This is a genomic window from Pseudanabaena sp. UWO310 (assembly GCF_006861605.1).
Classification (GTDB): domain Bacteria; phylum Cyanobacteriota; class Cyanobacteriia; order Pseudanabaenales; family Pseudanabaenaceae; genus Pseudanabaena.
Window position 1 is genome coordinate 1 of sequence record NZ_SELU01000038.1, and the last position, 52,789, is coordinate 52,789.

A 52,789-nucleotide genomic window follows, 5' to 3' on the forward strand; every position below is an offset into this window, starting at 1 on the left:
GAATAGAGAGTGGCGGCGCTTCGCGCCGCCACTCTCTATTCGGTTTCTAATACCAATTCCCAAAAGTATTGAAAACCAAACCCAGTAAGGGTTTTAAAATCACAAAATGGCTACGCCATTTTGTGATTTGGTATAACGTTACTAACTATAGCTATACCAGTTTTAATTTTTGGTATTAATTGGTATTAAGTGGCGGGGCATAATTAAAACCCAAAATCAAAAGCTGTAGCGCACGCGCAGCGTGCGCTACAGCTTTTATAGCTAGATTTTAAAGCAATGTTTCCGAAGCAACGATCATCGAGCCAACGCCACTGTTCGTAAAGATTTCCAATAGAAGTGAGTGCGGGACTCTACCATCAACGATATGAGCTGCTCTTACCCCTTGAGCTAGCGATCGCACGCAACACTGTACTTTGGGAATCATGCCACCACTAACCACATTACTATTCATGAGCTCTCTTGCTTTTTGGATAGTTAAACTGCGATAGAGAGTACTGGGATCCTTGTAATTATGTAAAATACCTGCAATATCAGTGAGTAGAATCAATTTTTCAGCTCCTAGCGCCGCCGCAAGTTCACCTGCAACGGTATCCGCATTAATATTGTAGGATTGACCTGTTTCATCGGTGGCAACGCTGGATACAACGGGAATATGTCCTGCTTCTAGCAATGTGGAGAGTAGCCCAATATTAATGCCACTGACTTCACCGACAAAACCGATCTCATCATTGCCTTGGGGACGGGCGCGGATCAGGTTGCCATCCTTGCCACATAGTCCCACACCAGAACCGCCAGCAAGGTTGATCATTTCCACAATTTGCTTGTTAACACGTCCTACTAATACCATTTCCACAACTTCCATCGTGGCGGCATCGGTAACGCGCAACCCATTAATAAACTGTGGTTCAATATTGAGCTTAGTCAGCCATGTATTGATTTCAGGCCCGCCACCATGCACTAGCACGGGGCGCAGTCCCATGAATGACATCGTAACGACATCACGAATCACATCCTGTCGCAGATTTTCTTCTTTCATGGCTGCACCACCATATTTAACGACAATAGTGCGTCCTGCAAATTGCTGCATATAAGGCAGTGCTTCACTGAGAATCTGAACGCGATCGCTGTCTGTGATCATTTAACGCCTCGACTATTCTTAAAAAATACTTTGATTAACCTTACAACCTCACTTACACCTATAGATAAGCGAATCTAGGTATTTATTAATATTTGACAACTTTTACGAAACTCTCCGTAAACCCCAAAGTTAATTACGGGCTGTCGCTACTTAACCCAAGAATTAATTGGCGGCGCGAAGCGCCGCCAATTAATTCTTGGGCTCTATGTCCTAGTACACTTGGCGACAGCTATATACCTGCGATCGCCATTTCAAAGGCTTGACATACGGAGGAAATCGAAAACTTAGTTTGAGCTTGGATATAGGCTGCCTCAACTATCGTCTTCGTAAATTCGCGATCGCTAAAAATTTTTTGCATCGCCTTGGCAAGTAGATGGGGATCGTTCGGAGGGATCAATAGCCCTGTCACGCCATCATCAATAATTTCTCCCGTGCCACCACCCATAGTAGCGATCGCTGGTCTTTTGGCTAACTGAGCTTCGACGATTACTCTTCCAAAGGGTTCGGGGGCGGTCGAACAATGGGCGATCGCATCACATGCCTTCATTAAGGCAGGAATATCTTGGCGAAAGCCGAGCCAATGGACACGCCCTTTTAGACTGGGTTGGGCAGCAATATTTTTCAGCTTCTCCGTATATTCCGCTTCACCGAAGAGCGCGTCACCCACCAGTAAAACATGGACATCAGGCAATTCACGGGCAGCTTCCAGCAAAATATGTTGTCCTTTCCAATAGGACAGACGGCTAAACATGCCCACTAAAGGGCGATCGCGCGGAATGCCCAATTCTTCACGGAGCGTCGCTTGCCGATCATTAATGCGATCAAATTTTGTGCAATCAAAACCGTTATAAACCGTGCGGAGCAGTTGCCGCTTACCACCACAGGCAATAAATGCGTCGCCCGTAGCTTGGGAATTAACGATTACTCTGCTAGCAAACCAATTCGCTAGGGTGACGGCAATTTTGCGATTGGTCGCACTAAAAATATTCGCGGTCAAAATATCATGTAAGTGCCAAACGACGGGCGCACCACCAAATAACCTCGCGATCGCTGATACCACAAATCCCTTTTGGTTATTGGCATGAATCAGATCAAAATCTTGACTTTTTTGAGCTATTTGCCTGCCCAGTCGCCATAGATCGCCGATGGATTTCCAAGAGGCTAGCCCGCTTGATACTTTTACCTCTGCCAGCGATCGCGAAGATGGCAAGACTTCTACTTTTACACCCAAGTCCTCCAGTCGATTTTTTAAAATGCCGTCAGTTAATAACAACACCTGACTGTGATCGCGATAGGCATGGGCAAAATCGAGCAAGCACAGCTCTCCACCTCCCAAAACTGCGGTATAGCTTACAAATAAAATCCGTTTTTCTATCATGGGTTATTGCTAGGCAAGGAAGTCTCATCGATCTCAAGTTGCTTACTAAAAGACTCAAAGTCCAAATTTCGATTATTAGCCAGCCCTGCCTTTAAAAGTTCACCTGCTTCTCTTAGGGCTGGAGTATCATTGGGCTTAAATTTTAACCAACGGGCATAGCCATCGATCGCCTCAAACCAATATCCTGAACGAGCGTAAATCTTGGCGCGATCGCGATCGGTTAAAGCCAGATTCAAGGATTGCTTGAGGGTTTCTTCGTTTGGGTTATACATAATCCAACCGCTGACAGTAACTTTTTGGCAAAGGCGATCTTCCACCACAATCTGCCATTTATAGGGCTGATCTGGCTTTAAAGAAGCCGATTGCGGTAATTTAAAACTAGCCAAACCGCCATGCATTTCCATCTCAATTTGAAAAACTGCGATCGGTTCGGGAGCGTCCATAAATAAGGTAAGCTGCCCGTTCAAATCATCTTTATGAGCCGAATTTGGCGAATCCTTGGCTTCACTGGGGTCTTCAGAAATATTCCCATCATTTAAATACCAATACAGCGTCGGTTGAGGACTTGCGGTTTTTGCCCCATCTTCAGGCGTAATCAAGATGATGAAAGGTAATTTTGAAGACGGACTCGTTTCGCTCGGCTTTGGAGAGTTTCCATCTCTAATCGCGTTGGGATTGCAAGGGCGTTTACCTCCACCACTATGCACAGAGGGAAGTCCACGGCTAGGATGGGAGAAGGAGCCATTTTTAATCGTGGTGGAATCAAACAAGCGAGTGCCGCCGCCCGTACTTGCCGTTTTGGGTAGCCCCAATCCATAGTTACTTCCGTTAAACTGCGCCAATAACCAAGTTTGAGCGATCGCATCTAATCGCAGAAAGTCGCTAGGTACTACCAAACTGGACAAGGAACAGATCAAGATTGTAAAGGCACTACTGAGACAAGTATGAAAAGTTAGCTTGTTAGTTACAGCAGTCAAATAATTACTTTGAGGAATAGATACTTTACATCTCATAAATTTTCAGAGCCATGCGCGTAAAATGGCTAGTAAGTATTTGCTAAGTAATAGCAGTCATAGCATATGAGCATCACTTTATCTAAATCAACTCATATTGAGCTAGAGCAAAAATTACTATTGCCAAGGATCTATAGTTGGCAAGAATTCGAGGTGTTAGAAAACCTGTTAGCCACATGTGGCTTTCGCATTACTTATCTTGATGGCTGGATTGAGCTAATGACTGTTGGTGAACCCCACGAATTGATTAAGAAATCTCTAGCAATTTTGTTGGAAGCCTATTTCATTATCCAAGGAATTGAATTTATACCTATGGGTAGTGCTACTCGTCGCGGGCAAGAAAAGGGGACATCCTTTGAGCCTGATGAGTCTTATTGTTTTGGGGAAAAGAAAGCTAATCCTGATCTAGCGATCGAGGTGATCTTGACTAGCGGCAGCTTGGAAAAACTAGAGAAATATCGCCGCTTTGAGATCCCTGAGGTCTGGCTCTGGGAAAATAATCAACTGCAAGTATATGCTTTCATTTCTTCGGAATACCATCTTGTCCCCCGTAGCCAACTTTTACCTGATCTTGATATTGATCTGTTAGTAAGTTGTGTGCAGATGCCATCAAGATTAGAAGCAATGAGAGCTTTTCGGCATGGACTACACCATGAGTGATGGAGATATTGGTATATTTGTAGCGATCGCTTGATTAGAGAATAAATGTTTAAGTTTGCTCACAGGCTTGCTGGCTTAGCAATTTATACAGGGCTATGTCTAGGATTCGCTACCACAATAACGCCCATTAAATCACCCGCATTTGCTGAAGATAGGAGTCTATTTATCTTCTAGAAATTACATGAAATTTGATTTCGATCCAGTTAAAGCAACTTCTAACCTACAAAAACATGGTGTATCCTTTGAAGAAGGCGTGACTGTGTTTAGTGATCCTTTAGCATTGACAATTAACGATCCTGTTCATTCAGAGCGAGAGTTTCGTTTTTTGACTATTGGCATGAGCGATCGCTATCGACTTGTTGTTGTATCCCATACAGAGAGACATGGACAAGTTCGATTAATTAGTGTTCGATTAGCAACTCGCCAAGAGAGGAAAGAATATGAATCCTGAAACTCAAATAGACAATGATGAAATGCTTCCTGAATATGATTTCTCAGGAGGTGTTCGAGGTAAATATTACGAGGCATACAAACAAGCTCAAAATATTGCTCAAAATACCATTGTTCTCGATCCAGATGTCGCAAGTGTATTTCACGATTCTGCCTCTGTTAATGAAGCTCTGCGAATGCTACTGAAGATCGCTAGTTCTATGAAAACAAGTCCAATTAACCAAGATCCACCTCTTGTTAATTCTTAGTAGAAAATCCCGATCGCATATCATAATTACGTTCCCACTAAGCAACACCAGCAAAGATTACTGTGATAGGTCACTCCCCCACATTTAGTTCATCAGCTAGTCTCTTAGAAATGGTGGCTAACCAGTTCTTAGTGATTGTATAGATGGTTAACGGTTTCGTGTAGTCCTATAATTGGTTAGGATGGCAAGGTGAAAGCCTATTTTTATATTGATCAAACTTTGATTGGTTCTGACGAAATAGCTGGAGAGTTTTCGACTAATCCTGATTATATACAGGGCTATGGTCAATAGTGATATTTTTAGAATTTCGTTATGGTAAAGTATATTAACAACTTGTATATTCAAAAGCATTAAAATAAAAAAACTAAAATGAAAAAATTATCACAAGGGCAAAAATTAGAACGCCCAAAAAATCTTGATAAACGAGTATTTTTTTGTGATGAATTTAAAGGTGTTGATTTTCTTCGCAAACATGATTTACTGTGGCTATATATTATTAAAAAAGGTGGGACAAGTAAATTCCAGTGGGTTCTTGAGTTTGATGTCTTAGAAAGTGGAAATACAGGGGGAAGTGTTGCTTTTACAAAACATGAATTCACTCAAATAGCACAAATATGTGAATCAAGAAATTTTGATTGGAATTTTAGGATTTCTTCGTCATACCCTAGTCTAATTTTGTATAGATATTCAGAGTTAGATTCTGTTATTGAAGTTGCAAATAAGTTAGCAGATTTTACTTACAGGCTACACTATGACCAGAAAAGACGGACTTTGATTGATGAGATATATAAAGCTTCGCATCAAAGCGACAATCAAGAATTAGTTCTCCGTATAAACGGCAAAAAAAACGGACAGTTTAGATTGATTACAGATCAAGAGCTAAAACTAGAAATATTGTTTTTTAAAAATGGCAGAATTTCTACTAGAAGAGAAGTTAATAGTGCCATTGCCTATGAAACTGGATATACCAGAGACAAAGCAATTAAAGAGTCAAATCCTAACAGAAAAGATGGTATTTTATTGATTAATCACCATATCAAAAAGTCTGAATTTCATGCTACTGATTGGAATACATTTTGTTTGACAGTGGATAAACGTATATTCACTAAATCAGGAGAGCCAATTAACTATGTATATAAAGAAGATGTAGAACAGATTCATCTTGAACTACAAGAAGAAAACAACAATTCTTTTGATGTGGTTCAACAAAATCTATTTCCTGATGAAGTAGCTCAATCTATTAATGATTTAGGTGTCAATAAATCTTTTCGAGAAGGGGCGACATCTCAGGTTTCAGTTAATGCTTATGAACGAAATCATCAGGCGCGTGAAAAATGTATCGATCATTATGGAACGAGTTGTGTTGTTTGTGGATTTAATTTTGGTAAAGCATTTGGTGAACTTGGAGACGGATTTATTCATGTGCATCATCTAAAACCTATTTCCGAAATTAGGGAAGAATATGAAATTAATCCCGTTGAAGATATGCGTCCTGTATGTCCCAATTGTCATGCAATGATTCATCGTCGTATACCATTATTGAGTATCGAAGAAGTCAGAGAAGTGTTACAAAATAATTTTGATCGAAACAATGTTTAAGTTTGCTCACAAACTTGCTGGCTTAGCAATTTATACAGGGCTATGTCTAGGGTTCGCTAGCACAATATCGCCAGTATTTGCTGAAGATAGCAGCCTTGGCATCGTCATGCGTCGCGGACAATTACGAGTGGGAATTGATGCCGCGATCGGTGGTCCCTATATGTTTTGGAATGCCAAGACGCAGTTTTATGATGGGTTTGAGCTAGAAATCATTCAAGAAATTGCCGCAAAATTAAACATTGAACCCCGTCCCATTAATATTCCTTGGTCTACCCAGCCTGAAAATTTATCTTCGCGACAGGTCGATGTCCTTCTTAGTGCGCGGGAAGAGGGAGCCCTAGAAACGGGCGATACCAAGGGCAAATTCATCGAAACCGTTCCCTATTACCGTAGCGCTCAAAGGTTGCTAATCCGTGCCGATGGCACGCAAATCAAATCCCTCCGCGACATGATTGGCAAACGGGTGGGAGTTGTGGCAAATAGCGGAGGCGCAGCGATCGCAGAAACCTATAATAAAAATAGGGGTAATGCTATCCGCCTGTTCTCCTCACGGGATCTCGATCGGATGGTCATCCAACTGCGCGATCGCCAGCTTGATGCGATGATCCTTGATGAACCAGTAGCCGTATGGCAAGCACGCAACAATCCCAACTTTATAATTGTTGGGGAACCCTTAATTCCGATTCGTCTAGTGGCGATCGTCAATAAGGACGATGTATCCCTAAAAAATGCCGTAGATCGGGCTTTAACAGAGATGCGTCAAGAGGGTAAACTCGAACAGATACTTAAGAGGTGGAACCTGTGGGAAAGCCAGAAAACTTTAAAATCAACAACGGTCTTGCCAGTTACGGTATTAGCGATCATTACGCCGTACTCGGTTTACCAATGACCAGTGATGCGCTCCAAATTCGCAAAAAATTTCTCAAGCTTGCAAAGATTTTGCATCCTGATGTATTTGGCAGAACTCCCGAAGAAAAAGAGCTTGCCACTAAATATTTCTCAAAAATGGTCAGCCCAGCCTACCAAATTCTCAATAGCGATCGCGAGCGGGGAGAGTATTTAGCCACCTTAAGAATTTTTGCCCAGAACACCAAGCAAAAAGAACAGATACCGACGATCAGTTCTGAAATTGCCCAAAAACTCTATCGGATGCCCCACGAAGTCACCTATCAGCAATATGTAGAACAAGTTGCTCCGAAACAATATGAAAGCTTAGATACCATCTTGGAATACACCACCACTCTCAGCGAGTTAAATTTGGTATATGTCTTGACTCAGCAGACCTTGAGCTTTACCAGCAGCAGCAATGCTTACGCTCCTGCTCCCAGTCAAACCCATAGCCCTGAACCTGTAGCTGCCAAACCAGCCCAGTCTCCCGCATTGCGAAATCTCAATATGGCGGAGTTATTTATCAGTAAAAAGCAATGGACTGAGGCGCTTAAGGAGTTACTGGGAGCTGAGAAACTCGATCCTAATAACGCTAAGGTCTATGCGCTTAAGGGGTTAGTGCAAATGAATCAAAATGCGGCGGCGATCGCGAAGGCAAGCTTTCAAAAAGCTCTCAAACTCGATCCCAAAGAGCCGATCGCCCTCAAATATATCAATCAGGTGACTACTGCTAGCAAACCGCCAGAAAAAGCGCCAGAAAAGAAAGGCGGGTTATTTGGCTGGGGCAAAAAGTAATCTCGTATATTTCTCGCTAGGACTGGATTTCCGCAGACTCAAAAATATGGCGAGGCAACCATCTTGGATTTCCGCAGACTAAAGTATTACCGCCATAATGCGCTCATGCTGATCGTTAGTGCCGATCAGCATATTTTGACGACGATTACCCAATATTTAGGCTCAGAACGTTACAGTTTCATCACGGAAACCAGTGGCGAAAGAGCTTGGGAAATCATTCTTCACAAAAAACCTGCGATCGTTTTAGCTGATTGGCATATCCCCGATGTCTCTGGTGTAGCACTTTGCCATCGGGTTAAGGTAAATCTCGAACATCCCGACCTCATGACAACGTATTTTGTCTTGATTGTCGATGCTTTGAACAATCAACAACGTCAAATAGGTTTAGATGCGGGTGTTGATGAATTTCTCAGCAACTCCATTGATGGTTCTGAGCTAAGAGCAAGATTGCGGACGGGGCTAAAGGTCAGTGCGTTAACGCAGTCTTTGATCTGGACTAACCAGAAATTACTCGCTCAAAATGACTTGCTGGATACATTGAACTTAGTCGATCCTTTAACAAAGGCTTTAAGTGAGCAAGCCTTTGTTGAGATCGTGCCGAAAATGATGCAACTGTTTAAGGGCTATGGCGCTTATCAAAGTTATAGTTTCTTGAGCTTGTTGATCATTGATATCGATCGCTTTCAACCGATTGTCGATTCCTATGGCGAGCAGGTTGGCAATGAGACGCTTAAGGCGATCGTCGGGCGTTTGAGCAATAACTGTGAGGCTAACAGTTTAATTTATCGTTATGGCTTAGATGAGTTTGCTTGCATTACGCCCCATAATGATGCTGCAAGTGGCAAACAACTCTCTCAAAATTTACTGGCAAGCATTAGCAGCCATCCAATTTCTGTCTCTTCGGCATTGTTATTTCCACTAACGATTAGTGTCGGTGGAGTGGTAACGACTTTAGCAAGCCTCAGCCAACAAAATCTCGATCGGAGTTTTGGCAAACTTGTAGCTTTAGCAGAACACTCACTACATCAAGCTCAATGTGCGGGTGGCAATCAGGACTATATCAAAGAACTTATCTAACGTGAGTTCGGGATAATTTGAAACGGGCTGTGAGAAAGGGTTTGCGACGCAAACCCTTTTTCACAGCCCAAAAGTAAAAGCCTTGCTATGCAAGGCTTTTACTTTTGGGCTGTGAAAATTTGCCAGCTTAAGCCGAACTGACGTTAAATATAAAACCCTCAAACCTGCGACGCACGCGCAGCGTGCGTCGTAGGTTTTATATCTGGATTTTAATTATATTGTAATTATGCTGAGGTACTTATACCAATTCACGAAAGTATAACAACCTTTTATGAATTAAAAACCAAACCCAGTAAGGGTTTTTATCAAAATTTATCACAACTAATTCAGGATTACTATATTTATAATTTATAATTTGATATCTGTAATATGTACAAAAAAATGTACAAGAAAAAACTTCAGTTCTTGACAACGGCATTACTCACTTTCTCCATGATTCAAGCGATCGCTTTGAGCTTTAGCGATCAGCAACTCAATCTAGCAATTCTGCAAGATCGGCAAGCCTATGCCAAAAGTAGCGGCGCTCGGAGCGGTGGGGGCTCTTTTAAATCATCACCATCATCGAGTTCGAGTAGTTCGAGTAGCTCTACCAAATCGCCATCAAAATTTAAGTCATCACCATCATCGAGTTCTAGTAGTTCGAGTAGCTTTACCAAATCGCCATCAAAATCTATACCCACAAGCACATCTAGCCCTTCTAGCGATCGCAACTCCTTAACTAGCCCCAGTCAAACGCAAAAGAATCCAGCTATTGTCCCAGCGCCTGTCCCAGTGCCTGTCTCAACGCCAAGTATTATCGATAATTCGTCAAGTTCTTTACGCAGCAGCGACGCGAATAAAGGTTCTTCGGTCATGTCGTGGCTAGTTTGGCCGATAATTTTGCTAATCGGTGGAGTGTTTATCTTTAGATGATGCAACTATTTAAACTATTTATTTAAACTATTTAAGGGATAGGGATATGGCACTTATAAGAGTTATAGTTTCTTGAGCTTAAGGCGATCGTCGGGGGGGTGAGCAATATTTGAGTAATATTTGAGCAATAACGGTGAGGCTAACAGTTTAATTTATCGTTATGGTTTAGATGAGTTTGCTTGCGTTACGCCCCATAATGATGCTGCAAGTGGCAAACAACTCTCTCAAAATTTACTGGCAAGCATTAGCAGCCATCCGATATTTGTAATTTGTAATTTGTAATTTGATATTTGTAATATGTACAGGAAAAAACTTCAGTTCTTTACAACCACATTACTCACCTTCTCCATGATTCAAGCGATCGCTTTGAGCTTTAGCGATCGGCAACTCAATCTAGCGATTCTGCAAGATCAGCAAGCCTATGCCAAAAGTAGCGGCGCTCGGAGCGGTGGGGGCTCTTTTAAGTCATCACCATCATCGGGTTCTAGTAGTTCTAGCAGCTCTAGTAGCTCTAGTTCGAGCAGTTCTACCAAATCGCCATCAAAATCTACAAGCACATCTAGCCCTTCTAGCAGCGATCGCGACTCCTTAACCAGCCCCAGTCAAACGCAAAAAAATCCAGCTATTGTCCCAGTACCGATTATTATCAATAATTCGTCGAATTATCCCAATTCTCCGTCAAATTCTTTTCGCAGCAGCGACACGAATAGAGGTTCTTCGGATATGTCGTGGCTAGTTTGGTTGATAATTTTGCTAGTCGGTGGAACGATTGTCTATTTCATCATTCGCTCAATTATGATTCCTAGCAAATCAGGAGAGAAAGCTGGAGAAGTAGGAAATGAAACCTTTACCGTCACCAAGTTACAGGTTGCCCTGCTTGCTGAAGCGCGTCAGGTGCAAGCCCAATTAACCGAATTAAGCCTTGAAGTGGATACGGATACGTCAGAAGGTTTAATGACGCTGATGCAAGAGTCGGCGTTAGCTTTGATGCGTACCCCCGAAAACTGGAGCCATGTTTCATCTAGTTCGCAATCAGTAAATCGCGATCGCGCTGAGTCCCTATTTAACGAACTGTCCCTAGAAGAACGCACTAAGTTTAGTGAAGAAACCTTAGTAAACGTCAAAGGGCGCGTTGCTCAACGTTCGACGGCGATCGCTTCTCCTGACAAGGATCCTTCGGCCTATATTGTGGTAACACTCTTAATTGGTACCGAGCATGACAAGCCCCTCTTTGGCGAAATCCACAATACCGAGCAATTACAGTCCGCCTTAAAGGCGATCGCCGCAATTCCCTCTAGCCATTTGTTAGTGTTTGAACTGCTGTGGAGTCCACAGGCAGACACCGATAGCCTCACCTATGACGAGCTATTGACGGAGTATACCCACATGACTCAGATCTAAAGAGAGGGTTGGAGCAAAGCTCCAACCCTCTCTTTAGAATCGCGATTAGTCCTTGTGCCGCGAGGCTTTGATTTGATCGATAAAAAATTCCTCAAGGGTTTGACGTGCTAACTCGATGGCGATCGCCTTTGCCCCAATACTAGCGATATAGGTCAAGAATTCAGGTAGATCCTTGGCTAGTTGACCATGCCAAGTATCGTTTTGAAAAATGAGATGTTGGAGCCAAGGCTGTAATTCGACCTCAGTACCACCATGCCCGCTCACTTGATAGGACTGTTCCGTACCTAATAACTCATTGAGAGTCCCCATCGCGACCAATTCCCCTTTATTGAGAATGCCAATGCGATCGCAAATTAGCTCGACATCCGACAAAATATGACTGTTAAAAAATACCGTTTTGCCTTGATTTTTGAGCATTAAAATAATTTCGCGGACTTGATAGCGACCCACGGGATCTAGTCCCGACATCGGCTCATCAAGAAATACCACTTCGGGATCATTAATCAAGGCTTGAGCAACGCCAATTCTCTGCACCATTCCCTTAGAATATTGGCGCAGTTGCTTTTTACGCGCTACAGATTGGGACAGTCCGACCAGATCCAATAAATCCGCAATACGCTGGCGGCGCAGTGATGGGGCAACGCCAAATAAACTACCGATAAAATCCAGTAATTCCCATCCCGTCAAGTAGTCGTAATAATAAGCATTTTCAGGTAAGTACCCGATGGACTGTTTCGCTGTGCGATCGCCAAGAGGGTATCCTAAGATCTCACCCGTACCTGAGGTTGGCTGGACAATACCGAGCAAGATTTTTAATAGAGTCGTTTTACCAGCTCCATTAGGTCCTAACACGCCAAAGGTTTCACCCTTGCGAATGGTTAAAGAAAAATCCTGTAAAGAACTAATTTTTTGATTTAACCAAAAGCCAGTACGATAGGTTTTGCTCAAGCCGCTCGCCACAATAGCGTTGCTGGCAATAATCTGTTGCTGGGGTTCGCTAGTCAAGACTTCTACCATAGTTGCGATCGAAGTTGCAAAATTCATTCTTTAAAACAATATTTTAAAGCACTCGCTACCATACTCAAGCAAATAAGTAGCTAGGCATAATTAATTACAAACCAAAACCCGTAAAGTTGCGCCCCTACGGGGCGCAACTTTACGGGTTTTGGCAATTTATCAAGTCAGGAAAACAAAAACAATAGAGAGTTGCGGCGCTTAGCGCCGCAACTCTCTATTGTTTTTGTGACTTTTCGACTAGATATTTTTTGCCAGATAAACTATACCCAGATAAACTATACAATGTAGCGAAATGAGGCTAGATAGCGCCCAGCTATGAGTAATATTTTTTTGCTGCCACCAAACCTAGACAAGAAAGAGCGTTTTGCTGCTTCTTGGGAATATTTGCTGAAAAATGTTCAAGGTTTAGGTCAAGATTTCGTTAGTTTCCTGACTCAGCGATCGGGAAAGCCCCGTTCAACATTTATTAAAGCGGTTAGCTATCCTTTTTTCTCATCGGACATCCAGCCCGATATTCTTTTAGAATGCCAAGATTTTGATATTATCTGTGACCATCGTATCGAAAGCGAGTTGAGTGAGTACTCGCTCGCGACCTTTTTGGCGATCGCTAAGCTTCAATCCAAACCAACCTATGTAGCGGTGATTAGCAATAGTTACTGCTTGTTCGAGCCCGAAATTTTAGATAGTGAGGAAGCCAAGCTTTACTATCTGCAACCCCACGATGATATTAATTCCTCAATGCCCTATTTCTGCTGGCAGGATATCTATGCTTTGGTAGCCCAAAAGCAACATCATCTCGCCCATGAGTTTGGGGAATACATGCATTCTATGAACATGCAACCTTGGCAACATCGCATGTGGGGGGATCTATTCCTCAATCCCGATGTGGCAAAATCCTTTAGCGAACAATGGGGGCAAACTATAGATTATTTTGAAGGAATAGCGATCGCCAAACAGAGTGGTTATAGCGCCTTAGAGATTATTTATCCTCTACCTTGGCTACAATTGCTGTATCTATATGCAGCGAGATCAGTCCCCCATCAAGATCTGCAATCTGTAAGCCCCTATCTAGTCGCAACAGTTTGGATCAAGGGGGATGCGCGGAAGCAAATCCGCGCTTTTCAGGGCATCAATCAGAGCTTTGTCATACCTGAAAATAACGATCTTATTGTCGAAGTCCGCGCCAGTGTCGCCGATGGTCTATGGATGATGAAAGCTGGTAGCCGTCCGAAGTTAGCTGCCACCTATTACACCTCACTCGATCGCCTTGTATCTAAAGATATTCCCCAAGTTCAAGCCAATCTATTAGCTTTTACCAAGGCAGTATTTGCCCATGTAAAAAGTATCGTCAGTAGTTCAGTTTAGACGTTGCGGCGCTTCGCGCCACAACCTCTAATTCTTCACTGGAACAATAATTAGACGTTGCGGCGCTTCGCGCCACAACGCCTAATTCTTCACTGGGAAGGGAGTATTTTGGGTGACTTCGACATAGATATTTTCAAGGCGGACTGGCTGACGCATAATTGAGTCAATTTTGATCCCTTCAAAACATTCCAAAATTTCTTTTAGCTCCATCGCCCTCGGTAGCCAAAAAGCAAGATCTCGCCCATAGTGGCGATAATCAAAGCCGAGTTCGATCGCTCTAGCGATCGCCAAATTCTCAGTTGGCGTACAGATAATGGCAATTTCCTTTGCAGGAATATATTTACGCAGTTCCTCAAGACTCCCTTCAGCCAATAAATTTCCCTTCTTGATAATACCAATCCGCTGACAGAGGCGTTCAGCTTCTTCTAGCATATGAGTAGTCAGTAAAATAGCAGTATCCTGACTACTCAGCTTACGAATTAATTCCCAAACTTCATAACGGGCTTCGATATCCAGTCCTGTGGTTGGCTCATCTAGTACGACTAATTGCGGCTGATGGACGAGCGCAAGAGCCATACTTAATCGCCGCTGCATCCCTCCGCTGAGGGTTTCCGCAATACTTTGGGCGCGATCGCTTAATCCCACTAATTCCAAACAATAATGAGCTTGTTTCTGACAGGCTTGGTTATTCAATCCGTAAAGCTGCCCAAAAAAACGCAGATTTTCTTCACAGGTTAAGCTCTTATAAAAAATATTATCCTGTGGGGCGACTCCGATGAGCGATCGCGTTGATACCGATGGTTTTTGACCATTCATCGTTACCAATCCGCGATCGGCGGCGATCAGCCCACATAAAATACTAATCATAGTAGTTTTGCCAGCTCCATTAGGGCCCAGCAAACCATAGACTTCCCCCGACTGAATAGCAAAGCTTAAGTCATGCAAAACTTGCTTCTTTCCATAAGATTTACAGATTTTGCGAACTTCTAGCACGGAATATCGATCTCTTTAAAGTAATGCCTAAAAGTATAGCAATCGGCATTGATAAGTATAAGTAAACTTACCAACTAAAAGTCATTGTCTGTAAACTATTGCCAAAGTTGATCAAGGAATTGGCAGTGCTTTGTATAGCTGCCGCCAGTTTTGCTAGAACAAAATCAAAACCCCAAAGAGAGTTGCCGCGCTCCGCGCGGCAACTCTCTTTGGGGTTTTATACCAATTCCCAAAATGGCAACGCCATTTTGGGAATCTCAAAACCTTACTGGGTTTGGTTTTCAATCCCCAAAAGTGTAGCCACACTTTTGGGGATTGGTATGAGAGAGGCTGCGACTTCGCCCAGATAAAGTATCCCGATGTCAGAGCGTAAAGGGTTTGCTACGCAAACCCTTTACGCTCTGACAGTTTCAAATTATCCCGAACTCACGTTGAAATTAGTAATGCAGCAGGTTGTACTCACCCTGCGGCAGTAGCAAAGTGGACTCAATTTGATTTTTAATTAAGGGACTGACATATTCAGCATTATTTAAACATTCGATCAATAGCTTGTTCGCATCGTGATAGGTTCGCAATACCTTCAACTGAGTGTCACTAAATTGCCACTCCTGAGAACTTTTCCGATGCTGAACAATTAAATTACGCAGCTTTTTCGACCAATCTAAACCCTTAGCTTGCCACCACTTTGCAAAAACATCTCGGTTTTTGTAAGGATCGGGAAACTTCTGGCGCAAAAATTGTAGGGCTCTAGATAGATCGGGTTCCAGAACGCAGGCTAGCTCTAAAATGGGGTGATTGGCAAAGTATAGGGCTAAGTCAAGATTGAGCGCGAGATTAATGGTGTAATCGATATCGACCTGCGTCTCTGTAATGCTATTGTCAGCCCCCATTGCTTTTGCCAAAGCCCGTTCTAAGGATCGGGAATGGGCAATGTCTAAAGCTCGAGCGCGATCGAGGGAACGTGCATTTTCTAGATCGACATCCAAATACAACGCCCGAATTGTTACGGCCTTGTATGGAGTTCGGATTTGAATCGACTGTTGATTAACCCATGTTAGAAATGACTGCAAGTGTGGATCTTTGCTCACTATCTCGTCAATTTTGCGCTTCATCATCTGTAGGATGTGATCGGCTTGTTGGGAGATGCTAATGGTCATCACGATCACACCATGCCAGCGTCTGAGGTATATCCGTTCTAGCAGATAGTTTTGTGCGGCACTGGGGGCACTATTGGCAAGTCGATAGGCCGCGAGGTAATCATGCAAGGTGGTGTAGTTTAAGGAATGAAAACCTTTCGCACATTCAATCAATAAACTATGTTGCCACTTAAAGGACTGCAAGAGCCGATCGCGATCAATGGGAACAGCTAGGCTGCGGCTGTTACTAATACAGGCTTGAAAATCATCCTCAAGTTCGTTATTTTGCCATACATAACCATGGCGATCTAGGGAGACAATGGCTATATAGGAAAGTAAATCTTGTTTTTGTGAAGTTGATAGTTCGCGATCGCCATGGAGGGGAAAGCATTTAGTCTGATTCCATTTCGTTAGTAGCAGATCGAGAATTTCTTGGTAGAAGTTGGGCTTAAGATATTCGCAACTGTTGAATACATTACATAGATAGGTTAGTAGTAGGGGATTGCGGGCAATTTCTGCTAAGGGCTTATTGGTTGCTAAAAGCTGTTGGAATTTTTCATTTTTTTTCGGTTTTTCCGCGCAAGTAACCTGAAACCATTTACTGGCAAAGGTGCTAATTTGTGAATCTTGAAAAGGGGCGATCGCAAAGGCGGAAAATGATTCGAGGATATGCCCATAGATTGGGTTACGAGAGGAGAAGACCATCCGATTTTTGGGATAGCGATCGCTAAAGTTGGTAATTTGCTGTACGATTTCCCCACGATTGGCTTCTGGCAAGTCGTCAATCCCATCCCAAAACAGTAATAGACGACCTTTAATAAGTAACTGTTCTAATAATTGGTGATCAGAGGATTCATCTAGCAATCCATAGATCGTGATTTGTTTCTTTAACCATGTAAAAGGATCACTGTCATTAGGGGACACAAGCGATCGCAATGGCAAAAATACAGGTAGATATTTCGGTAATATTTTGCCCGCAACGCAAGCCATTGCCAAATATTTGAGTAGGGTCGTCTTACCAGAGCCCAGTCCGCCAACGAGTAAAACTAGCTTAAATTCTTCTAAAGCTCTACTAGCGGGAATTATCGGCGGATGTAGCTTATCTAAATAAAAGCGATCGTATTGTTCGGGAGGGATATTTGCAAAGGTTTCATTGAGATCCAGATATTGACTGCTGGGTAAATTAGTAAAAACACTCAGTTCGGTATATAAATCATGCAGACAGACTGGTACACTCACATCAATTATTCTGAGGCGATCGCATTGACGGATCAGCGCGGCTGAGATTCTTTGCCGTAGGCTATGTACGGATAGGTCAATATTTTCCAGCAAATTTAGAGCGATATTATCACTGGAGTTTTGATCACTGGAGTTTTGGTTAACGTTTTGCGAAATACGCTCCTTACTAGCGCCATCAGATAGCAACTCGTTCGCATTCGCGACATTGCGATTACTTCTACTCGCATTCGTAAATATCGTGGGAGTTTCCCTATTTGCATCATCATCGCTAGGCTCGGACAAATTCTCGCCTGACAATTCCCCTCCTTCCTGCAAAGTTGTTAATGAAATACCTAATTTTTCACAAACCAGATTGTAGGTATGGCGATCGACGATTTCACCATTCAAAAAATTATCGACTAATTGAACGGCAATACTAAGCTCACTTGCCAGATCTGATGGCGTAAAACCCTGACGGGAAATTTCATCCCTTGCTTTACTAAGGATATCTGCTGGAGCTCTTAGCATTAAGGATGCCACCATAGTTCTTATGCCTCTATTGCCAATTTCATTAAAATACAATAAACCTTAATATTTCCATTTAAGGTGTCATTTATTTATTAATACAGTCAATTTAACACTGCTAGTAAAAATATTGGTTTTCTGACAATGCAAAGCATTGTATATTGCGATCGCAATATGCGATCGCAAACTAACTTATACCAAAACACAAAATGGCTATGCCATTTTGTGTTTTTAAAAACCTTAGTGGGTTCGGTTTTCAACTCACAAAATTGTTGTCACACTTTTGTGAATTGGTATTAATTAGTTCTATTATCTAATATAAGAAGTCTATTCCCGTGAGTTTATTAACATTAGCCATCGATGTAGGTGGTAGTAGTATTAAGGCGATCGTCTTAAAAGATGATGGTACGGCAATCTCCGATCGGTCACTTATTCATACACCACATCCCGCAACGCCAGATGTGATTGTAGCGACATTAATCGATCTGATTTGGACACAGGGAGAATTTGATCGCCTTTCTATCGGATTTCCCAGTGTTGTCGAAAATGGCATCACAAGAGGAGCCATTAACTTACATCCCGATTGGGATGGGTTTCCTTTAGCCGAAGTATTGAGTCAGAAGTTAGGCAAGCCCTTTAGGATCGCCAATGATGCCGATGTACAGGGCTGTGGCGCGATCGCGGGTCATGGGGTGGAGTTGGTAATTACGCTAGGCACTGGCTTTGGCTCGTCCCTCTTTTTGGATGGCAAATTATTACCCAATCTAGAAATCGGTCAGCATATTTGGCGCGATCGCCACACCTACGAAGATCTCTTAGGACAAGCGGCTCTCGATCAAGTTGGTGTAGAAATATGGAATAACCGATTATCAGAGGCGATCGCTACGCTCTATAAATTATTTAATTTTGACAAAATATATCTCGGTGGTGGCAATTCTCGCTTAGTTAACCTTAGTTTACCCCCTCATTTACTAACTAAAGTAGCGATCGTCTCCAACGATTTAGGGCTAATTGGCGGACTATATTTGTGGAAATCATCATAAATTAATTTGTAGGTAAATTTTATGTTTATGGAGTTATGCTTTTATACCAAATCACAAAATGGCGTAGCCATTTTGTGATTTTAAAGCCCTTACTGGGTTTGGTTTTCAATTCCCAAAAATGTGGCTACATTTTTGGGAATTGGTATTAGGTAATCGCTCTAATCAAATTACAGCGCTTTGCGCTCAAACCCAAACTAAGGAAATTTTTGAAAGCGTTGCTTAGCAACGCTTTCAAAAATTCCCTTGTGGTTCGTTTGATCGGTAATTGCTGTAAATCAGATCAAATTTGATCAGGATCGATCCCTATTGATCTTAAGTAATTCGCTAGTTTTTCCTTTTGTTGACGTTCATGCTCGACTCGCTCTTCCGCAGTCAAATACCTGACACAATCGCGATCGTACCAATAGAGCCATTCCCGATCCCAATCAGCACTAATACTGCGCTCACAACCAAGCCCCAAGCCAATTTCTGGCATCCATACTACTTTGCCAACTTCCGACAACAGCGTCACCGATGGCATTAATTCGTACTTGCCATCGATTAATTTATAAACTTCTAAAGATTCGTGCTTTTTATAAATTCCTCTGCGACCGCTTGAGGTGTTGTAAATCGCATAGTAAAGCATTCCTAAATCTTGATATAGCTGTAGTTTGCGATCGTATTCACCGTTATATTTCTTGGAGATGACTTCTAATACCAAAACTGGTAATACCTTTTCTTGCCATAGCACATAGCTCAAGCGTCCGTTTTCATCTATCCGACGCGGTACACCTAAAGCCAAAAATCCATCGGGAACAATTACCTTTGATTTTTCTGGCTCCTCAATATTTGGCTCATAATAAATCCCCATATCCACACCCCAAAACCAATCTTGGCGATCGCCCCAAATTGACCGCAATAAATTAAGCAGCATATTGGGAATATCATTTTGGAGTTCATTATCCACAGGGGTTTCGTCGGAGTCAGGTAGCTCTTCCGCAGTGGGGAGTTGGCGGTATTCGGAAGAAACTGTAATCATAGCTTTCAGTACGTTAGGTTAGCTTGATTCTTTCATTCAGTATAACAATCAGAGCAGGACAGTTAAATTGCCTCAGGATCAACACCTATCGACCTTAAGTAATTCGCTAATTTTTCTTTTTGTTGTCGCTCTTGATCGGCGATCGCCCGTTGTTGATCGGCGATCGCCTCAGCATCCAATCGCGCCTGTTTTTCCGCGATCGCCCGTTCATCACCCGTTAGCAACAAATTCCCCGACTCATCCCACCAGCGCAACCAAGATACACCATTCTCTAATTTCAGCCCAAGTTCCACACCCATCGGGGCGATCGCAAAGTGTCCGCGATCATTGGGTTGCATCTGGATATAACGCCCATCAACCAAGTGATAAGCCTCAAGATCATCTTTCCATGCATCAAAAATCACATAAAAAGGAATCCGAATGGCTTGTTCGTAAACCCAGAATTTACCAGCTTTTTCGGTTTCACTAGGCGGCGTTGTGTCTCTTTCTTCAGTCCCATTGCCAGAAACAAATTCAATCGCAATTAAGGGGGCAACAAATTCTTTCCACAATACATAGGAACGGCGATATTCACCATCGAGAAGCGGCGATACATTAGGAACGTAAAACCAGTCGGGCGCTTCGGCTCCTTTTTCGGGTGGTTCCATTAGCCTCCAATAAATGCCGCTATCTTGCCCAATGCAGTAGCGTCCATCGGGATGTAATTTTTCTAAAATAGGGCTGATCGAACTAGTTAAAACAATACTTTGTGGATGTTCCTGAAAATTTTTCACAAAGGTTCCGTCTGAATCTGGCAGTTGTTTATGATCGGGGAGGCTAATTGGTGTGGAGGGAATATTAGAAGGTGGGGAACCAGTAGTTTTGATTGGCGCTTGCGTGGTTTGCATAGTAACTCTAGGAGATACGTTGGTTCGATCTTAACATCAATTTTTAGCTTGCTGCATCGGGAGAGCGATCGCTACCCTTCGGCAAACTAAACCCAGTCGATGAATCAAAGGTTTTACCTCGTTTGCATGAGTGATTCCATACATAGAGTTCACCGTTGAGATCAGAATTAAAACTACCAGTCTCGCCGCCCGTTGGGGACATAACGATTAATTCTCCTTTAGCAGTGCGCTCTAGTTTCATTTCAGGGTTTGCCGCACAGAGCTTGATGAACTCGCGAGTCAGTGAGATCACTGGACTAAGATCGATGGTTTGAAAGTTCATGATTTTTCCATGAAATCCTAAAGAGAGATCCTAAAGAGAGATCCTAAAGGGAGAGCGAAACGGCTCCCTTAACTTTATTCTCCAACAAGTCGAGAAACAGAAAGGGTGTCACACATTTTCTTAATTTGATTGCACACCCGATCAAATTGGTGGCGATCGCTAATATCGATACTGAGATCAATAATTGCGGCTTTGCCTTTCTTGGTCTGGACATTCGCCCTACGCACGTTAATTTTATTGTCCGATAGGCGGGTTAAGATGTCCCGTAATACCCCAACGCGATCGATCGTTTCCACCCGAATATCAATGGGATAGGTTTGATCGCGATCGCTTTCTTTCTGGTAATTCCAACCCACATGGAGAAGGCGATCGCTAGGAATACTGGCAAGGTTATTACAATCGTTACGGTGGATCGTGATCCCGCGATTGCTTCCTAGCGCGACAACTCCTGAAATCGGTTCTCCTGGTAATGGAGCGCAACAACCTGCGATCGAATAGACCATCCCTTCTATGCCCAAAATAGGCGATTTAGAATTGTGGTTATGGGCTGGTTCGTGACGCGATTCAAACTTTTGAGGGTTGAAGTAGCGCTCGTTATGTTGATTTTCCCGCAGCTTATTAACTACCGCATTAACCGAGGTTTCCCCATAACCAATACCTGCAATCAGATCCTCGACATTATGATAGTTACATCGCTCTGCTAACTTCTGCATTTGATCGGATTTGAGCAATGCTTCCAATCCATTTTTACCTAGTTCGCGTTCTAAAGCATTGCGCCCTAAAGCGAGATTCTCTTCGCGACGCGATCGCTTAAACCACTGGCGAATCCTGCTTTTTGCCGAATTTGTAGCAACAAAATTAATCCAGTCGGTACTGGGATGGGCATTATTTTGCGTGAGGATAGTAACGATATCGCCATGCTTGAGCGGACGTTGCAAAGGAACCATCACATTATTGACCAAGGCTCCCGAACAATGATTACCTACTTCCGTATGCACTCGATAGGCAAAGTCTACGGGTGTCGCTCCGCGAGGCAAACAGTACACATCTCCTTTCGGACTAAACACATATACTTCACTATCAAATAAATCTTCCTTGACACTATCAAGATATTCTTGGGGATCTTTCAGTTCCCTTTGCCATTCTACTAATTGACGCAGCCAAGTAAACTTTTGGTCGTCCCCCTTGAGTGGTTTGCTGACCGAATTACTCTCTTTATATTTCCAATGCGCGGCAATTCCATAGTCAGCGATGTGATGCATTTCCCATGTCCGAATCTGCACCTCCACAGGTTGCCCCTTAGGTCCAATCACCGCCGTATGTAGCGATTGGTAGCGATTGGGTTTGGGCAACCCAATATAGTCTTTAAAGCGTCCCGGAATCGGACAAAAATGATCGTGAACGACGGCAAGGACGCGGTAACATTCCTCTTTGGTATTGACGATCACCCTCACGGCTTGGATGTCGTAAATCTCGTTGTACTGTTTCTTTTGGCGTTCCATTTTACGGAAGATGCCATACAAATGTTTCGGTCTGCCGCTAATCTCAAAATCATCAATCCCCATAGATGCAAGGCGATCGCCTAACACCTTGGTCACCTCCGTTAGTTGCTCCTGACGGCTCTCATGGGTCTCAGCGACCAAAGATTCCATCATTTGATACTGCTCTGGCTCGATATATTTAAACGCAATATCTTCGAGTTCCCACTTGATCTGCCCTAAACCCAAACGGTTTGCTAAAGGTGCAAAAATCTCGCGGGTTTCTCTGGAAATCAAGACTTGTTTTTCGGAGCGGAGATGTTGCAGCGTTCGCATATTGTGCAAGCGATCGGCCAGCTTGACGATAATTACCCGAATGTCCTGAGCCATAGCCAGAAACATGCGGCGAAAATTTTCGGCTTGACTTTCTGTTTTACTCTCAAAACTAAATTTCGATAACTTAGTTACTCCTTCCACCAATTGACGAATTTCTTTCCCAAATTTCTCTTCAATTTGATCGCAGGATACATCGGTATCTTCAACCACATCATGCAAAAAACCTGCGGCAATCATGGCATTACTACCACCAAGATCCTTCAAAATTGCTGCCACCGAGATGGGATGCAATATGTAGGGTTCTCCCGAAGCTCGGCATTGACCATCATGGAGCCGATAGGCAAAATCTAAAGCCCGACAAACAACATCTTCATTCTCTAAACTCTCCCCCCTTTGCGATTTCTCCCATCCACTTCTTAGCCAGTCTGGGATCGATGCATCTACTACCGCAATACATTCTCGCGCTTTTTCGCTATCTATTTCAACATCTACCGGCCGACCTAGACGTTCTACTGGAGCTTCAGCTAATAATGTCATCGGAGTCATACTTTTAATTTCGCCTTGGCAAAGATAGTTGTTAAGATTTTCATAACCTTATTTTAAACTTTATGTCAAATACGCCGTTTTGTCTCTAGGGAAACAAACTTTTGTACTTTTTTATGCATTAGTTACCCATAAACCAACACATTCATAAAGTTAAATTATCGATCTAGCTATGACGGCTAGGTTGAGGCTAAAGTTTTAGTCTAAAAATTTAGACTAAGTATTTGTCACTATTTATTTGTCACCATTATAGCGATCGCCACCAGATAAAAGGCATTATCTCGAACTAAATCCGAATCTCTACTCGATTGTTCAATATTTAATACCAATTCACGAAAGTATGACAATACTTTTGTGAATTAAAAACCAAACCCAGTAAGGGTTTGCAAAACACAAAATGACTACGCCATTTTGTGTTTTGGTATAAAAACATGAAAGTTACCTTGCAAAGCACGACAAACCTCATGTTTTTTCGGCTTTTTTATTGATATGTAAACTTGAAGAGCATAGCGTCTGCTATGCTCTTCAAGTTTACTCATGCCTAGCTACTTACTAGACGATCATTGGTTTGCTCGAACGATCAATTTTTTTGCAAAGAGTCAAGCGATGGGTATCGCAATCCCAATGCACATGCTCAAAAATTTTGCGTAGTATATAGAAACCCCTACCACATTCCAAATCATGGCAAGGAGTCGGATCGTCTTTGCCTCCACCCGAAGATTGAAGATCATCACCTTGATCGGTGATAATCCACCAGTACATTTGTGAAACTATTGAGAATTTAACAGTAATTTGTTTGCATGGATCGAAGGAATTACCATGCTTAACGGCGTTGACTAGCGCTTCTTGCAGTCCCAAGCGTAACTCTGGTTGCCATTCTGAAGGGACTTCGTCTAGCAACAAATCCAGTACTGGGGCAAGATAGAGGGTTGAAGTAAAACTGAGATTACTCCACTTTCGTCCTACTGGACGTACAGGTGTCACAATCACGAACTTTTAACTCCTCTGAAAAACTGCTATAGCCTGCCTTGATATTTTTTGAATAGCCACGCTATTCACCAAACATGCAATGGAATTAATTAAATTCACGATCGCCATACAATAGATCTAGATCTTATTCTAGCGAAAAAATCTTTCCTAAAATCGTTTCTAAGCAATATGACCTTTACTCAACGACAAATTTCGCCCTTTAATCCTACCGAAAACACCCGCACCATGGGAAAGGGGATGCGAGCCGCAGTTTTATTTTTGTTAAGTGTATTGGTACTGATCGGGATTTTAGGCGGACGACTTTTTTATTTACAACTGATCGAAGGCGATCGCAATCAACAATTAGCCGAAAATAATCGGATCAGACTAATTGCCAAACCTCCCGAAAGAGGACGACTTTTCGATCGCAAGGGGAATATTCTTGCCTCCAGTCGCTTAGCTCATGTGGTGTATCTCTGGCCCATCGCTCAGCCCAAGGATAAATGGCAACCCACAATTAAGCGCTTAGCTGAGTTGATTGGCGTTTCGGCGCAAACGATTACGGACAAATTGGAGCAAGAAGGCTACAACTCTCCCAATCTAGTCCGCGTCTCAACGGCAATTAGTCCCAAGCTCGTAACAGTACTCTCCGAGCATAGTCTCGAACTGCCGGGGGTCAAGGTTGAACCAGAGGCTGTGCGCTATTACCCCAATGGCGATGTTGCAGCTCACGTACTAGGTTATACGGGAGAGCTAACCGCCGAAGAATTACCAAAACTACGGGAAAAAGGCTATCGCCCCGGAGATGTGATCGGCAAATCAGGGGTGGAATATGCCTTTGAAAATCAGTTGCGGGGAGAATGGGGCGGACAGCAGGTAGAAGTGGATGCTTTTGGTAAGGTATTACGCATTTTGGGACAGAAACCGCCCAAATCAGGTAATGCGGTCAAAATGACGATTGACTTAGATTTAGAAAAAGCCGTAGAAAAGATTTTAGGCGAGCAACAGGGCGGGATTGTGGCGATGAATCCTAATAATGGCGAGGTATTGGCGATGGTTAGTCATCCCGCCTTTGATCCCAATCTTTTTTCTGGCAAAATTTCCGAAGCAACATGGAAACGTCTGCAAGAAAAAGATCATCCTTTTGTCAATCGAGTACTCCAAGTATATCCTCCAGCCAGTACTTTCAAAGTTGTGACAATGACGGCAGGTTTAGAAACTAATAAGTTTGGCATTAATGATGTTCTGCCCACATACCCCTATCTGGATGTGGGTGGGTTTCAGTTTTGGGATCACAACCATGCGGGATTTGGTACGATTGGCTTTTCCGAGGCGATGGCGTATAGCAGCAATACTTTCTTTGGGCAAGTAGGTATGCGCGTGGGGGAAAAGGATCTAGCAACATGGGCGCGAAAGTATGGCTATGGCGAATATTCGGGATTAGAAATCAAGGAGGAGGAAACTAAAGGCACGGTTCCCGACGAAGAATGGAAGAAACGAGTAATCGGTGAGCCTTGGTATGTTGGGAATACCTTAAATATGTCAATCGGTCAGGGTGACGTACAGGCAAACCTCGTCCAAGTTTCCATGATGACAGCGGCGATCGCTAATGGTGGATTCAAAATCAGACCGCATTTTCTTCTAGAAGATAGTGATGCTAAGGAATGGCGGCAATCTCTAAATATATCGCCAACTAATTTAGCGGCGGTGCAAAAGGCATTGCGATCGGTTTTTGATTTTGGAACGGCGGCAGCACTCAATTCCTCAGAGATTAGCATGGCTGGGAAATCGGGTACAGCACAGGATCCTCCTCGCCTCAACCATGCTTGGTTTACGGTCTATGCCCCCTATGAAAACCCTGAAATTGTGGTGACTGTATTTGCAGAGAATGCAGGTGGTGGTGGTGGTAGTGCGGTTGCCGCACCTTTGGCAGTGCAAACGATTGAAGCCTATATGAAAATTAAATCCATGCCCAATTCCCCCATTAATCCCCCAGTCCCTGCGGTGAATTCCAATTAAAAATTGCTAGGTTTGGGTTTTAATTCACAAAAGTGTTGTCACACTTTCGTGAATTGGTATAAATATAGCAGTAGCCAGTTATATTAGGACAAAAACAAAACACAGAAGAGTGTTGCGGCGCAAAGCGCCGCAACACTCTTCTGTGTTTTATGTCTTAACTTATTTAGCTATAGCTATAGCATAAAGATGGGCGACGCAAAGCGCCGCCCATCTTTAGCTGTTTAGTGACTAATTAGAACTAAATTTTCTTCAACCAGCTAAACATGGCGCGAAGATCTTTACCGACAGATTCGATCTGATGCTCGGCTTCTTGGCGGCGCATAGCAGTGAATCCAGGCTTGCCAGCTTGGTTCTCGAGAACGAATTCGCGAGCAAATTGACCAGACTGAATTTCGGAGAGAATTTTCTTCATTTCGGCTTTGGTCTGCTCGGTAACTACGCGAGGCCCGCGAGTGTAATCACCATATTCAGCGGTGTTAGAGATGCTGTAGCGCATATTTGACATACCACCTTCAACCACCAAGTCTACGATGAGTTTTACTTCGTGCAAGCATTCAAAGTAGGCGAGTTCTGGTTGGTAACCCGCTTCAACAAGGGTCTCAAAGCCAGCTTTGATCAAGGCACACAAACCACCGCAAAGTACGGCTTGTTCGCCGAATAAATCGGTTTCAGTTTCTTCGCGGAAAGTTGTTTCCAAAACGCCACCGCGAGTGCCGCCGATACCCTTGGCATAGGCCATAGCGCGATCGCGAGCATTGCCCGTTGCATCCTGATACACAGCAAACAATGCAGGTACGCCTTGACCTTGGGTATAGGTACGACGTACCAAATGTCCCGGACCTTTAGGTGCGACCATGATCACATCCACATCGGCAGGAGGTACAATTTGCGCGAAGTGAATATTAAAACCATGGGCAAAGGCTAGGGTATTGCCTGCTTTGAGATTGGGTGCAATTTCGGTAGCATAAATTGCTTTTTGAGTTTCATCAGGCAATAAAATCATAATCAGGTCAGCAGCAGCCGATGCATCAGCAACGGTCTTAACAGTAAGACCTTCAGATTCTGCTTTTTGCCATGAGGGACTGCCTTGATATAACCCCACGATGACATCCACGCCGCTATCCTTGAGGTTAAGGGCATGGGCGTGACCCTGAGAACCGTAGCCGATAATTGCGACTGTCTTACCTGCTAGAAATTCAAGATTTGCGTCCGTGTCGTAGTACATCCGAGCCATAGTGTGGTTATCTCCGAGACAAAAGATTGAGTGAGTAGTTTTTAAATGTAGTTTGGAAGATTTATTGTCAATTGCCTTCAAACACTTTTTCTAGTCTAGCAAAAAGCGCCCCCTCTCCAGAAACAAATTTGTCACTACTATCGCTGATACGAAACCAAAAAGGCGGCGCGAAGCGCCGCCTTTTTGGTTTCGTATCAGCCCGATCGCAGTTCTAAGCCCAATACCTGAGTATGTTCGCCACGTGCTTGGGTTACCCCGATCGTGCGTTCCGATGCTTCGATCATGGGGCGACGCAGGCTGACCACAATGAACTGTGCGAGGTTAGCTTGCTTGCGAACCATTTTCGACAAGCGCTCGACGTTGGAACCATCTAGGAACATATCGACTTCATCGAAGGCATAGAAGGGCGAAGGACGATAGCGCTGAAGCGCAAAGATGAAACTGAGGGCTGTAAGGGATTTTTCGCCCCCAGACATGGATGCAAGATGTTGGACTTGCTTGCCTTTAGGATGGGCAACTAGGGTAAGCCCACCACTAAGGGGGGCATTGGGATTTTCCAGTTGCAGATAACCATCACCATCGGAGAGCTCGGCAAAAATTTCTTTAAAATGTCCGTTAACGGCATCAAAGGCTTGCATAAAGGCACGCTGGCGCAGCGTGGTGAAGTTCTCAATACGGATCAAGAGTTCGGTACGCTCTTGATTGAGGGTTTCGAGACGAGTGCTGAGTTCGTCTAGACGTTGAGATGTGGCTTCATATTCCGCGATCGCCATCATATTTACGGGTTCCATGGACTGAATCCGCTTGAGCAAGCGCCGCTGCTCTAGCTGCAACTGCTCTAGAGTCATGGTTTCAGGAACTTCAGGGATCGGATCGGGAAGTTCGATCTGACTGAGCTGTTCGGCAAATTGAGCGATTTGCAGTTCAAGTTCGGCTTGCCGTTCGTGATTTTTTTGCATCTGCCACTGCATCTGCTGCTGTTGCTGTTGCTGTGTGCGCAGCGATCGCTCACAGGCATCGCGTTCCTGTTTCGCCGCACCAATTGTCTGTTCGAGAACTTCCAAGCGGGACTGATAGGAGGCGATCGCCGTTTCAGTCTGCTTGAGTTGATGCTGAATTTGCGATGTGCTATTGATCAGCTCCGCTTGAGTACTGCGTAATTCTTGAAGTCGAGTTTGACGTTGCGCCATTTTCTCCAAGGCTAACTTATGCTGGTTTTCTAATTCTCCTAGCTGTTGCTTGGCGGTACGCAGTTCAATTTCGGCACTATTCAATAGAGCTTCTTGTCCCTGTAACGCATCTTGCGCTTGCAACCAGCGGCTATGGGTACTTGATTTCTCTAGCTCGGTAAGCTCAGCCCGTTTGACCATCAACTGGGCTTCGAGTTCGGCTGTATTACCATCTAGGGAAATTAATTGCGCTTGACCGATTTCGATCGCCGCACGGGTTTGTTGAATTCGATCTTGCAAACGAGAGCGATCGCGGCTGTTACGCTCGATCTGTTCGTAAATGCGATCGCGCTTGAGTTGAGCTTCGCGATGGTTAGTTCTTGCGGATTGCAGTTGCTCCTCATACTTAGCGATCCCCGTTAAGGCTCCCCGCAAACGTTGGTTGAGTCGCGTTAGCATCTGATCGATTTCCATAAGGCGATCGCGCAGTTGCTTAGTTTCGGAAGATTCCGCAGGTTTGGCATTACCAAAATGCAAACTATTGTGCTGAATAACACTGCCGCCCGTCATCGCTCCTGATGTTTCCAGAATCTCGCCCTCAAGGGTCACCATACGATATTTGCCAATGTGAAATCGCGCTTGATCGAGCGTCTCAAATACGAGCGTATTGCCAAAAACAAAGGAGAAGACATCTTGGTAACGATCCTCGTAGGTAACGAGGTTAAAGGCATAGTCGATCGCCCCTAATTTCTGAGCTTCGATGCGAGAAGGAAATCTCGCCGCTTGCAACTTATTGAGGGGTAAAAACGTGGCTCGCCCAGCCCGCTCGCGCTTCAGCAAGGCGATCGCTTCGGCAGCTACTTCATCGTTTTCCACCACAAGGTTACCTAAGCGTCCCCCCGCACAGATCTCAAGGGCTAATTGAAATCTGGGCTCGACCAGTCCCAATTGGGCAACTAAACCATACACGCCAGACATATCGGCTTCAATGACTACTTGCGACGCTCTGGTTCCCTGTACTTCGCGACTTGCCTGCACCTGTGCTTCCAATTTATCGAGTTGGCGAGTCTTAACTCTCTGCTCTTGCGTCAAGCGCTCGATCGTTTCATTTTGGAGCTGTACTTCTAACTGAGCTTCCGCAAGATTTTTGGCTAAGGTCTGTACTAAGATTTCCGCTCCATTTACCTCAGCCTCTTGCAAGCGCAAGGCATCCTCAAGGGACTGATTAGAAAGCATATCGACAGCATAGCGTCCTTCGCCTGCAAGGATTTCTTGCAGTTCGCGATCTTGGGATTCCAATTGCAGCGATCGCTGGTTAAGGACTTCTTTCAGTCTAGTTTGCTCCTGCTTTTGCGGATCGAGTTCTCCTTGCAGCTTATCGATGTCGTGGCGTAATTGGGTCTGCTGACGTACCCAATCCGATGAAGCGGAGGCGATCGCTTGGACTTCCTTGCGATATTGCGAAACGATCGCCGCCTGTTGATCGCGAGCTTTTTCCGCCGTAACGACCGACTCTTCCTTAAATTGCTTTTGCGATTCTAGTTCTTCAGCTTCGCGAAGGAGGCGATCGATTTCCTCTTGGGTATTGACAATATGGGTTTGATTGTTTTGATAAGAACTAGTCAGAGACTGCTGTTGGCGTTGCAAGCCTCGCAGTTCTGCCTGTTGTGCGGACAAGTTACTCGAAACAGATAGATATTCTTCTTCGCCAAGGGTATGGACGCGATCGTTTAATTCATTGAGATGAACTGTACCGACTTCAATTACCTGCGAAAGTTCGGTTAAGGATTTCTCTAAATTGCCGCATTGCTCCTTATTATTGACTAATTCAACATTACGGAGTGATTGGTTATATAAAATCTCACGCTGTTTAAGTACGGATTCCGCCGCTTCCATCTGCTCATATTCCAAGCGTAGCGCTTTATATTTCTCCGCCTTCACGCGATCGCTTTTTAATTTATCCTTATTGGCAATGAGTTCCTGCTCGACAATCCGAAATCGCTCCTCTTGGGTCTTAACATCGTCTAACTTATCTTTTGCGGTGGAAATTTTGCGATCGAACTCACCCACCCCTGCCAATTCATCAATAATTTCCCGTCTTTCCCGCGAATTCATCGAGATAATGCCCGTTACGTCACCCTGCAAAACTACGTTATAGCCTTCGGGATAAATGCGGAATTTGGCTAACTGTTCATGCAGTTCGCTTAAATTGCAAGGCGTTCCATTAATATAGTAAGTCGAAGTATAGGTTCCTTGGCTAGTAACCCGTAACTTCCGCATCACCGTCCATTCACCAATTTCCTTTCCCTCCGCCGTAGGAACTTCGATCCCCTCGGTTTGAAAAGCCGAAATCTCAGTTTCATCTAAGGCAAAGGTAACGGTAACGATCGCTTCAACCATCCGTCCCTTCTTGCTATGGGCTTGGTTAACCAAGTCGGGCAAGCGATCGGCGCGCATCCCCTTAGAACCTGCTAGCCCCAGCGCAAATAGCAAAGCATCAAGAATATTCGATTTACCCGAACCATTGGGACCAGAAACCACTGTAAAACCCGTCATCAGTGGGATCGATACAGTAGAGCCAAAGGACTTAAATCTGGTGAGTTCTACATTTTTAATGTACATAGGGCGATCGCGGGCTGACCGAGGTTTAACAATCTGAGAATAGACTATGCGCGAGGTCGAGTTTTGACAGCACGAAAGTGCCAATACGTTATCACAAGTTGGACGAAATGGCGTAAGTATTGCCGAGGATTTTTGTGGATAAGCCCACTTATACTTATGGGCTTATCCACAAAAATCCTAAAACCTGCGGCGTACGTGCAGCGTACGCCGCAAGTTTTATATTTAATTACGTCTAGCTACCTACCTACAACCAAAGCGTTCTTGATATAGCTATAGCCACTTAAGTCAGGACATCAAACCCAATCAAGAGTTGCGGCGCGAAGCGCCGCAACTCTTGATTGGGTTTGATGTTTGTCCCAACATTACTGACTATAGCTATATTTTCTGTAAATGTTATGTTTAAAGTAGTTTGAACTATACCGAACTAGCTGAACTACTTACATACAAACTTTTGCTGGGAGTTAATTTTTAATGGACAGATTAATGGGCAGACATCTGGAAGAACAGTTACTAGAAGATGTTTTCGATCAATTAACCGATCGCCTAATTACGAGTCTGTATAGTAGTGAATATTTAACTATTAGCCTAGAGAGCGAGCGCAGCCAATTTACCAGATTTAACAAGGCAAAAGTGCGCCAATCAGGATTTGTTGCCGATGGAAATATCACAATTTCGTTAATCAGCAATCAGAGGGAAGCCTATGCTGAGTTCCCATTTACAGGCAATCTTGATCATGATACGGCTTACGCGATCGCTAGTCTCGATTATTTGCGACAAGAAGTCGCCCAAATCCCCGAAAATCCCTATCTGGTTATTCCCGAAAACCAAGGTTCCAGCCGTGAAGTTTATCAGGGCAATTTGTTAAACACCGAAGAGGCGATTGCCGCAATTCTCACCCCAGTCACCAATCCCGTCAATAGCACCGTAGATTTCGCGGGGCTATACGCCTCTGGCTTAATCATCCGCGCCAATGCTAACTCCGCAGGTCAGAGACATTGGTTTGCCACGGATTCTTTTTTTGTCGATTATTCCATGTTTGTCCAAACGAATTCTGGCGAAAAAGCAGTCAAGGGAATTTATGCTGGTAAAGAATGGCAACCAGAGAATTATAACTTCCAGATTAACCGCTCAAAGGAACAATTAGCAGCCCTACAAAGACCAAGCAAAACTCTAGAGCGCGGACAATATCACACCTACTTTGCCCCTGCGGCAGCGTCGGATCTATTAGGCTTTATTGCAAACAGCGTGGGCGAATCGAGCTTGCAACAGAGTAGCAGCGCTCTTTTGAAATTAAAGAATCAAGAAAAAAGCCTCTCTCCCTTACTATCTCTTAGCGAGAATTTCACCTACGGGAATGTGCCTCGCTTCAACAGTATCGGAGAAGTCGCTCCTGAAATTTTGCCCGTCATTGCCAATGGCAATCTCGTCAATACTTTAATTAGTTCGCGCAGTGCTAAGGAATATAACAAAGTAGGCAATGGCGCGAGCGTGGGTGAATCAATGCGATCGCCTGAAGTTGCCGCAGGCAGCTTAGCAGCAGCCAATATTCTCCAACAATTGGATACTGGACTTTACTTGTCAAACCTCCATTACCTAAACTGGAGCGATCGCACGGGTGGCAGGATCACGGGTATGACACGCTATGCCTGCTTTTGGGTAGATCAAGGCGAGTTGATCGCCCCCATTGAAAATCTACGCTTTGACGATAGCATCTATAATTTTTTGGGCAAAAACCTAGAGGAATTAACGGATTTTCGCGAATTTATTCCTAACGTAAGTACCTATGAAAAGCGATCGCTTGGAGGTATTTTCGTTCCAGGAATGCTCGTAAAGGATTTTACATTTACTCTATAGCCAAGTATAGCTGCCGCCAGTTTTGTTAGGACAAAATCAAAACCTCAAAGAGAGTTGCCGCGCAGAGCGCGGCAACTCTCTTTGGGGGTTTGTGTCCGAAGCTACATCTCTCACAATATTCGCCTACATACACAAACTAATCCCCAATGACATTTTTGATTTTGTAGTCGATTTTACTTTGTATTCCCCCATACTATCGGATGCTAAGTATCGAATGCTAAGTAATAACACATGCCTACCCTATAAAGGATTTCAGACAATGAATGAGCAAATCAAATGGAAATTATATGCGTATAAAACCAATTTCAATATATAAACCCTTTTAGCATCCTATAAAACTTTTTTGCACCACAAAAGGTTATCAGAAAGTTATATAAAGTAATATTTTTTCGATAGATAGGGTAAAATCTTTTTTGTAGCTTAAGAGTCAGAATTGCTATGTTGCTAACAAATTATAGAAATATTCTGCCAGCTTCTATTGCCTGCATAGGGGGGATGATTCTTACACTTGGTCAGCCAGAAGTAACTTTCGCAAATGACCAAACTGGGTATACTCCAACGGATCGTCCTCAACCACAACGCACTCAAGGCGGCGGATCTCGATTTCATCCACGCATAGAATATAGTCCATCCTGTAATTACTAATCAACCGCCATTATGCTTAATTTAAATTCCTAATTTAAGAAGAATAAAGAAACGCGGGGGGCGTACTTTTTATTCTAAGCATTTGGTGATTCGATCTTTGTAAATTTTGTGAAATTTGTATAGGTCGTCATTTTATCTGCGATAACCCAAAAATCGCTAGATCCGATGGCGATCGCAATATGTAAATAGCTAGGCATAAGTAAACTTAAAACCCAGAAGAGCATAACGCCCGCGCAGCGGGCGTTATGCTCTCTGGTTTTGGTTTTTAATTATACCTAGCTACTTATCAGGATTCCATCACTCCATCAAAGCCAGAGTAAAGCACCAGTGCGCACTGGTGCTTTATACCAATTCACGAAAGTGTGGCAACACTTTCATGAATTAAAAACCAAATCCAGTAAGGTTTTGAGATTCCCAAAATGGCAACGCCATTTTGGGAATTGGTATTACTCTGGTATTTGATTTTGTCTGAGGACTGGTGCCATAGAATTGCTAGAATTGCTAAATTTCACATTTAGAGCTGCCATCAACTTTATCAAGACATAAAAAAGAGGGTTGCCGCGCTCCGCGCAGCAACCCTCTTTTTTATATCCTACTCCCTTCGCCCCAAAGAAATAGACATCAAAACCCAATAATTAGCGTTGCGGCGCTTCGCGCCGCAACGCTAATTATTGGGTTGAGGTTTCGAGAACTGATGGAATTATGCTGAGATAATTACGACAAAGGGCTTGCATACATCTAAGCATTAGTTTGGTACGATTGTGAAACTTTAGTTGCAGAGCCAAGACATAGTGGAGATCGCCTTAGTTGAGGATTCTTTATCAGGACTTACTCCAACAAGTTAGGCTTACTACTCTCATTAAATTCTCTTAGATGATCGCGATTAAAACTCTAAAAGCAAACTGGGAAAATTTACCGCTTAGATTCAAACAGTGGGGTGGATTTTTCCTGTCTAGCGGAAGTGTGTACTTATTAGTATTTGGATTGCGTTGGTTAGGGTGGTTGCAGCCTAGCGAATGGGCAGCTTTCGATCTATTCGTACAGTTGCGTCCTATGGAGCCTGTAGACGAGAGAATCGTTATCGTTGGCGTACAAGAATCGGATATTCGCTACTTAGGGAGTTGGCCCGCCTCCGATCGCACCCTCGCTAAAATTTTACGCAAAATCCGCGCACAAAAGCCCAAAGTAATTGGCTTAGATCTTTATCGAGATATTCCTGTGGGAGATGGATACCAAGAACTTGAGGAAATATTTAAAACCACTCCCAATCTGATCGGTATTGAAAAAAGCATTAACGATCGCTTTAGTACTGCCATTAGCCCCTCCCCTGTACTCAAGGCTCTAGGTCAAGTATCGGCAAATGATGTAATTGTCGATCCCGATGGTAGATTACGTCGAGCTTTGCTATATCCAATGCCTAAAGGGAATGAAGGTTTACCTAGTTTGGGGCTAGCAGTTTCCCTCATATACCTCAAAGATAAGGGCATAGAGCCACAGTCCTCACCATCTGGATATTTACAACTTGGGGAAGCTGTTTTTAAGCCCTTAGAAAATACCGATGGCGGCTATGTCCGTATTGATGCGGGAGGCTATCAAGTTTTGATGAATTACCACGGCTCCTCGCAAAAGTTCCACTCCGTCTCCCTTGAAGATATTTTAGAAAATCGGATTGCTCCCGATCTGATGCGCGATCGCATTGTTTTGATTGGAGCGCAGGCTTCCAGTCTCAATGATGTATTTTACACTCCCTATAGCAGTAATTTTATTACCTCACCCGCTCAGATGTCAGGGGTAGAATTTCAAGCCAATCTCGTTAAGTTAATCTTGGGTGCAGCGAGCGATCGGCGACCTCTATTTCATGTTTGGTCAGATATTGGCGAAGAAATGTGGATTGCGATCTGGTCGATCACTGGTGCGGCGATCGTTTGGATTTTCTCCACCAAAAGATTAGTCCTGCTAACGGGGACGGTAATTTTCGGCATGGGCTTTCTGATTGGTGGCAGCTATTTACTATTTTTAGGAGGTTGGTGGATACCTCTTGCTCCTGCGCTATATACCTTTATCGGCTCCATGATGGTAATGCAGAGCTATATGTATGTTTCCAGACTGCGCGAGTTAAATTCGGCTCTTTCTGATTCGATCGAATTGCTTGCCCATGATGCTTCCCATGATGCTTTAACGGGTTTACCCAACCGCAATCTATTTATGGATCGCGTAGATCATGCGATCAAATACAGTAAACGCAATTCCAACTATCTATTTGCGATCTTTTTCATTGATTTAGATCGATTCAAAATGATTAATGACAGTCTTGGGCATAATATGGGCGATCGCTTTTTACAAGCGATCGCCGCACTATTGCAAGACTGCTTGCGATCGATTGATACCGTGGCTCGGCTGGGGGGCGATGAGTTTACAATTCTGGTAGATGATATTCAAGATGTGAGTGAAGCCTTAACCGTTGCTGATCGTATTCTGCATCGGTTTCTCTCTCCCATCACGATCGGGGGCGAAGCGATTTTTCCTAGTGCGAGCATTGGCATTGTGATCAGTACGCCAGATTATGATAACTGTATCGATCTCCTGAGGGATGCAGATATTGCCATGTATCGGGCTAAATCTCTGGGCAAAGGACGATATACGCTCTTTGATCAAGAAATGTACGAACAAACCTTGCGATTAACGCAATTAGAGAGTGAACTGCACTATGCTCTCGAACATCGGGAATTTGAACTTTATTATCAACCCATCGTTTGCCTAGCCACCGATCAGCTTGCTGGATTTGAAGCCCTAATTCGTTGGAAGAATCCCAAACGAGGCTTTATTTCGCCTATAGAATTCATTCCTCTAGCTGAGGATACTGGGTTAATTGTGGCAGTTGGGGATTGGGTTCTTAGGGAAGCCTGCCAACAATTGACGGACTGGCTCCAGAAGTTCCCCGAAGCTGCCCATTTGAAAATGAGTATTAATTTAGCAAGCCATCAAATCCGTGAACCAGATCTTTTAGATAAGCTCGATATCATCCTTGCCGAAACTGGGGTCAATGGCAGTTCGATCCGTTTAGAAATTACGGAAAGCACTTTAATGGATCAGGGAGAACAGACGATCGCCAAACTGGCACAATTGCGGGCGAGAAATATCCAATTGAGCATTGATGATTTTGGACAGGGCTATTCCTCTCTCAGCTATTTGCATCGCTTTCCCATTAATATTCTCAAAATCGATCGAGCCTTTGTCAGTCAGATGAGTGATGGCGGCGAAAATATTGAGATCGTGCGGACAATTACCATGCTAGCCCATACCTTAAATATGAGTGTCGTCGCTGAAGGGGTCGAAACGGAACAACAGGTCGAGATTTTAAAAAAATTAGGTTGTGAGTTTGGGCAAGGTTATTTATTTTCGCATCCCTTAACGGCTTCTGCCGCAGAGCAGGCGATCACCAATAGCATCCAAGCGATCGCTATATAAGCAATACCCCAAGCTTGGCATCATGCTCAGGATAAGCCTAACTTGTTTGCCTATAGCCTAACTTTAAGAAAATATTTTCTAGGGTTTCTTGGGTTCGATGAAAGTCGGAGATCGGAATCCCCAATTCAATCAGAGATTTCAGCAATCCCGCACAGTCTTCTGTGCTTCCAGCCAATTGAACCCTTACCACTGACATATCTGGAAGAACCTCCACCTCTTGAATTAATTCCGATCGCTTTAAAGCCGATTGTAAGTCTTCAATATTACCGAGAGTAGAAATGAGAATCTGTTGGCGGTCTTGGTTACTGCGATCGTATAGAGCCTGTAGCCGTGAACTTTCAACCAAAGTACCTAACTCCATAATCCCGATCGAAGTACAGATTTCGGCAAGGTCACTGAGGATATGCGATGAAATGAGAATGGTCATTCCTTGCTGTTGGAGGGACTTGATAATATTGCGAACCTGCACCCTCGCAAGGGGATCGAGTCCTGACACGGGTTCATCTAGCAATAGCAAGGTGGGATTATGAATAATGCTCCTAGCGAGACTAAGTCGCTGCTTCATCCCCCGTGACAGGGTAGCGATCGCTTCATTCCTTTTTTGCTGTAGCTCCACTAGCTCGATCACCTCATGCAATCTCTGCGATCGCTGGGGATCGCGCAAAAAATATAAGCGGGCAAAATAATCGAGATAGTCCCAAACCGTAAGGTCATCGTAAAGTGGAAAGTCATCGGGTAAGTAGCCCAATTGCCTCTTTAGTTCGGGATTGTTTTGTCCCCGTAAAAACCTTGCCCCATTAATATAAATTTCACCTGCGGTGGGCTCTTCCGCAGCAGCAAGCATCCGAATTAAGGTGGTTTTTCCCGCCCCATTGGGGCCAATTAGCCCATAAACTTCACCTCGATCAATTTGCAAATCGAGGTGATTGACCGCCACATGGTTATCAAACTGCTTGGTCAATCGATGCGTGCGAACTGTCGGTACTGCTGTCATGAGATTGCCACGAAGGTTACAGCCATGTTACCCCCAGCAACGAGAATTGTGAAGAGATATCGCATAGGCGCTTTGCAATGCCCATCTTTAGTTATGCGGCATTATACATAGCAACAGGTGAGTTGCGGCGCTTCGCGCCGCAACTCACCTTGCTATAAGTACCTAAAACCTGTAGCGCACGCGCAGCGTGCGCTACAGGTTTTGGGGCTTTATATTTAATTGTGACTAGCTACTCACCAAATTCTTGAAACACTTCTTCCAACACTTATGTTGGGGCTAACGCTTTACAAGTTATTATAGTAAATGGTCAAAATTCCAGTTTTTACTTTTTTCTCTAAAGTTTCGCCAATAACATCATGATGCGTAGCAACTATTGCGGTCACCTCAATGCCGAACATCTCGGACAAACAGTTAGCTTGTGCGGTTGGATCGATCGCAGACGGGATCATGGTGGAGTGATCTTTTTAGATCTGCGCGATCGCACAGGAATCGTCCAGATCGTTAGCGATCCCCAACGAACTCCAGCGTCCTATGACCTTGCGGGAGAAATGCGAAACGAGTATGTAGTCAGAATTATTGGCAAAGTTTCTCAGCGTCCTGAAGAATCCCTCAATCCCAAACTCGCCACAGGGGAAGTGGAAATTTATGCCGAATCCATCGAATTGCTCAATGCTGTCAGCAAGCCATTACCCTTCCTAATTTCTGAAGCGGACACGATTAAAGAAGAACTACGCTTTAAATATCGCTATCTCGATATGCGAGGCGATCGCCTATCGAGCAATCTCAAACTGAGATTTGAAGTTGTCAAATCCATTCGCCGCTTCCTTGAAGATGAGTATGGATTTATGGAAGTGGAAACACCAATTCTTTGCCGCTCTACTCCCGAAGGAGCGCGAGACTACCTCGTCCCCAGCCGCGTTAATGCGGGACAATGGTACGCCTTGCCTCAGTCACCACAATTATTTAAGCAGTTGTTGATGGTGGGAGGATGCGATCGCTATTATCAAATCGCTCGATGTTTCCGTGATGAGGATCTACGCGCCGATCGTCAACCTGAATTTACCCAACTGGACATGGAAATGAGTTTCATGTCTCAGGAAGAAATCATCGAACTCAATGAAAAACTAATTCGCTATATTTTCCAGACCGTTAAAGGATTGGAATTAGGCTCCTTCCCCCGCCTCACCTATGCCGAATCGATGGATCGCTATGGATGCGATCGCCCCGATACCCGCTTTGGCATGGAATTAGTCAATGTATCCGATTTATTTGTCAATTCTGGCTTTAAGGTCTTTGCTAACACGGTTGCCAATGGCGGCATTATCAAAGTTTTACCCGTACTCGGTGGCGATGCGGCAATTTCTAATACACGCATTAAACCAGGCGGCGATCTTGCTAATTTGGTTGCTCAATATGGGGCAAAGGGATTAGCCTTTATCCGCGTTCGCGAAGGTGGCGTAATCGATACGATCGGCGCACTTAAGGATAGTCTCACCGAAGAAGTCAAGCAGGAATTGCTAGAGCGTACTGGAGCAACCGCAGGCACGATTCTGTTGTTTGGGGCTGGAGAGAAGGCGATCGTCAATGAATCCCTCTATCGTCTGCGCCTAGCCCTCGGTCGGGAATTAGGTTTAATCGACGATCAAAAACTCAATTTCGTGTGGATAACCGATTTCCCCATGTTCGAGTGGAATGCGGATGAGAAGAGACTAGAGGCTCTGCATCATCCCTTCACCTCTCCCCGCCCCCAAGACATTGAGAACGGTCAACCCATTGACGTAAATACGATCGCCCTAGCCTATGACTTGGTACTCAATGGTACAGAAATTGGCGGCGGTAGCATTCGGATTCACAAGCGCGATGTTCAAGAAAAAGTTTTTGCCGCGATCGGACTGACTCCCGAACAGGCAAAAGAGAAATTTGGGTTCCTATTGGAAGCCTTTGAATATGGCACGCCTCCCCACGGGGGACTAGCCTTTGGGCTCGATCGCTTAGTGATGTTGATCTCTGGAGCCGATTCCATTCGTGATGTCATTGCCTTCCCCAAAACCCAGCAAGCTCGTGATCTAATGACCGATGCACCATCCAGTGTGGATGACTCGCAGTTAAAAGAACTCCATGTCAAGTTATCCCTACCTCCTGCAAAGAGCTAGTCCAATTCCCAAAGATGAGTGGCGGCGCTTCGCGCCGCCACTCATCTTTGGGGCTTGTCCTAAGCAAACCCTTTCTTAAAGCCCAAAGTTAAAAGCCTTGCTACGCAAGGCTTTTAACTTTGGGCTTTGAAAATTTGCCAGTTTAACCCGAACTGATGTTATGTAAGTAGCTAGGCATAAGTAAACTTAAAACCTAGAAGAGCATACCGCTCGCTGCGCGGGCGGTATGCTCTCTGGTTTTGGTTTTTAATTATGCCGAACTACTTATAGCGATCGCTACGCGCTTCGGGGATAAGGAAAATTACAAAACTGTAATCCTTTTGCTAAGGAAACGATCATTTTTTTAGGTTTTGATGGAATAGTCAAACGCAACTTCACACCATAGCAATGACCACAGCGATGAATAAATTTACTAAATCAATGCCAGCTATAGCGATCGCCCTTCTATTAGGGAGCGCAGTCGCCACAGTACCTAGTTCATTTAACCTAAATTTATCGGCTCAAGCACAATCCGAATCCAATCAGGAAAAGCCTCGTAATCGACCACCTCGTCCTGATTTAGATGCCGCCGCTAAGAAGTTGGGGGTAACCAAAGAAAAATTGATTGAAGCTTTAGGTATACCACCTAAACCACCCGAATCCAATGGAGGAGAAGCACCTAAATCGAGACCACCTCGCCCTGATTTAGATGCCGCAGCGAAGAAGTTGGGGGTAACTAAAGAGAAACTCATTGAGGCTTTGGGTATACCACCTAAACCTCCTGAAGATGGCAACGGCGATCGCCCATAGAGATTAAACCCAAAAACCTGTAGCGCACACTGAGTGTGCGCTACAGGTTTTGAATCTGGTTTTTAATTATGCCCATATACTCATATCAAATAGGCGATCGCGCATAAACTTAACGCTTCAGTCCATTCCACGATCGCGCCATAGGTATCCCCCGTCTGTCCGCCGAGCTGTCGGTTAAACCATGCGCCGAGCAACCAAGTAATAGTAAAAGCGATCGCTGATAACCCAAAGGCGAAAGAGATAGCATGGGCAAAATATCCGATCGCAAGATCTCCCGCAATCAGTAGAACTGCCACCAGCCAAACTTGCCAATAATGTAAATCCTCCCGATGGAATTTACCCTTGCCCATCGCCTTGAGATAGGGATAAGCCATAATTGCCCGCAATTGCCCCCACCGCGCCCAAGCCCAGACAGCCGCTAAAATCCAAACCCTCTGATCGCTAATCGCCGCCAACGCCATTACTTTTAATAACAAAATCACTATTCCCGCGATCGCCCCAAAAGCGCCCGTATTGCTATCTGCCATCACTTCAAGGCGGCGTTCGGGATCGGTCACAGCTAAACCGTCAGCAGTATCCATTGCCCCATCCAGATGCAAACCACCCGTAATCAATAGTCCTAATAAAATTGTCAGAAGCGATCGCAGGTAAATGAAATCAGATGAAGGTTTAAGCCATCCCAAACCGAAATCGACAGCAGCGATCGCTAAACCGATTGACAGACCAATTAGTGGGGCATAAAGAGCTATTCCCCGAAAATCAAGATTTCCCTGCGTCCGCCAAGGGATACAAGTATAGAAAATTATTGCCGCTGGCAATTTTCGCCAAAACTGCATTTAAAAAATCCCAAAATATCGATAAATTGAGGAGAGAAATTTCACCCCTTCTTTAAATTTATATGACAAATCAAAAAACCAAAGATGAATGGCGGCGCTTTGCACCGCCACTCATCTTTGGTTTTTTGATTTGATAAGTAGCTGGAACCCAGAATAAAAACCTGTAGCGCACGCGCAGCGTGCGCTACAGGTTTTGGAATTTTATATTTAATTGCGCCTAGCTACTTATACCAATTCCCAAAATGGCAACGCCATTTTAGGAATCTCAAAACTTTACTGGATTTGGTATTTAATTCACGAAAGTGTGACAACACTTTCGTGAATTGGTATTAGTTAGAAAAATATGAGAAATCAGGCTTGATGAAAGCTAGATTAGTTAGGATAGAGAGAATATTTTTAGATAAACAGTTTGCGTACAGAGCATGATAAAACAGCGTCGTATTTGGTCTTGGCTCGTCATTGGTTTCGCGATCGCCTTACAGTTTTTCTGGAGCTTGGGGGCAAGTGCTGCGGTTACGGACTATTTACAAGAACAAAAATTTCTCACTAATGTTTGGCAGATCGTCAACCGTTCCTATGTTGACGCTGATTTTAATCATCAAAATTGGTACAAAGTTCGCCGCCAGTTTGTCAATCGTAAATTTAACAGCCATGATGATACTTATCAGGCTATCCGCGAAATGCTTGCCACGCTTGACGATCCTTTTACAAGATTGCTTGAACCCGACAAGTTTAAGACTATGCAAACCAGCACAGCAGGGGCGTTAACTGGTGTGGGGCTTCAAATTGCTGTCGATGAGCCCAAAAATAATGTAATCGTGATTGCGCCGATCGAGGGTTCGCCTGCGGATGCGGCGGGTTTGCGATCGCGCGATCGCATTGTGGGCATTGATAACATTCCCACCAAAGGGTTAAGTCTCGATGAATGCGCAACCAGAATGCGAGGAGAGATCGGTTCGGAAGTCAAATTAACGATCGAGCGTCCCCTTGCCGATGATAAGGGCTTTGAGAAGTTTGAGAAGTTTGATGTGGTCATTAAACGCGATCGCATTGCCGTTACTCCGATTATTGCTAAGCTCAATCAGGAAGACAATCACAAAGTCGGCTATATCCGTCTCAACCAATTCAATGGCAATGCGGCGACGGATATGGAAAAGACCATCAAAAAGTTTAAAGCAGAAGGAGCCGATCGCTACGTCCTCGATCTGCGCGGTAATCCTGGAGGTCTATTTGATGCAGGGCTAGAAATTGCGAGGATGTGGATTCCTGAGGGAACGGTTGTGTACACAGTGGATCGGCATGGTGTACAGGAAAGCTTTGAGGCAAAAGGCAGTGCCATTACAACCGATCCTTTAGTGGTACTGACCGATGGTGGCAGTGCCAGTGCTAGCGAAATTCTGGCTGGTGCATTACAAGAAACCAATCGCGCACAATTGGTCGGCACTAAAACCTATGGAAAAGGCTTAATTCAATCGCTTTATGAATTGGAAGATGGCGCAGGTTTAGCGGTAACCATTGCTAAATACGAAACACCTCTCCATCACAACATTCACAAACGCGGCATCATTCCGAATGTGGAAGTTGCCCTTACCGAACCAATTACGCGCAAACAGCTCGGAACCAAAGAAGATCCGCAATATGTAGCCGCACTTTCGGTTTTGGATGGAACTTATAAGAAAAATGTAATTGCAAAGTCTTAAACAAAAAGTCTTACAGCAATTATCGATCAAACGAACCATGAGGAAATTTTTGAAAGCGTTGCAAAGCAACGCTTTCAAAAATTCCCTTGGTTTGGGTTTGAGCGCAATGCGCTGTAAACAAAAAGAACCGCGCTTTGCGCGGCTCTTTTTGTTTAGCTAAGTCCCATCAATTCAGGATCTTGGAATAGAGGAGTACTTAAATAACGTTCGCCAAAACTGGGCTGAATCATCACCACCATTTTTCCCGCATTTTCTGGTCGCTTGGCAATTTTCACCGCCGCATAAAGCGCCGCACCGCTGGAAATTCCCGATAAAAGCCCTTCTTCGCGAGCTAATCTACGTCCAAAAGCGATCGCCTGATCGTCACTCACGGGGATAATCTCATCAATCAGTTCTGTTTTTAAAACTTCAGGCACAAATCCTGCGCCAATACCTTGAATTCGATGGGGGCCAGGACGACCACCCGACAATACGGGGCTATTGGCTGGCTCGACCGCGATCGCTTTAAACTCTGGCTTCCGCGATTTAATTACTTCGGCAATGCCCGTAATCGTACCGCCAGTGCCAACTCCCGAAATCAGAAAATCAACCTGTCCGTCGGTATCTTCCCAAATTTCTTCAGCAGTAGTCTTACGGTGAATGGCAGGATTTGAGGGGTTGCGGAACTGTTGCAACATATAAGCATCGGGAGTGCTCTCGCTGATTTCCTTGGCGCGTCGGATTGCGCCACCCATGCCTTCTGTGCCTGGAGTCAGTTCTAAGGTAGCTCCATAGGCGCGTAACATCGCTCGCCTTTCCATACTCATGGTTTCTGGCATCGTTAGGATCAATTTATAACCCTTAGCCGCCGCCACCATCGCCAGCGCGATCCCTGTATTGCCCGAAGTCGGTTCTACCAGAATTGTCTTATTTGGCGTAATCAAGCCCTGTTCTTCGGCTTCTTGGATCATGTTCACGCCAATCCGATCCTTGACGGAAGCGGCGGGATTCATGCCCTCTAATTTGACGATAATTCGAGCCACGCAGCCCTCCGCCTTGGGAATGCGCTGCAATTCGACCAGTGGGGTACGTCCAACTAATTCAGTTATGTTCTTGGCGATTTTCATAGATAAATGCTTGAATGATTGCGGGTAAATGAGCTTGTAGTCAACTTTAGAGCATTTTTGAGGGCTTTGGAATTTCTTGATACTAAACAGCGATCGCGACTTTTATGCCCCAAAAGCTACACACACTAACCCTTTTCGGCTTTAATAGGGATATTGCGATCGCAAAAAAATTTCACAACATCATCATAAACTTATTAATTAATATTAAATAAATTCCTATGGCTGCTACTTTAAAAGATTTTTTAGAAGAATGTCACACTCTCGGACTAGTCCGCCTGATCGTCACCAGTGATGCGGGTGTACTAGAAGCAAGGGTAAATATCGAGAAGTTGTTTTATGCGGAACTCCCTAAGGGCAAGTATGCGAATATGCATTCTGAACATATCGAGTTTCACCTCAATATGGACAAAATCACCGATGTCCGCTTTGAAACCGCCGAAGCCAAACGCGGCAATTTCACCACCTACGCGATCCGTTTCCTCGATGCTGATGATAAGGCGCAAATGAGTGCTTTCCTCCAATGGGGTAAACCAGGGGAATATGCCGAAGGACAAGTCGAAGCATGGTCTGCCCTCAAAGACAAGTACGGCGCAACTTGGAAGCCTGAACCTGTTGAAAGTGTATAGGTCATAATTGTCAATATTTCTATCTGCGATCGCACCAGAGGGAAAATCAATGCAACAAACTATTACTAAAGATCAAGAACCTAGCACCAGTATTTCCCTAGATGATGAGGTACTCAAAATCTTTGCGAAAATGCCAGATGATCTCAAGATCGAGGTTCTGCACTATGCGGAATATTTGTTGAGTAAGGGAATGAACAAGTCATCTGGTGTTGCGATCGCAAGTGATGACATACCCAAGAAAAAATATAGGCAAGCGGGAACGATGACAGGGATGATTGTGATGTCAAATGATTGTGAGGAGCCATTAGTAGATATTTCATGATTATTGCTCAGGTTATAAAGCGATTGTTGGCTCTAGTTAGCGCAGACAAAAATTGATGATTATCCAGTTAATAGGCTATGGAAATAAGTGAAGTTATAACCAGATATCCAAGACAAGTACGGCGATGGAAGCCTGAGCCTGTCGAAAATGTGTAAAAAATCCTGAGATGGATTTAGTATTGCAAAATATTTTGCATGTCAATTGAGTACTTTGATTTTCGCAAATACAACTAAAAAACTTGATAACCAGTAATTATTTTAGAAATGAAAAGATCAAGAACCACTTTAAAAATTCTAACTAATTTCTTTTTAAGCATTGCTGTAGTTATTGCGGCAACATTTTTATGGAATTCATATAGACTATCAAAATTTTTCTCTAACTTCTCATTTATCAACAAAAACTTACCAAACAATTTCTGGGTGAGTGCATTGTTTTTCATAGCAATTGTCCTAATAAGTATACGTAGTGGCGCTTCATTACTGTCTTCCACTAAAACTACAATACTCAAGTCTCTCTCTAATATCCCAGAATACATTCCTACAAATCCTAGTGAGTTTCCTAGATTAAATTTAAATAATTTAGAGAGCTATACTCAAAAACTTGAGTCTTTAGGATTTCATAAGCTTGAAGATTTAAAGCTAGCAGGTAAAAATGCTAATAAAAGTCCAGCAATAGCTAGAATCTTTTTAAATACAGAATATAACTGTTATGCCGAAATAAGTCAGGTTTTCTCAAGTATAGATCCACTAAAAGATCATGAAATATATTGTAATGTTCGTAGTTTTTTAGAGAATGAATGGTCATTATTGACAACAGACACCTTAAACTCCAGCGGTATCATATATATGCTACGCCGCTCCCGAACATTGTGGAAGATGCTGCCCAAATATAGTGTTAACGAATTATTGCATTCGCATTTAGAGATGCGTGAACAAATTTGTCGAGACTTAAACATTCAACCTCTAAACAATCTCTCCTTAAATTGGTATATTTTAAATGAACAAAATGAAGCAGTTAAAAGAAAGAATGCACTTGAGGAAAAAAACATCTTCATTGGTCTGATAGAAGCACTTCTATTTGAGCTAAAGCCTAAAACTGAATGGCTTGGAGAATATGCTAAAAAAGGATTAGTATAGCTTTGAAGTAAAAAAGTTTTGAATAATGGTGAAGTTGATCGCTGTTTGATTTTTTTGGAGTGGCGATATTACACCCATTAAATTTGTTTTTTGCTAGACTACATACCAAATACTCATTACTTTGAGGTTATTTATGAGATCAATAGAGCTTCTTACGCAAGAATTATTATCTCTACCTAGCATTTCTAGAGCGCTATTAGCAGAAAAACTAGTCGAAAGCCTAGAATTTGACACCGATCCAACTATTCAAGCAACATGGACAGCCGAAGCAAAAAAAAGACGTGATGCAGTTCGTGATGGCACTGTTCAAACAATCGAAGGAGAAGATGCTCTAGCTCAGGTAAGGCGGTTACTTGTGTAATGAAGTATGTATTTCATCCCGATGCACTTGCCGAATATTCTGAGGCGGTTCAATACTATGCTGAACAGAGAACGGAAATCGCGCAAGCTTTTATCAATGCAATTGAAGATGCAATTTTTCGGATTAAAGACTCTCCTAATCGTTACGCCACAATTGATGAAGATATTCGACGATGCATGGCAAAGAAATTCCCTTACGGAATCCTCTATACGATTGAGCAAGATTATATTCTGATCTTAGCCGTGATGCATTGCAGTCGAGCAGTTGGGTATTGGAAAAACAGGAAGTAAGGCGATCGCTGTTTAATTTTGGTGGAGAGGCGATCGCGATTTTGGGTATTGAGAGGGGCGATCGCTCTGCAACTCAAACTCTGTGCTAGGATCTTAAATATTTTAGCGACCTAAATTATATGAAAAGCCAGTTATTACAATTAGCTTTTGAAATAGAGCTTCAAGATGGAGAAAAACTTACAATACCTAACTCCATAATAGAAGGAATTGGCAAAGGTAAATGGCTTATTACCATTCAGCCCAAATCAAAAACAGGCGATCGCGCCCATGATGCCTTCTTAACAAGTTATTCGCCAGAAGATGAAGGATTATATGACGACTATTAAGGCAGGAGAAATATGGGTTGCAGCAATTCCTTTTACAAATGGCATATCTTCAAAAAAGAGACCCGTATTAATTCTTTGGCTAGATGGAACTGATGTTGTATTAGCAGCAGTGACATCCGCACAACCGAGAACACAAACCGATGTTTTACTAAAAGACTGGTCAGCCAGTGGTTTGCGAGTTGCGTCAACTGTGCGTTTATCCCGACTTGATTGCTTAGAGAAGTCTTTACTAATTACCAAATTAGGACAGCTATCTCAAGATGATGCTAATCATTTGCGCGAAGTATGGAACACTCATATCAAACCCCAGTTCTAAAGTAAGGTGATCGCTATTTAATTTTTGAAGAGGCAATTCAATTCAAAATCACTAATAGGGAACCACTGTTAAACAGCGATCGCGATCGGCAGCAAATGCAAAGCAATCCTGTATATCTGCAAGTGTTAAATCAGGAAAATCATCTAATACCTCTTCAACACTCATTCCCCACCGAGATAGTCAAACACATCTGATACAGAAATGCGGGTATTAACTATACATGGCTTCCCACTACGAATATTTGGATTGATAAAGTTACTACAACATGAGTGAGGTTAACACCAATGTCAATAACCATAGAAGAAGACTAAGTAACCAGATCGTCTCCAGTAGCGATCGCCAATTCCTGCAAACGCTCCTGCTGATCTTTGGAAATGCAACTTTGAATTACTTCCTCTAGATCCCCTTCCAAAATTGGCGGTAAAGTAAAGTTTTGTCCCAGACGATGCTCGGTGAGGCGACTATCTTTGTAATTGTAAGTACGAATCTTTTCGGAACGAGAACCTGTACCCACCTGCGATCGCCGCATTGAGGTAATTTCAGCTTGCTGCTCGCGCAATTTAATTTCATAGAGTTTGGCTCGCAAAATCTGCATCGCCCGCTCTTTATTTTGTAACTGCGATCGTTCTTCCGTACAGAAAATTCTAATCCCCGTTGGTTTGTGAAACAAATCAGCAGCTGTTTCCACCTTATTGACGTTTTGACCACCAGCACCACCTGATCGCGCCGTAGACATTTCAATATCCTTCGGATCGATGTGAATCTCAACCTCATCGACTTCTGGCATAATTGCCACTGTCGCTGTTGATGTATGCACTCGTCCCTGAGACTCCGTAGCAGGGACGCGCTGCACCCGATGCACACCCGACTCAAACTTAAGTTTGCTATAAACGCGATCGCCTTGCACTTCAATGATCGCTTCCTTAAAGCCACCCATTTCCGCCAAAGTTTCACTTACCATCTTTACCCGCCAGCCTTGACGCTCGGCATAGCGCGTATATAGACGCACCAAATCTCCTGCCCAGATCCCCGCCTCATCACCACCCGTACCCGCACGGATTTCCAGCATGATGTTCTTATCGTCATTAGGATCTTGGGGCAGTAAGAGAATTTGGAGACGTTTCTCTAACTCTTCTAACTTTGACGATAGTTCTTCGACCTCAAGAGCCGCCATTTCCTTAAGTTCGGGGTCATTTGACTCCTTCAGGATTTCTTGCGACTCTTTATAATCTTGCTCCGCCTTACGAAAAGTCTCGTAGGTCAGAACCGTCTCTTCCAACGAAGCACGCACCTTCGCAATGCGCTGAAACTCGCCGTGATCGGTCGCCACGTCAGGATCTCCCATCCGACGAGTCAGTTCATTGAAGGTTTGTTCTACAGATTCGAGCTTTTTGATTAAGTAAGCAGCAGGCATGAAATTTGAGTTACCGCAAAAAAGAAAGTGAAAATTCAGCTTATTTAGGTCAACCTTAAATCAATTCTTGGCTAGACCTGATTTTCGACAGCAGCTTTTTCATCAAACATACCGTACTTACGCAAGAAGCGCTCTACGCGACCTTCGGTATCGATAATCTTTTGCGTACCAGTATAGAAGGGATGATTGCCCGACCATACATCAACATTAATTTCAGGATGAGTAGAACCAATTGTCGCTACCACTTCACCGTTGCAAATTACTTTTGCTTCGGGATACCACTTTGGGTGAATTCCAGCTTTAGGCATAGTCTTAGCTATAAAAAATCAAAAATTAAGCTTTTCTAGACTAACACGTAATTATGCAAATAGGAAAAGACAATTTGCCATATCTTAAATTTTTTGAGTTTACGCAAGACTTTCAAGACGCACAATCCAACTGTTAAATATCGGACATTCGCGGCGAATAGTTTCTAAACCGATGTCTAGGGCAACTAATGAGCCATGTAAAACCTTATCGTATTGACTAAATATACTGAGAATCCGCTTAGAGGGTGCTGTCGTATAGCCATCATTAATATGCTCAGGTGACGAAAACCCACAGCGAATCTTTCTCAGATTAACGACTACTTGTGGATCATCACACCAGTTTTCAAAAGCTTCGGGTTCACTGAACAACAAACTTTCAAACTCATGAATCATCAGGTTGGCAATGAAGTTTGATTCTGCAATATCATCCTGAAAGGATTGCTGAAGTATCTTTGCTCTCTTAACTGATGCTAAACCTGTAGGTATTGCTAATTTTGGGAAATCCTTCGGGAATCCATAAAAATCGATCAGTGTCGTTACCCACGCATTAGGGTCTTCCTTACATTTTTTTTCAATCTGATTTTTAAGCTTGCCATAGGTTGATATACCACCTTTACCGATTTTACTGGTACGCAAAATAATGGGATTAATCCAAATATCTAGTCGAGCAAAATGGCTCGTTAGCAGTTCTCGCACAAAGGTTTCTTCGGTTTGCCCCTCACAGAAAATATGGACTCTAATCATCGCGATGGTCTACCACCCAACAGATTTTTTTGCCACAATTCACCTAAAGAGTACTCTTCTAGCCATTCAGCTAAAGCATCTTCATCTAGTCGGTGTAAATGTGTTGCCCCTTCGATGCGATCGCACACAATCACATCAGATGCGTCAAACTCATTGAGTAGTGCTACTGACTGGGTAGAAACTATGACTTGCTTAGATTTGGCTGTAGAGCGCAGCAATGAAGCCAGAACATTTATGGCGTAGGGATGTAAACCCAACTCTGGCTCATCAATCAAAATCATTTCGGGCTGCTTATCCTCTGGTTGCATCAACACAGTCGCAAGACAAATAAAGCGCAAAGTCCCATCGGAGAGTTGATATGCTTTAAATGGCACGTCTTCACCTTTTTCAACCCATTCCAGTTCAATTTGGTCTTGATTATTAGGAGCAGGACGCAAATAAAAATCCCCAAAGAATGGCGCTACTAACTGAATCGTTTTGACAATTCTTTGATAGTGCGTTTGATACTGCTCTTTTAGGAAGTAAAGATATGCTGCTAAATTTTGAGCGTCTGATCTAAGATAAATATTATCGTTTATGGCTTGACGTTGTTTGACTAAAGAACTATCACCAGTATCGTGGAAGTGGTAGAGTCGCCAACTTTGCATTACTGGTACTGTGTAATCGTAAATTTCTGTACGCTGTTTTTGTGATTCAACTCTAGTCTCAAAATAACCCGAGCCAACATGCCAATCACCGTATCTATTCCACCAGAAATTCTCATCAGCAAAAACCATGCGGTTATCTTGGGTTGGCTCTAGAACAAATTTGTAGCCGTTATTACCAAAGTAAAATTCAGCAGTCATTTGCGGAGTGCTTTTGCGCCCGAAATACAGTAGAGAATCTGGACCACCTTGCTTACTGACATAAAGCTGTAAGTTTCTAGCAAGTATTTGTTGAATCATGCGAAAGATAGCGATAAAGTTGGACTTGCCAGAGCCATTAGCCCCAATCAAGACATTGAGTTTTTTTAATTTAAGATCACATTCACGGATTGATTTAAACCCTTTCAGTACAATTCTTGATAACTGATCTTGGTTCATGGTTGTAGCCTATGGATACCAAAACATGCCTTTAATGCCTTCGGGATCAGCGTTGAAACCTAGTTGACTGTAAAACTCGACCACATGGGCATCGGCGAAGAGGCTGATATTGCTAATGTCGGATTTACGTAACTCGCGGATCATTTCCTCCATCATTGCTTTGCCTAACCCTCTACCTTGAAAATCGGGATGGATCACCACATCCCATAGGGTGGCATTAAAGGCATAATCAGAGGTAGCACGAGCAAACCCTATTAAACGTCGAAAACCGCCACGATGCTCCCACATCGATAGGACAACAAAACTATGCTGTAAAGCAATCCGAACCTTACGAATTGGTCGCCTTGCCCATCCTACAGAGTCACATAACTCTTCTAGTTCGTAGAGATCGATATCTTTTTCAGTGCTAAAGAAAATCTGTCCGCTTTGGTTTGGCACTTGGCGAAGTTTTGTTTTTTTTGTCGGTTCTAGGGTGTCAGAACCAAATAAGCTTTTCCAGAACCCCATTTGCCCAGTTTATATATAGCGGCGATCGCCCTGTTTGTTACAGATATTCTAAACGCTTTAGTATTGTATCTGCTTTTGTTGAAACCAAGCGATCGTAAATATATTGATCGTGATATTGCCCGCGATCGATCATGATATTGGCGATCGCAAATATGGCAATCATAAGTATATAAGGTGTGATTATTGAAATACTGGAGGCTTTTAGTCAGTCTCGTCTCTATGTTGGTAGAATTATGCCATCATTGCTGCCTTTGCTTGAGTCACTATTTATTTCTTTTAGTAGCTAGGCATAATTAAAATTCAGATCTAAAACCTGCGGCGCACGCTGCGCGTGCGCCGCAGGTTTTAGGGTTTTATAT

At 43.6% G+C, this 52,789-nt stretch carries 48 protein-coding genes and 1 pseudogene; 25 read left to right on the forward strand and 24 right to left on the reverse strand.

From position 1 onward, the window contains the following. Positions 1–268 precede the first annotated feature (268 nt). The 3 genes from argB to PseudUWO310_RS13555 all read right to left on the reverse strand — a co-directional run bounded on the left by argB (position 269) and on the right by PseudUWO310_RS13555 (position 3,529). Positions 269–1,138, reverse strand: coding sequence for an acetylglutamate kinase (gene argB, locus PseudUWO310_RS13545; RefSeq protein ID WP_142602121.1), 870 nt, complete (start codon positions 1,136–1,138; stop codon positions 269–271). Between the two features lie 229 nt (positions 1,139–1,367). Continuing rightward, complete coding sequence (locus PseudUWO310_RS13550) at positions 1,368–2,516, reverse strand: glycosyltransferase family 4 protein (protein WP_142602124.1); 1,149 nt, start codon at positions 2,514–2,516, stop codon at positions 1,368–1,370. Beyond that, on the reverse strand, positions 2,513–3,529 hold the full coding sequence (locus PseudUWO310_RS13555; RefSeq protein ID WP_142602126.1) for a DUF928 domain-containing protein: 1,017 nt from the start codon (positions 3,527–3,529) through the stop codon (positions 2,513–2,515). The genes PseudUWO310_RS13550 and PseudUWO310_RS13555 overlap by 4 nt, the downstream gene beginning before the upstream one ends. Positions 3,530–3,595: 66 nt before the next feature. On the opposite strand from PseudUWO310_RS13555, the gene PseudUWO310_RS13560 reads away from it, so the two are divergent. The 10 genes from PseudUWO310_RS13560 (at position 3,596) to PseudUWO310_RS13605 (ending at position 11,559) form a co-directional block, all read left to right on the forward strand. Further along, entirely contained in the window at positions 3,596–4,189 is a 594-nt protein-coding gene (locus PseudUWO310_RS13560) for a Uma2 family endonuclease (protein ID WP_142602128.1), read from the forward strand. A gap of 181 nt (positions 4,190–4,370) precedes the next feature. Further along, positions 4,371–4,640, forward strand: coding sequence for a BrnT family toxin (locus PseudUWO310_RS13570; protein ID WP_142602131.1), 270 nt, complete (start codon positions 4,371–4,373; stop codon positions 4,638–4,640). Then, positions 4,630–4,887 (forward strand): hypothetical protein, encoded by a 258-nt coding sequence (locus PseudUWO310_RS13575; RefSeq protein WP_142602133.1) that lies wholly within the window; start codon positions 4,630–4,632, stop codon positions 4,885–4,887. Before PseudUWO310_RS13570 ends, PseudUWO310_RS13575 begins: the two co-directional genes overlap by 11 nt. Before the next feature lie 369 nt (positions 4,888–5,256). Next, positions 5,257–6,486 carry an HNH endonuclease gene (locus PseudUWO310_RS13580; protein ID WP_142602135.1) on the forward strand — a complete coding sequence of 410 codons (1,230 nt, stop codon included), beginning with the start codon at positions 5,257–5,259 and terminating at the stop codon, positions 6,484–6,486. Further along, positions 6,479–7,375, forward strand: coding sequence for a substrate-binding periplasmic protein (locus tag PseudUWO310_RS13585; RefSeq protein ID WP_142602187.1), 897 nt, complete (start codon positions 6,479–6,481; stop codon positions 7,373–7,375). The genes PseudUWO310_RS13580 and PseudUWO310_RS13585 overlap by 8 nt, the downstream gene beginning before the upstream one ends. Continuing rightward, positions 7,288–8,169, forward strand: coding sequence for a J domain-containing protein (locus tag PseudUWO310_RS13590; protein WP_142602137.1), 882 nt, complete (start codon positions 7,288–7,290; stop codon positions 8,167–8,169). Before PseudUWO310_RS13585 ends, PseudUWO310_RS13590 begins: the two co-directional genes overlap by 88 nt. 63 nt (positions 8,170–8,232) lie before the next feature. Next, positions 8,233–9,246, forward strand: coding sequence for a diguanylate cyclase (locus tag PseudUWO310_RS13595; RefSeq protein WP_190316023.1), 1,014 nt, complete (start codon positions 8,233–8,235; stop codon positions 9,244–9,246). 369 nt (positions 9,247–9,615) lie between these two features. Beyond that, on the forward strand, positions 9,616–10,158 hold the full coding sequence (locus PseudUWO310_RS13600) for a hypothetical protein (RefSeq protein WP_142602142.1): 543 nt from the start codon (positions 9,616–9,618) through the stop codon (positions 10,156–10,158). 120 nt (positions 10,159–10,278) lie between these two features. After that, positions 10,279–10,440 carry a hypothetical protein gene (locus PseudUWO310_RS22965; RefSeq protein WP_190316025.1) on the forward strand — a complete coding sequence of 54 codons (162 nt, stop codon included), beginning with the start codon at positions 10,279–10,281 and terminating at the stop codon, positions 10,438–10,440. A 15-nt stretch (positions 10,441–10,455) separates the two neighbouring features. Continuing rightward, positions 10,456–11,559 (forward strand): DUF1517 domain-containing protein, encoded by a 1,104-nt coding sequence (locus PseudUWO310_RS13605; protein ID WP_223805662.1) that lies wholly within the window; start codon positions 10,456–10,458, stop codon positions 11,557–11,559. Positions 11,560–11,604: 45 nt separating this feature from the next. Here PseudUWO310_RS13605 and PseudUWO310_RS13610 read toward each other — a convergent pair whose 3' ends face one another. Beyond that, positions 11,605–12,576: an ABC transporter ATP-binding protein gene (locus tag PseudUWO310_RS13610; RefSeq protein ID WP_142602191.1), complete on the reverse strand. Its 972-nt coding sequence runs from the start codon at positions 12,574–12,576 to the stop codon at positions 11,605–11,607. Between the two features lie 315 nt (positions 12,577–12,891). On the opposite strand from PseudUWO310_RS13610, the gene PseudUWO310_RS13615 reads away from it, so the two are divergent. After that, positions 12,892–13,941, forward strand: coding sequence for a hypothetical protein (locus PseudUWO310_RS13615; protein WP_142602144.1), 1,050 nt, complete (start codon positions 12,892–12,894; stop codon positions 13,939–13,941). A gap of 81 nt (positions 13,942–14,022) precedes the next feature. On the opposite strand, the gene PseudUWO310_RS13620 is transcribed toward PseudUWO310_RS13615, so the two are convergent. Further along, positions 14,023–14,934 (reverse strand): ABC transporter ATP-binding protein, encoded by a 912-nt coding sequence (locus PseudUWO310_RS13620; protein WP_142602146.1) that lies wholly within the window; start codon positions 14,932–14,934, stop codon positions 14,023–14,025. 437 nt (positions 14,935–15,371) lie between these two features. Beyond that, positions 15,372–17,831, reverse strand: a complete 2,460-nt coding sequence (locus PseudUWO310_RS13625; RefSeq protein WP_142602148.1) for an NACHT domain-containing protein — start codon at positions 17,829–17,831, stop codon at positions 15,372–15,374. A 317-nt stretch (positions 17,832–18,148) separates the two neighbouring features. Between PseudUWO310_RS13625 and PseudUWO310_RS13630 the strand changes: the two genes are divergently transcribed. Continuing rightward, positions 18,149–18,856: an ROK family protein gene (locus PseudUWO310_RS13630; RefSeq protein WP_142602150.1), complete on the forward strand. Its 708-nt coding sequence runs from the start codon at positions 18,149–18,151 to the stop codon at positions 18,854–18,856. A gap of 280 nt (positions 18,857–19,136) precedes the next feature. Here PseudUWO310_RS13630 and PseudUWO310_RS13635 read toward each other — a convergent pair whose 3' ends face one another. The 5 genes from PseudUWO310_RS13635 to PseudUWO310_RS13655 all read right to left on the reverse strand — a co-directional run bounded on the left by PseudUWO310_RS13635 (position 19,137) and on the right by PseudUWO310_RS13655 (position 24,430). Further along, on the reverse strand, positions 19,137–19,874 hold the full coding sequence (locus PseudUWO310_RS13635; RefSeq protein ID WP_142602152.1) for a Uma2 family endonuclease: 738 nt from the start codon (positions 19,872–19,874) through the stop codon (positions 19,137–19,139). A gap of 62 nt (positions 19,875–19,936) precedes the next feature. Then, a complete protein-coding gene (locus tag PseudUWO310_RS13640; protein WP_190316026.1) occupies positions 19,937–20,761 on the reverse strand; it encodes a Uma2 family endonuclease in 825 nt (274 codons plus the stop codon). A 43-nt stretch (positions 20,762–20,804) separates the two neighbouring features. Further along, entirely contained in the window at positions 20,805–21,083 is a 279-nt protein-coding gene (locus PseudUWO310_RS13645) for a Uma2 family endonuclease (protein ID WP_223805664.1), read from the reverse strand. 74 nt (positions 21,084–21,157) lie between these two features. After that, a complete protein-coding gene (locus PseudUWO310_RS13650) occupies positions 21,158–23,443 on the reverse strand; it encodes a RelA/SpoT family protein (RefSeq protein ID WP_142602154.1) in 2,286 nt (761 codons plus the stop codon). Between the two features lie 549 nt (positions 23,444–23,992). Further along, a complete protein-coding gene (locus PseudUWO310_RS13655) occupies positions 23,993–24,430 on the reverse strand; it encodes an ATP-binding protein (RefSeq protein WP_009625175.1) in 438 nt (145 codons plus the stop codon). 168 nt (positions 24,431–24,598) lie between these two features. Between PseudUWO310_RS13655 and mrdA the strand changes: the two genes are divergently transcribed. Then, a complete protein-coding gene (gene mrdA, locus PseudUWO310_RS13660; RefSeq protein WP_009625174.1) occupies positions 24,599–26,428 on the forward strand; it encodes a penicillin-binding protein 2 in 1,830 nt (609 codons plus the stop codon). 238 nt (positions 26,429–26,666) lie between these two features. Here the strand turns inward: mrdA and ilvC are convergent, their stop codons facing one another. Then, positions 26,667–27,662 (reverse strand): ketol-acid reductoisomerase, encoded by a 996-nt coding sequence (gene ilvC, locus PseudUWO310_RS13670; RefSeq protein ID WP_009625173.1) that lies wholly within the window; start codon positions 27,660–27,662, stop codon positions 26,667–26,669. 194 nt (positions 27,663–27,856) lie between these two features. After that, a complete protein-coding gene (smc, locus tag PseudUWO310_RS13675; protein WP_142602156.1) occupies positions 27,857–31,453 on the reverse strand; it encodes a chromosome segregation protein SMC in 3,597 nt (1,198 codons plus the stop codon). Positions 31,454–31,924: 471 nt separating this feature from the next. On the opposite strand from smc, the gene PseudUWO310_RS13680 reads away from it, so the two are divergent. Further along, the gene (locus tag PseudUWO310_RS13680) at positions 31,925–33,307 is read left to right on the forward strand and encodes a metallopeptidase TldD-related protein (protein ID WP_142602159.1); all 1,383 of its coding nucleotides are present in this window, start codon (positions 31,925–31,927) and stop codon (positions 33,305–33,307) included. 719 nt (positions 33,308–34,026) lie between these two features. Here PseudUWO310_RS13680 and PseudUWO310_RS23640 read toward each other — a convergent pair. Then, entirely contained in the window at positions 34,027–34,149 is a 123-nt protein-coding gene (locus PseudUWO310_RS23640) for a hypothetical protein (RefSeq protein WP_263363442.1), read from the reverse strand. Between the two features lie 766 nt (positions 34,150–34,915). Here PseudUWO310_RS23640 and PseudUWO310_RS13685 point away from each other — a divergent pair. Next, the gene (locus tag PseudUWO310_RS13685) at positions 34,916–37,420 is read left to right on the forward strand and encodes an EAL domain-containing protein (RefSeq protein WP_223805665.1); all 2,505 of its coding nucleotides are present in this window, start codon (positions 34,916–34,918) and stop codon (positions 37,418–37,420) included. A gap of 37 nt (positions 37,421–37,457) precedes the next feature. Here PseudUWO310_RS13685 and PseudUWO310_RS13690 read toward each other — a convergent pair whose 3' ends face one another. Further along, positions 37,458–38,414 carry an ABC transporter ATP-binding protein gene (locus tag PseudUWO310_RS13690; RefSeq protein WP_142602164.1) on the reverse strand — a complete coding sequence of 319 codons (957 nt, stop codon included), beginning with the start codon at positions 38,412–38,414 and terminating at the stop codon, positions 37,458–37,460. A 359-nt stretch (positions 38,415–38,773) separates the two neighbouring features. On the opposite strand from PseudUWO310_RS13690, the gene aspS reads away from it, so the two are divergent. Continuing rightward, entirely contained in the window at positions 38,774–40,567 is a 1,794-nt protein-coding gene (gene aspS, locus PseudUWO310_RS13695) for an aspartate--tRNA ligase (RefSeq protein ID WP_142602196.1), read from the forward strand. Between the two features lie 387 nt (positions 40,568–40,954). Beyond that, positions 40,955–41,356 (forward strand): hypothetical protein, encoded by a 402-nt coding sequence (locus tag PseudUWO310_RS13700; RefSeq protein ID WP_223805666.1) that lies wholly within the window; start codon positions 40,955–40,957, stop codon positions 41,354–41,356. A gap of 80 nt (positions 41,357–41,436) precedes the next feature. Here PseudUWO310_RS13700 and cobS read toward each other — a convergent pair whose 3' ends face one another. Beyond that, a complete protein-coding gene (gene cobS / locus PseudUWO310_RS13705) occupies positions 41,437–42,192 on the reverse strand; it encodes an adenosylcobinamide-GDP ribazoletransferase (protein ID WP_142602166.1) in 756 nt (251 codons plus the stop codon). Positions 42,193–42,614: 422 nt separating this feature from the next. On the opposite strand from cobS, the gene PseudUWO310_RS13710 reads away from it, so the two are divergent. After that, entirely contained in the window at positions 42,615–43,892 is a 1,278-nt protein-coding gene (locus tag PseudUWO310_RS13710; protein WP_190316027.1) for a S41 family peptidase, read from the forward strand. 152 nt (positions 43,893–44,044) lie between these two features. Here the strand turns inward: PseudUWO310_RS13710 and cysK are convergent, their stop codons facing one another. Next, positions 44,045–44,998 carry a cysteine synthase A gene (cysK, locus tag PseudUWO310_RS13715; RefSeq protein ID WP_142602169.1) on the reverse strand — a complete coding sequence of 318 codons (954 nt, stop codon included), beginning with the start codon at positions 44,996–44,998 and terminating at the stop codon, positions 44,045–44,047. A 218-nt stretch (positions 44,999–45,216) separates the two neighbouring features. Between cysK and PseudUWO310_RS13720 the strand changes: the two genes are divergently transcribed. The 7 genes from PseudUWO310_RS13720 (at position 45,217) to PseudUWO310_RS13750 (ending at position 48,375) form a co-directional block, all read left to right on the forward strand. Then, complete coding sequence (locus PseudUWO310_RS13720; protein ID WP_142602171.1) at positions 45,217–45,624, forward strand: ChuX/HutX family heme-like substrate-binding protein; 408 nt, start codon at positions 45,217–45,219, stop codon at positions 45,622–45,624. Positions 45,625–45,673: 49 nt separating this feature from the next. Beyond that, positions 45,674–45,946: a DUF2281 domain-containing protein gene (locus PseudUWO310_RS13725; protein ID WP_142602203.1), complete on the forward strand. Its 273-nt coding sequence runs from the start codon at positions 45,674–45,676 to the stop codon at positions 45,944–45,946. Between the two features lie 263 nt (positions 45,947–46,209). Then, positions 46,210–47,082 carry a hypothetical protein gene (locus tag PseudUWO310_RS13730; RefSeq protein ID WP_142602173.1) on the forward strand — a complete coding sequence of 291 codons (873 nt, stop codon included), beginning with the start codon at positions 46,210–46,212 and terminating at the stop codon, positions 47,080–47,082. 133 nt (positions 47,083–47,215) lie between these two features. Then, the gene (locus PseudUWO310_RS13735) at positions 47,216–47,443 is read left to right on the forward strand and encodes an addiction module protein (RefSeq protein ID WP_142602175.1); all 228 of its coding nucleotides are present in this window, start codon (positions 47,216–47,218) and stop codon (positions 47,441–47,443) included. Continuing rightward, a complete protein-coding gene (locus tag PseudUWO310_RS13740; RefSeq protein WP_142602177.1) occupies positions 47,443–47,733 on the forward strand; it encodes a type II toxin-antitoxin system RelE/ParE family toxin in 291 nt (96 codons plus the stop codon). The genes PseudUWO310_RS13735 and PseudUWO310_RS13740 overlap by 1 nt, the downstream gene beginning before the upstream one ends. Before the next feature lie 119 nt (positions 47,734–47,852). Further along, the gene (locus PseudUWO310_RS13745; RefSeq protein ID WP_142602179.1) at positions 47,853–48,059 is read left to right on the forward strand and encodes a hypothetical protein; all 207 of its coding nucleotides are present in this window, start codon (positions 47,853–47,855) and stop codon (positions 48,057–48,059) included. Further along, a complete protein-coding gene (locus PseudUWO310_RS13750) occupies positions 48,046–48,375 on the forward strand; it encodes a type II toxin-antitoxin system PemK/MazF family toxin (protein WP_142602181.1) in 330 nt (109 codons plus the stop codon). The genes PseudUWO310_RS13745 and PseudUWO310_RS13750 overlap by 14 nt, the downstream gene beginning before the upstream one ends. A gap of 51 nt (positions 48,376–48,426) precedes the next feature. Here the strand turns inward: PseudUWO310_RS13750 and PseudUWO310_RS23950 are convergent. From PseudUWO310_RS23950 to PseudUWO310_RS23645, 7 genes and pseudogenes are all read right to left on the reverse strand, one after another. After that, positions 48,427–48,626, reverse strand: a pseudogene (locus tag PseudUWO310_RS23950) (DUF433 domain-containing protein). Between the two features lie 56 nt (positions 48,627–48,682). Beyond that, positions 48,683–49,789 carry a peptide chain release factor 1 gene (prfA, locus tag PseudUWO310_RS13760; RefSeq protein ID WP_009627608.1) on the reverse strand — a complete coding sequence of 369 codons (1,107 nt, stop codon included), beginning with the start codon at positions 49,787–49,789 and terminating at the stop codon, positions 48,683–48,685. A gap of 71 nt (positions 49,790–49,860) precedes the next feature. Further along, on the reverse strand, positions 49,861–50,097 hold the full coding sequence (gene rpmE / locus PseudUWO310_RS13765) for a 50S ribosomal protein L31 (protein ID WP_009627609.1): 237 nt from the start codon (positions 50,095–50,097) through the stop codon (positions 49,861–49,863). 99 nt (positions 50,098–50,196) lie between these two features. Further along, on the reverse strand, positions 50,197–50,841 hold the full coding sequence (locus tag PseudUWO310_RS13770) for a DUF4276 family protein (RefSeq protein ID WP_142602183.1): 645 nt from the start codon (positions 50,839–50,841) through the stop codon (positions 50,197–50,199). After that, positions 50,838–51,923, reverse strand: coding sequence for an AAA family ATPase (locus PseudUWO310_RS13775; protein WP_142602185.1), 1,086 nt, complete (start codon positions 51,921–51,923; stop codon positions 50,838–50,840). The genes PseudUWO310_RS13770 and PseudUWO310_RS13775 overlap by 4 nt, the downstream gene beginning before the upstream one ends. A 9-nt stretch (positions 51,924–51,932) precedes the next feature. After that, positions 51,933–52,430, reverse strand: coding sequence for a GNAT family N-acetyltransferase (locus PseudUWO310_RS13780; RefSeq protein ID WP_009627612.1), 498 nt, complete (start codon positions 52,428–52,430; stop codon positions 51,933–51,935). 37 nt (positions 52,431–52,467) lie between these two features. After that, a complete protein-coding gene (locus tag PseudUWO310_RS23645) occupies positions 52,468–52,593 on the reverse strand; it encodes a hypothetical protein (RefSeq protein ID WP_263363443.1) in 126 nt (41 codons plus the stop codon). Between the last annotated feature and the right edge of the window lie 196 nt (positions 52,594–52,789).

Bases quoted from the DNA above. Each gene is read 5' to 3' on its own strand.
- argB (WP_142602121.1), bottom strand. From the start codon at position 1,138: ATGATCACAGACAGCGATCGCGTTCAGATTCTCAGTGAAGCACTGCCT.
- PseudUWO310_RS13550 (WP_142602124.1), bottom strand. From the start codon at position 2,516: ATGATAGAAAAACGGATTTTATTTGTAAGCTATACCGCAGTTTTGGGA.
- PseudUWO310_RS13555 (WP_142602126.1), bottom strand. From the start codon at position 3,529: ATGAGATGTAAAGTATCTATTCCTCAAAGTAATTATTTGACTGCTGTA.
- PseudUWO310_RS13560 (WP_142602128.1), top strand. From the start codon at position 3,596: ATGAGCATCACTTTATCTAAATCAACTCATATTGAGCTAGAGCAAAAA.
- PseudUWO310_RS13570 (WP_142602131.1), top strand. From the start codon at position 4,371: ATGAAATTTGATTTCGATCCAGTTAAAGCAACTTCTAACCTACAAAAA.
- PseudUWO310_RS13575 (WP_142602133.1), top strand. From the start codon at position 4,630: ATGAATCCTGAAACTCAAATAGACAATGATGAAATGCTTCCTGAATAT.
- PseudUWO310_RS13580 (WP_142602135.1), top strand. From the start codon at position 5,257: ATGAAAAAATTATCACAAGGGCAAAAATTAGAACGCCCAAAAAATCTT.
- PseudUWO310_RS13585 (WP_142602187.1), top strand. From the start codon at position 6,479: ATGTTTAAGTTTGCTCACAAACTTGCTGGCTTAGCAATTTATACAGGG.
- PseudUWO310_RS13600 (WP_142602142.1), top strand. From the start codon at position 9,616: ATGTACAAAAAAATGTACAAGAAAAAACTTCAGTTCTTGACAACGGCA.
- PseudUWO310_RS13605 (WP_223805662.1), top strand. From the start codon at position 10,456: ATGTACAGGAAAAAACTTCAGTTCTTTACAACCACATTACTCACCTTC.
- PseudUWO310_RS13610 (WP_142602191.1), bottom strand. From the start codon at position 12,576: ATGGTAGAAGTCTTGACTAGCGAACCCCAGCAACAGATTATTGCCAGC.
- PseudUWO310_RS13615 (WP_142602144.1), top strand. From the start codon at position 12,892: ATGAGTAATATTTTTTTGCTGCCACCAAACCTAGACAAGAAAGAGCGT.
- PseudUWO310_RS13625 (WP_142602148.1), bottom strand. From the start codon at position 17,831: ATGGTGGCATCCTTAATGCTAAGAGCTCCAGCAGATATCCTTAGTAAA.
- PseudUWO310_RS13635 (WP_142602152.1), bottom strand. From the start codon at position 19,874: ATGATTACAGTTTCTTCCGAATACCGCCAACTCCCCACTGCGGAAGAG.
- PseudUWO310_RS13640 (WP_190316026.1), bottom strand. From the start codon at position 20,761: ATGCAAACCACGCAAGCGCCAATCAAAACTACTGGTTCCCCACCTTCT.
- PseudUWO310_RS13645 (WP_223805664.1), bottom strand. From the start codon at position 21,083: ATGAACTTTCAAACCATCGATCTTAGTCCAGTGATCTCACTGACTCGC.
- PseudUWO310_RS13650 (WP_142602154.1), bottom strand. From the start codon at position 23,443: ATGACTCCGATGACATTATTAGCTGAAGCTCCAGTAGAACGTCTAGGT.
- mrdA (WP_009625174.1), top strand. From the start codon at position 24,599: ATGACCTTTACTCAACGACAAATTTCGCCCTTTAATCCTACCGAAAAC.
- ilvC (WP_009625173.1), bottom strand. From the start codon at position 27,662: ATGGCTCGGATGTACTACGACACGGACGCAAATCTTGAATTTCTAGCA.
- smc (WP_142602156.1), bottom strand. From the start codon at position 31,453: ATGTACATTAAAAATGTAGAACTCACCAGATTTAAGTCCTTTGGCTCT.
- PseudUWO310_RS13680 (WP_142602159.1), top strand. From the start codon at position 31,925: ATGGACAGATTAATGGGCAGACATCTGGAAGAACAGTTACTAGAAGAT.
- PseudUWO310_RS23640 (WP_263363442.1), bottom strand. From the start codon at position 34,149: ATGCCTAGCTATTTACATATTGCGATCGCCATCGGATCTAGCGATTTT.
- PseudUWO310_RS13690 (WP_142602164.1), bottom strand. From the start codon at position 38,414: ATGACAGCAGTACCGACAGTTCGCACGCATCGATTGACCAAGCAGTTT.
- aspS (WP_142602196.1), top strand. From the start codon at position 38,774: ATGCGTAGCAACTATTGCGGTCACCTCAATGCCGAACATCTCGGACAA.
- PseudUWO310_RS13700 (WP_223805666.1), top strand. From the start codon at position 40,955: ATGACCACAGCGATGAATAAATTTACTAAATCAATGCCAGCTATAGCG.
- cobS (WP_142602166.1), bottom strand. From the start codon at position 42,192: ATGCAGTTTTGGCGAAAATTGCCAGCGGCAATAATTTTCTATACTTGT.
- PseudUWO310_RS13710 (WP_190316027.1), top strand. From the start codon at position 42,615: ATGATAAAACAGCGTCGTATTTGGTCTTGGCTCGTCATTGGTTTCGCG.
- cysK (WP_142602169.1), bottom strand. From the start codon at position 44,998: ATGAAAATCGCCAAGAACATAACTGAATTAGTTGGACGTACCCCACTG.
- PseudUWO310_RS13720 (WP_142602171.1), top strand. From the start codon at position 45,217: ATGGCTGCTACTTTAAAAGATTTTTTAGAAGAATGTCACACTCTCGGA.
- PseudUWO310_RS13725 (WP_142602203.1), top strand. From the start codon at position 45,674: ATGCAACAAACTATTACTAAAGATCAAGAACCTAGCACCAGTATTTCC.
- PseudUWO310_RS13730 (WP_142602173.1), top strand. From the start codon at position 46,210: ATGAAAAGATCAAGAACCACTTTAAAAATTCTAACTAATTTCTTTTTA.
- PseudUWO310_RS13735 (WP_142602175.1), top strand. From the start codon at position 47,216: ATGAGATCAATAGAGCTTCTTACGCAAGAATTATTATCTCTACCTAGC.
- PseudUWO310_RS13740 (WP_142602177.1), top strand. From the start codon at position 47,443: ATGAAGTATGTATTTCATCCCGATGCACTTGCCGAATATTCTGAGGCG.
- PseudUWO310_RS13745 (WP_142602179.1), top strand. From the start codon at position 47,853: ATGAAAAGCCAGTTATTACAATTAGCTTTTGAAATAGAGCTTCAAGAT.
- PseudUWO310_RS13750 (WP_142602181.1), top strand. From the start codon at position 48,046: ATGACGACTATTAAGGCAGGAGAAATATGGGTTGCAGCAATTCCTTTT.
- prfA (WP_009627608.1), bottom strand. From the start codon at position 49,789: ATGCCTGCTGCTTACTTAATCAAAAAGCTCGAATCTGTAGAACAAACC.
- rpmE (WP_009627609.1), bottom strand. From the start codon at position 50,097: ATGCCTAAAGCTGGAATTCACCCAAAGTGGTATCCCGAAGCAAAAGTA.
- PseudUWO310_RS13770 (WP_142602183.1), bottom strand. From the start codon at position 50,841: ATGATTAGAGTCCATATTTTCTGTGAGGGGCAAACCGAAGAAACCTTT.
- PseudUWO310_RS13775 (WP_142602185.1), bottom strand. From the start codon at position 51,923: ATGAACCAAGATCAGTTATCAAGAATTGTACTGAAAGGGTTTAAATCA.
- PseudUWO310_RS13780 (WP_009627612.1), bottom strand. From the start codon at position 52,430: ATGGGGTTCTGGAAAAGCTTATTTGGTTCTGACACCCTAGAACCGACA.
- PseudUWO310_RS23645 (WP_263363443.1), bottom strand. From the start codon at position 52,593: ATGATTGCCATATTTGCGATCGCCAATATCATGATCGATCGCGGGCAA.